This window comes from Paenibacillus mendelii (genome assembly GCF_024498075.1).
GTDB classification, from domain to species: domain Bacteria; phylum Bacillota; class Bacilli; order Paenibacillales; family Paenibacillaceae; genus Paenibacillus_Z; species Paenibacillus_Z mendelii.
In genome coordinates, this window is the sequence record NZ_JANHOF010000012.1 from 115,343 (window position 1) to 173,013 (window position 57,671).

Here is a 57,671-nt window from a genome sequence, read left to right on the forward strand (position 1 = left end):
GAAAGAAGGCATGATGGAAACAATCGAATTCCGCTTCAGACAACGCTAAGGAGGCCGCCGCCATGACAATCCGGCTCATCCAGACGATCCGGTCCCGTCTCTTGTACAAGATGCTGATTATTTACTCGATTCTGACACTCGTGCCGCTTGCCATCGTCAGCACCGCCTACTATGTCCGATCCGACCAGCTGCTGGAAAAGAAGGATACGGAAGCGGTTCAGCAGAACCTGAACGAGACTGCAAGCAGAATCGACACATGGCTCTACGAGGTGCGCAAGCGCTTGTCGGAGCTCGGTCAGCAGGAGTCCATATTGTCGCTGCTCGCGATGGATGCCCGGGAGGGGACCGATGCAGCGGATGGAGATCGCCGCCGACTGGAGGCCGCCGCGTCAGAGCTGATGCAGTCTGAGCTGGAACAGGCACGGAACCAGGTTGGCGATTTCATCGACCATATTTATCTCATTAGCAAAGCCGGGAATATTTATGCTACCGATGAAAGTAAGCGGTTGCAATATGTCGAAGCCTTCCGCCTGCTGCCCTTCGAATTCAAGGGCGTACCGCAGTGGGCGTTCTTCACGGACCATAAACGGATGGCCTGCGATTTGAAGCTGTATGCCGAAGGAGCCAAGATGACGACCGATACGGAGATCGGCATGCTTGTTCTGACCGTTGATCCGGTCAAGGCGTCCCAAATGTACGAGACGTATGAATCGGGAACGTTCTATATCGCCAATTCCGACAACCTCATTCTGTCTTCTGCGAGGCTGCCCGATATCGGAGAGCTGGCGGGTGCCGGTATCGCGGGGGATTCGCTCGTCGTCCGGCAGAAATCCCAGTATGCCGATTTTCAATACATTGGGCTGGCGAAGGTGGGGGCGAGCACGCTGATGAAGCAGCAGACGCTGTTTGCCCTTGCGGTGACGCTGGCGGCCTGGGTAGCCGTTATGGTAGCGACCTATCAAATTCTCAAACGCATCACGAACCCGATCCGGCGGCTCAACCGGCTGATGCGGAAGGCGGAGCTGGAGGAATACCAGGTCTATCAGCAGGTTAAAGGCCGGGACGAGATTGCCATGCTCTGCCGGGGTTATAATCAATTGATTACGCGCACGGAACAGCTCATCGAGACGAATTACAAGAACGAGCTGAAGGTGCGCGAGGCGGAGCTGAAGGCGATCCGCATGTATATCAACCCGCATTTTCTATATAACATTCTGGAATATATCAGCATCATCTCGCAGTCGCCCGAGAAGGCGAAGTACGTTCCCGATGTCGTTCAGAAGCTGTCGGGCATCTTCCGGTTTTCCATTACGCCGGGCAATATTTATGTACCGCTGGAGACGGAATTGATCTTCGTGGAGAAATATTTGCAAATTCACCAATATCGGTTCGGTGAACGGCTGGGCTATTCCATCGATCTCCCGGCGATGTTTCGCAACGTCGCCGTGCCCCGGTTGATTCTGCAGCCGCTCGTGGAGAACAGCATCATTCACGGCATCGACCGGCTGCAGAGTGGAGGGCGGATCGACATCGAGGTCAGAGAGGAAGATTACCATCTTGCTATCGAGATTCGCAACCATGCAACGGAGCCGGAAGAAGACCTGGGGGCAGAGGACGATTCGCCGACGCTTCCGCGTGAAGGGGGTGGGCGGGGTCTCGGATCGGGGATGGACAATGTGAACGATCGAATCCGGCATCACTTCGGGAGCGGTTATGGCGTCGTGTTGACGCGCGATGCCGGCAGCGTCACCGTCAAGGTCACGCTGCCTATACAAATTTGGCAGGGGGATGAGAAATAAATGAGAATACTGGTTGTGGATGATGAACGGGAAATTCGCGATTATATCGCAAGTATGCCGGAATGGGCCGATATCCGCTGCAGCGTGGCGGCCATTGCCGCGAACGGAGCGGAGGCGCTCGATATCGCGCGCCGGGAGCGGCCGGACATTCTGCTGACGGATATCCGCATGCCGATCATGGACGGCATCCTGCTGGCGGAGACGCTGCGTCTGGAGCAGCCGGAGCTGCCGATTATTTTTCTATCCGCCTACCATGAATTCGATTACGCGAAGAAAGCGATCCGCCTGGGCGCCGTGGACTTCATCACGAAGCCCTTCGTCGCGGCGGACTTAGTATGGGCGGTGCAGCAGGTGCAGCAGCAGCAGCTGCTGGATTGGAAACATCAGGAGGCGTTCTTCGCGCTGTTCGCGCAGCCGGAAGAGAGGGACGAGGAGAAGCTTGCTTGGCTGGCGGAGCGACAGTCCGACGAGTCGTTCGTTCTGTTGTATGCAGAGATGGATGCCATGGCGGGGACAAGCGATGAACGAAGCCCGTTCCGGGAACGAAGCCTGGCGGGTACGTTAATGCCGCTGCTCGAGAAATCGATCATTCCTTGCTGGACGGGACCGGCGGACGCGGGGCTGTATGTTCTGCTGCGCGGAGGCTCCGTGGATGCGTCGACGCTGCAGGAGGAATCGATTGAGCTAGCCAAGCGCATGGTGGAGCGGGGGGCGATGTCGCCGGAGCTGCATCTGTCCGTAGGCATCAGCCAGCTGGAGCCGTCGCTGCTGCGCATGCCGGAAGCGATCCGGCAGTTGAAGGCTTGCATGGAGTACCGGATGCTGCTCGGGAAGAAATCGGTCATCGCCTACGAGGCGATCAAGTCGATCCGCAGCGAGAAGGAGCAGCAGGTGACGTTCTCCACGAACCGCCTTGCGGAACTGCTGCGCACAGGTGACCGCACCGGCATCACCGAAGCGCTGCGTGACGTGTACCGGATGATGCTGACCGTCGGCGCCGGCAAGCAGGAAATTCAGCATTTCTGCTTGCGGTTGATCGAGCGGGCAGAGAGCGTCATGGAGGATTTCGGCTTGGAATCCGATTCATGGGCCCGGATGCACATCCGGGAAAAAGTGCTGTCCAGCGTCATTCTGACCGATATGATGCGCGAGGTGGAGCAGGTCATGTTAAGCAGTGCGGGCCGGATCGCCGAGCTGGTCGAGCATGCGCCGAAGCGGCTCGTCGCCGAGACGAAGCAGCTCATCGGGCAAGCTTACGAGGGCGAGCTAACGCTTCAGATGGTGGCCAAGCAATTGAATGTCAACTATTCGTACTTAAGCAGGGTGATCAAGAAGGAGACCGGGCAGAACTTCTCCGACCTGCTGTGGCTGACCCGAATCGAGGCGGCCAAGACCAAGCTGCTGCGCGAGGACATGAAGGCCTACGAGGCGGCTTATGCGGCAGGATTCAAGAATTACGCCCACTTCAGCCTGTTATTCAAAAAAGTCGTCGGCGTTTCGCCGAGTGCATATAAGCTTCAAGCAGCTGCCGGGCAGGACCCCGGTAAAACAGAACGATGATAAAGCCGATTGCAAGCATCCTAACTTTTTACGTAAGCGGTTACAATGACAAGTGTTCTTACACTTCACCCTATGAGAGAGAGGTACGCAGATGAAAAAGCGGGCGATACTGCTGCTTGCGGCGATATTGATCGTCGCAGCGGCGCTGGCAGGATGCAGCGGCAACTCCGGCGGTAATACAGGAGGTAATTCCGGGGGGAACACAGGAGAGACCGGCGGGGCCGCGGGCGGTGATTCTTCCGGAACGAACAATGCCGGTGCGACAAGTGAAGGCGAGGGAGGGGCGAATGACAAGACGTTCACGATTCGCGCCGGCGCCTGGTTTATTGACGAACGGGGACATCAAGTGGCGTTCAAGAAAGCGGTGGAAGACGGGTATAAGAAGCTGTATCCGAACGCAACGATTCAATGGGATATTACACTGGGAGCGACGTACTTCGATAAGCTGAAGGCGCAGTTCGCCTCCGACACGGCTCCGGACGTGACGTTCTACCAGTCGCTTGATTACGCGAAAGCGGGCAATCTGATGGACTTGTCCGGGGAGCCCTGGGTGAGCCGGATGAACGAAGCGGCCAAGAAGGATCCGTCGTTATCCTACGAGGGCAAGCTGTACGGCGCGCCGGGTGCCGGCAACATCGGCGGCGGGATCTGGTACAACAAGGATCTGTTCGACAAGCTGGGCATTCAGCCGCCCAAGACGGTTCAAGAATTCCTCGATGCCTGCGAGAAAATCAAAGCGGACGGCAAGACGCCGATCGCACTCGGATTCAAGGATTTATGGACGGCGAACATGTTTCTGATGAACTGGCTGCAGTCCTACACATTCCCCACCGATGCGGAATACGGCATGAAGCTGTATGACGGTACGGTCTCGTTCGACGATGCCGTCATCCAGAAGGTCTATCAGAATGTAGAGACGATGAAGAGCAAAGGATACTTCAACAAAAACGCGCTCAGTATCGACTGGCCGCAATCGGCGCAGCTGTTCGCTTCCGGCGATGCCGCGATGATCGTGCAGGGTCCGTGGATGCCGTCGGCGAATGCCGAAAATATCGACAAAGGCGGATACGACAAGTTTCAGATCGGCTTCTTCCCGTTCATGGATGAGGGGGGCAAGAGCAGCATGACCTTTGCTTCCGGTACGGGGCTTGGCATCAATGCAAAGACGAAGCTGGTTCAGGAGTCCAAGGATCTAGTCGCGCTTATGCTCAGTCCTGAAGTTATGGCACCATGGCTGGAAGGCGAAGGCGGCCTGCCGATGTTTACCGATGTGAATGTGAAATTCGCCGATCCTGTCATGGATACGGTGAAGCAATACTTGGACGGCGGACTTACGCTTCCATACGGACTCACCGCCTTCATGGCAACCAGCAGCGCCAACGCGATGGTCGATGTGCTCACGAAGGTCGTCTCCGGCGTGAAGTTCAATCCGGCGGACCTGAAGGCCGCGCAGGATGCGATGACCAAAGACAAGGCGACGATCGTGCTGCCGCAAACCTGATTCACGGCGGCCTGCCGCCCATACCCGGGCCTGGCAAGCTGCACCCGCGTCCGGACGCAGTCGCTGCGTCCGGACGCCTTATCACTTCGGAGAGGGAATGCAACTATGAATCTGAATCGCAAGCAATTTATGGTATCGATCCTCTTTTTGATCCCGGCCGCCGCGATCTTTATCCTGTTTTTCTATGTCCCATTTCTTCAGAGCATCTATTATTCATTCACCGACTGGAACGGCGTCGGCAAGCCCAAGTTCATCGGGTGGGCGAATTACGCGCATATTTGGAAAGACCCGCATATGACGGACGGATTGTGGAACTCGCTCAAGATGGCGGCGTTCGGTCTCGTGGTGCAGAATCCGCTGGCGCTGCTTGCGGCGGTGCTCCTTAACCGCCAATTCCGCACACGCTCCTTCATTCGGACGGCGTTCTATTTGCCGGTCATCATCAGTCTGGTCGTCGCATCGGTCGTCTGGGGACAGATGCTGCAATATGACGGATTCATCAATGAGGTGATGATCCGCATCGGGCTTGAATCGATCACCGAGGATTGGCTCGGCAATGTGTGGACATCCTTCCCCGCGATTATTCTGCTGACGCAGTGGCAGGCCATCGGTTACTGCGCCATTATTTATCTGGCCGGCCTGCAGGCGATTCCTCAGGATATGTACGAGGCTGCCGAGATCGAGGGAGCCAGGGGCTGGTCGCTGTTTCGCTTTATTACACTGCCCATGCTCATGCCTGCCGTGACCATTGTGCTCTTCCTGACGGTCGTAGGCTCGCTCAAGCTGTTCGACCTGCCGTACATTCTAACCAACGGCGGTCCCGGCACCTCGTCGTATACATTGTTCTTAGCCGTCTACAATGCGGCTTTCAAGGATAATAACTACGGGTACGCCACTGCAGGGGGCATCGTGCTTGCCATCTTCATCGTAATCGTATCGATTGTGCAGCTTTCCGCTACGAGACGCAAGGAGGTCGAGCTCTAATGAACGGATCCAAACGGGCCTCCTTCGGGACGGAAGTTGCCTTGCTCTTCGTTTCGCTTCTCTTTCTTCTCCCGGTCTTGTACCTGGTGATCATGTCATTCAAGGAACCGAGGATATTCTACAAGCCGCTGCAGCTGCCGGACCGGCTGTATCTGGACTATTACAAACAGGCGCTGGGGGTCGAATTTTTCCGCAGTCTGTTTAATTCGCTGCTTGTTACGGTGGGGGGCTTGGCGCTCACGATATTCGTCGCCTCGATGGCAGGCTACGTGCTGGCCCGCCGTAAGGAGCGGACGTTCCAGTTTTTCTTCTACTTATTCATGTCAGGTATGGTGATTCCGACGGTCGGCTCGCTTATTCCGCTGTTTAAGCTGGCCACCTTCCTGCACCTGATCAATACGCGGACGCTGCTCGTCTTCTTGTATACGGCCGGGTTTATTCCCTTCGCATCCTTCCTCTACTCGGCGTTTACCAAGTCGATTCCCCGGGAGCTGGAGGAGTCGGCGAATATCGATGGCTGCGGGTCGCTGCGGATGTTCTGGGTCATCATTTTCCCTCTGCTGCTGCCGGCGACCGGAACCTTCATTCTGACGAACGTGTACGGAATCTGGAATGATTTTCTGACCCCGCTTATATTCCTTAACTCGCCCGAAAAAATGACGCTGATGCCGACGATCGTCCAGTTTATGTTCAACAAGCAGTCGATTAATTTCGGCCCGGTATTCGCCATCAGCGTTCTCGCCATGCTGCCGCTGCTGCTGCTGTTCGTGCTGACGCAAAAGCATATGCTGCGGGGACTGGTGATGGGATCGGTCAAGGGGTAACCATAGATGGAAAGCGATAAGGAGGACGAAGGCATTGAGCAATAGCTATGAAGTCGCGGTCTATTATTTTCCGCAGTGGCATGCGGATGTGAAGAACGAGGCGAGCAAGGGAAAAGGGTGGACGGAATGGCCTTCGCTGCGCAGCGCGAAACCCCGCTTTCCCGGTCATGAACAGCCGAAGACGCCGCTGTGGGGGGAGATCGACGAAGCGGATCCCCGCGTCTCGGAGATGCAGATCGATGCGGCGGCGGATCATGGCATCACTTCGTTTCTGTACGATTGGTACTGGGATATGGGCGGGGGCGAAGGGCCCTTCCTGCAGCGGGCGCTGGAGGAAGGCTATCTGCAGGCGGGCAACCGCGACCGGCTGAGGTTCGCGCTGATGTGGGCGAATCATAATGAGGTGTCGCGGGAACGGTTCGATGCGATGACCGATTATATCATCCGGAGCTACTTCGGCTGCGAGCAATATTTGACGATCGACGGCAAGCTCTACTTCTCTATCTATGAGTGCATGACGCTCGTGAAAGGGCTGGGCGGCATCGAGGAAACGGCGGCAGCCCTGGCAGATTTCCGCCGTAAGACGGAAGCGGCCGGGTATGCCGGGCTTCACCTCAATCTGGTGGAATGGGGATTGAATCCGCGTCATGCGGACATTATCGGCAGCGACGCGAACGCGTTGATTGCCCGGCTGGGCATCGACAGCGTCACTTCTTATGTCTGGCTGCATCACTTGGAGCCGGAGTCGTTCCCGGATGCCGATTATACCGGGTGGGCCGAGGAGGCGACGGCAATGTGGGACGGTCTGCAGGCGCAGTTTGCTTCGGTTCCTTACTATCCGAATGTAACGATGGGCTGGGATCCCAGTCCGCGCTGCGACCCGGATCAGCCGTACGTCAGAGGGGCGTATCCGTATACGCCCATTGCGGCAGACAATACCCCGGAAGCGTTCGAGGATGCGCTGCGGAAAGCGAAGAGCTACGTGGACCGCACGGGTCTTAAGCCGCCGATGCTGACCATTTACGCTTGGAACGAATGGACGGAAGGAGGATATTTGGAGCCGGACACGACACATGGGATGGCTTATCTGGAAGCGATTCGCAGCGTATTCAAGTCCTAAATACATCCTGCCTTGCTTGTGATCGAACGTTTGCTTTTGAACGACTTCTTATAGGGAGGGAATTCATATGCGAAAAACAAGCTTTATCTACGTCCTGATCACCTGTTTGTTGGGAGTGGGAATGCTCGGGGGATGGCCGGGCATTCGGGTGGCGCATGCCGCCGACTTCACGGCTACGCAGTGGCAGGCGGTGGAGATCTCGCTGACCAGCTCGGCTGGATATGCCGATCCGTTCAATGACGTGGATGTCACGGCAACCTTCACGGGGCCGGGCGGAACCGTCATTACGCGTCCGGCATTCTGGGACGGGGGCAGCGTCTGGAAGATCCGGTTTGCGCCAACGAAGACCGGCAGCTGGACGATGGTAACGACTGCAACGGATACAGCGAACGCGGGGCTGCACAATGTAACGAAGTCCGTTCAATGCGATGTTTATACCGGAACCAAGGATATTTACAAGCATGGCTTTCTGAAGGTCAGCTCGAATGGCCGTTATCTTACCTATGCGGACGGGACGCCTTTCTTCTATCTGGGCGATACCCACTGGATCTTGCCGCATGAGCGGTTCTCGACCTCGAACGCGACAGGCGTCGCTTCCCAGTTCAAGTATACGGTGGACAAAAGGGTGTCCCAAGGCTTCACCGTCTACCAGTCCGAGCCGATCTGGCAGCCGCATGGCGGCGGCACGCACTCAGGTGCAGACGAGGAGGCGGTAGCCAACCTGAGCGACGGCTTCACAAGCGCCGATCTGGCCGGCTTCGCCAATCTCGACCGCAAGTACAAGTATATCGCCGATCAAGGCCTCGTCCACGCGAACGCGCAGGTCAGCTGGGCTAATGATCCTGCAGCCTACAGCGTCTATACCCATGCCTATATGGGCAAAATCGCGCGCTATTGGGTCGCCCGTTACGGCGCTTATCCCGCTATCTGGACCATCGCGCAGGAGATCGATAAGAACATGTATGGCAATTATGACGCAACGACGATTCAGAAATGGTATGCGGTAGGCCAAGGGATCGCCGATAACGATGCCTACAATCAGCCCTTGATGCCGCATATGGAAAATACGAGCTCCACGATCGCCTCCACCTCCTGGTGGTCAAGCAAGGCGTATCATGACGGATGGGCTGTGCAATGGCAGGGTGATATGGTGGGGATGAGCATCGCCAAAGACTTCTGGAACTATCCAACCGCTAAGCCTTCGGTCATGTATGAGAGCGGGTACGACCAGTTCTGGACCGATTCCGACGGTGCGCTTGGCGCGGCATACAAGTCCTTCCAGTATGGCATCTTCGGTTACGGCTACGGGGCCGCCGGCGTATGGAACGACGTCTATTCCAAGCCGGGCGAACCGGATGATTTCGGCACGGCTTATGAGCTGCCCGCCCGCTATTACTGGTGGTACGACGGAGCCAATCTGGCGACCGGCGACAAGCTGACGTATTTCAAGAACTTCTATACCAGTCTGGAGTGGTGGAAGCTGACGCCTCGCTTCGATGACGGTGCGTGGGGCTCGTTCGCCGATGTCTCGCGGTCGCTCCTCTCGTCGGACGGGAACAGCACGTACATCGCGTTCTTCTTCAACAGCGGTACGTCCACGGGGACGTTGAAGCAGATGGACAATAGCTATCTATATACAGCCAAATGGTTCAATCCGCGGACTGGCGCCTATACCATGATCTCCAGCACTGTGCATGCCTCGGGCGGACAATGGGCGATTCCAGCCAAGCCGGATGCATCCAACTGGGTTCTACTCGTGCAAAAGACGGCCTCGGCCTCGCCGGCCAATCTGGCGTTAAATAAAACATACGCCAGTTCATCATCCTGGGATGCCAATCAGATGGCGCCCAAGGCGTTCGACCAGAACTACGTAACCGACTGGCAGGCATGCAACGGCTGCTGGAACGGTCAATGGCTGGAAGTCAATTTTGGCGTGAATACGACGTTCAATGAAGCCGTGCTGACCGAGTACAACAATCGGACGCAAGGGTTCCGCATTGAATATTGGAACGGATCAACATGGCAGACGGCTTACACGGGAACGACGATTGGCGCGACGGGCATTCCGAGATTGCTGACATTCCCGGCGGTAACGGGCAGCAAGGTCCGCATCTATTTCACGGCGGGCAATGAGCATGCGCCGATTATTTATGAATTCGAAATCTACAACCATTAACGGCGGACTCGGAAGGAAGACTTCCGTGTTGAACGCCTAATGAAGGAGTGACAACGAATTGATAGCGAAAAAACGACGGCTGGCAGGCTGGACGGCAATCATGATGGTGTTCAGTCTGCTGCTGCAGCTCATTCCCGCCGGCATCGCCTCGGCGGAGAGCGCCCTAGTGTACAGCGAACCGCCAGAGACCGCTTATCTCATCTCGAAAGGGAGTGAGGTCATCGGGCTCAGCGGAATGGAGTTCAACGACGGTGATCCGGTCAGTCTAACGGATGGCAATCCCGCCACAATGGCGGGAGGTAAAGAAACCGTTGATTTTTACTTGGATCTGGGGAGCAGGCAGCCCCTGAACTACGTGCGGATTCTGTTCAACCGGATGTGGGACGGCATCAATGAGCTCTATGTTTCGGATGACGGGGTGAATTGGGGGGAGCCCATCCTTACCAGTGACGGGGCGGATCATGAATACATGAAAGACACGGCTGCGACAGATGGGGAGAAGCAGCCCAATGAGCTCGGAGCCCTGCTGCCGGCCGGGACTGAAGGGCGGTATGTACGGCTGACGGCCAAGGGCTGGGCGAATATGTACGAGGTTGAGATCTATTCCCCACAGGAGCCACTTGTGGTTGACACGAATTATAGCGAACCGCCAGTGGGTTCGAGGATCGTCTCACAGGGTGCCGCTGTTGCCGGTTATAACGGAATGAAGTTCAACGACGGCGATCCGGTTCATATTACGGACGGCAGCCCTGCAACGATGGCGGGCGGCTACGGCAAGGTCGATTTCTACGTCGACCTCGGACGCGAGCTGGCGCTCGATTACGTTAACGTGCTGTTCAACCGGTTCTGGAACGGCACGAACAAAATCTATGTATCCAGTGATGCCGTGAACTGGACGCGGGTTATAAGCAGTGACGGAAGCGCTCATGAGTATTTGAAGGACCGGGCCGCAACGGACGGGGAGAAACAGCCTAATGAGCTCGGGGCGCTGCTTCCGGCAGGGACGAAGGGCAGGTATGTCCGGTTCACTGCCCGCGATTGGGCGAATCTATATGAATTCCGGGTGTATGCCTCCCAATCGATCTCGGTCGAACATATTGCGGTTCAGGGACCGGCGAAGCTGGAGGTCGTGAACGGCTTGTCGATGAAGCTGACGGCTGCCGTTGGGCCTGCTTCCGCCACCGATCGTTCCGTCACCTGGAGCGCAGCTCCTAAGGATGGCTCGACGGGCGATGCATCCATCGATGCGCAGACCGGCCTGCTGACCGCAAAATCGCCGGGCATTGTGACGGTGACGGCTACGGCGGCGGACGGATCGGGTATCACTGGCTCGGCGGACGTTGTTATTCTGCCCGAAGCGCAGACATGGCGCGAGCTAGAATTGGCGCTGGAGAGCGATGCAGCGTACGATAATCCGTTTCTGGATGTCGATGTGACTGCAGCATTCACGGGGCCAAGCGGTGAGGTATTGACACGGCCGGCCTTCTGGGACGGGGGCGGTACGTGGAAGGTCCGGTTCGCTCCGACAATGGCAGGCGAGTGGACGGTGACGACGGCTTCGAATCAGCCAGGCGATACGGGCTTGAACCTTAGCGAACCGATCGCGTTCACGGCCGTTTCTTACGATGGCCCGCTGGAAATTTACAAGCGCGGCTTCCTGAACGCCGAGGAAGGCAAGCGGTATCTCATGTATGGCGATGGTACACCGTTCTTCTATTTGGGTGACACGCACTGGCTGATGCCGGATGAAGATTTCGAATCCTCGAATGTCGACGGCATCGATTCGCAGTTCCGGTATGCGGTCGACCATCGTGCCAGCCAAGGCTATACCGTCTATCAATCGGAGCCGCTCTATTCGAACGGCATGGGGCTGAATGTATCGAAGGGCATCACGTCGGACAGTTTGGCTAAACTTGCCGATATCGACCGCAAATTCCAATATGTCGCGGATGCCGGACTGGTCCATGCGAACGCTGCCTTGACGTTCACGAGCGTATTGAACGTGACCGATCCCGATCTGCTGCAGCGTCTGGGGCGGTATTGGCAAGCGAGATACGGCGCGTACCCGGTGTTGTGGACGACCGCGCAGGAGATCGACCCTCTGATGGGTGGCGTCGATCCGCAGTATTGGCAGCTCGTTGCCAAGGGCATACATGACAGCGATGCCTACAAGCACCCCCTTACGGCTCATATGGCGGCGGTCGCATCCTTCGAGACGACCTGGGGCGATAAGCCCTATCATTCCTGGTTTGCGGCGCAGGTGCTGACATTGACCAAGGAGTTCTATCAGTCATTCATGGCTTACCCGGCAGTCAAACCGATCGTGACCTATGAAACGGGCTACGAGCATAACAGCACGACCACTGAATACGCGCGCAAGGCGCCGTACATTGCGTTCCAGAACGGATCCTTCGGTTTCGGCTACGGCGCGCAAGGCGTCTGGGCGATCAATCATTCCCCGGATGACTGGTTCCATTACGGTCCGTATTACCGCTGGTTCGATGGACTGAACGCACAAGCGGGAAGCCAAATGACGTACTTCAAACAGTTCTATTCGGATCTGGAATGGTGGAAGCTGACGCCGGTATTCGGCGATACGTCTTATGCGGATTTTGCAGCCCACAGCCAGTCGTTTCTGGCCGTAGACGGCAGCCGGACGTATGCGGCATATTTCGCCGACACGACGAAGAAGCGGACAGGAACGTTGAAACGGATGGCGGATACGACGTACAAGGCACAGTGGTTCAATACAAGAACGGGAGAATATACGCTCATCTCCGATCAAGTGATTCCCGAAGGCGGGCAATGGACGGTGCCCGAGAAGCCGGACGAGGAAGACTGGATGCTGCTCGTCACCTCCGCAGAATCAGCGCTCGCACCCAAGCTGATCGTATCTAGCTCGGACAATGCGACGACGATCTTCACGCAGCACGGCACACTGCAGATGTCGGCGTCTATCGCGGGCGAAGACCGGACCGGTGAAATGGACTGGAGCGTCACGGGATTGGATGGCTCCGGAACGCTGCTGGCTTCCATCGATGCAGGCGGTTTGCTGACCGCGTCGGGGAACGGTATCGTTCGCGTCATCGCTGCGGCGAAGGACGGCAGCGGAATGACATCCTCCAAGACGGTCATCATCACCCGTCAGGATCGGAGCGAGCCCCCGGCCAAGGCAACGAAAATAACGGTTAAGGATGGCGGCAACCGCCAAATGCTGGCCTATTTCGAACCGGCATATTCACTGGATCAGCGGGTGGAGTGGGCCGTCTACGAGGCGGACGGCGTCACGCCTACTGACAAGGCGCAAATCAGCGAAGTCGGCGTCGTCTATCTGCTTGAGGAAGGAACGGTGAAGGTGGTCGCGACGGCGATGGACGGCTCGGGTACGAGCGGTTCGTACGACTATACGATCAAATTCAATGACAAGATCGTCAATCCGTTGTTTGAGGGGGCGACTGTCACGGCTTCGACGACGGACTACCGCAACGATTACCGTCCGATCAAGGCGATTACGAGCAACCACGGAGATTGGGCGGGCTGGACGTCCGGTCTGAACAACGCCACATCCTATGATAACCCGCAGTGGCTTCAGGTGGCGTTCAAGGAGTCGACGACCTTCAATCATGTGGAAGTATATTCGACCAAAGGCTTCCAGATGAAGGACTTCGACGTTCAATATTGGGATGGGACGCAGTGGATCGCGCTCTACTCGGTTACAGGCAATGAATCCGAGGCGGTCAAGGCCCTCATTCCGGATGTGACGACGGAGAAGATCAGAGTTATCAGCTATAAAGGGGATGCGCTTGGGATTTCCCGCGTCAGCGCGATCGAAGTGTATCAGGATGAGCAATCCCATGATGCCAGGTTGAAGGGAATCACCGTGGGCGGCAGTCCGCTACAGGGCTTTGAACCGGGGAAAACCGGCTATGACGTGAAGCTTCCCGCAGGCACGGCAGTCGTGCCGTCCGTAATGGCGACCGCGATGGACACGAAGGCTTCGGTCACGATCGTGCAGTCTGGTTCGACATCAGGCAAGGCGACGATCGAGGTAACGGCCGAGGATGGCGTGACGAAGACTACTTATGAGGTTCGGTTGTCTGTCGAACCGGGAGGCTATTGGCCAGGTACGATAACCGGTCCGGGCTCAAGCACGGAACCGGGGACAAAGCCGGATACGGGGACGGACCCTGTCGAGGAACCTGGAACAGATGAGGAGCCGCAGCCTGGAGGCGCAGGCACTGGAGTGAAGCTGACGGATGTGCCGAGCAGCCATTGGGCGGCGGAGAGCATTCGCCAAGCCGCCCAGCTCGGCATCGTAACCGGTTATGAAGACGGAACGTTCAAGCCGGGCAAGGAGGTCAGCCGGGCGGAATTCGTCGCGATGCTGGCACGGGCATTGAAATGGCCGGCAAGCGATGCGGCCAACCTAACGTCGTTCACGGATGCAGGCAGCATTGCGAAGTGGGCAAGGCTCTACATCGCACAGGCCGTGGAGAAGAATCTCATTACCGGTTACGCCGATAGAACATTCCGGCCGGACTCGACCATGACGAGGACGGAGATGGCGGCGCTTATGGCGCGCGCAGCTGGTTTGCAGGTGACGGCGGCGGGTTCCACGCAGCCAGAGCTGTCGTTCGCGGATGCCGGACGGATTCCGCAATGGGCGATCCCTTACGTAGCGGCGGCTGCGGATGCCGGTCTGATCAAGGGCGTGGGCAATAACCGCTTCGATCCAGACGGCATCGTCACCAGAGCACAAGCGGTCACGATAATCATGGCGATGCTGAATACCGGCAAGGCGAATGGCGGGAAGTAGAAAGCCGCTGCAGGCAGGCTTGCTCGACAAGGAACCCGGACACTTGCCCGGCTTCCTCTGCAAGAAAACCCGGCATAGGCATCATTGCAAGCGCAGGCGAACCTGCCCGTACGATACCTTTGCCACGTGAAGATCCAAGATCCACAACCTCAATGGGCTGTGGATCTTTTTGTGTTGATCAAGCCCATGCTATGAGGCTTTCTTGTTGATATGTCTGTACACAAGGACTGTACTTACTGCCATCTGCCTTAACCTCAGCGCCCAGGCGCTTTCTTGGCCTTGGAGCAGGTTAAACAATAGCTACGTCCATACGCTCTTGCGTATCTTACGATTTTACGGATGCTCGCCGGATTGTCCAGCTTGGTGAACGGGCAGGGATCAGGGCGGGTATTGACCTCCAGAATCCATGGCTTCAGGCTGCGGTCCACGGCGATATCAAGTCCGAGCTCGTTCATGGCGGGGTAGACGCGGCTAAACTGAGCAGCAGTCAGCCTCGCCAATTGATTCATATGCCTCAGGAGACGAGCCGTTTTTTCTTGGCCTACAATCGGATTCATAAGCGTCCGTGCTTGAAAGATGGTGCCTCCCTGGCTCCCGTTCGAAACGATTTTTCGCGGATGGGCAACACGGGCGGCTGTTCCGGTGCATTCCCACTTCCTGGAGGGATTCTTCTGGATCATAATGCGAAAGTCAAACGGCCGACCGCTGTACCGCAGCACATGAATGCCCTTCTGGATCAGGTAGCGTCTGCTACCTATTCTCCGCTGAATGGATGTGAACATCGCTTGGAAGGTCGAAAATTCATGCTTGCGTGATCCGCTCTGATAGCGGAAGCCGCCTTCCTTTTTCTCGACCCGAATGACGCCGATCCCTTGGGAACCCGTATCCGGCTTCACGTAAACCATCCGGCAGCATTCCAGCATGGTAAGCAGCCGGTCTCGACTGAACGGCCGGGTGGACGGAACATGCCTTGCCAATTCCTTGCTGTGCAGCACGACTTTCGTCTTCGTTAGCTTGCTGGATACGGCTTGTTTGCCGCTCTTCTTCTTATTCATGGAGGCATTCCCCTCATTTCCAGAAAAAGATGTTGTTCTACCATCATACGAAGCAAGCCGGGCATTGGCGATCATCATGAAAGACTTATTTGTGGTTCAAACAACAAAGAACGCCATGCGGCAAGCCGACATATCGTATACCATCCGCAATTGTGCCGGATCTAGCTTGTCATGCACGGAGGGGAGTGAGGACCATTGACTTTGGCTTGGAAGGAAATGATCGATCTGATGGGGCAGCGCTTCCCATGGTATATCCAGCAGCTCAATTTGCAGGAGAGCCAGGGCGGGGCGGATGATGCGGCTTTGGAGCAGCTCCCGTTAATGACAGCCTCCGTTCTTGAATCTCATTATTATACGGATCGCAATCCGTTAGCGAAGCTTAACCAACTAAACCAATACCGGACCTCGGGTACGAGCTCCGGACGGCGCAAAACAATCTATTACTCGGAGCAGGATGAGGAGGCTTACCTGCGCATTAAGCTGGACGTATTCCGGGCCATTCTTGAACCCTATAACTATCGGACGGCATTAGCCGATATGGGGACGGGACATGCGGAAGCGACGGCTGTCGAGGTATTCCGCCGATTAGGGATGGAGGTCGGCTCGTTATCGTTTCAGCTGCCAATTGAGCAGCATATCGAACAATTGGAACAGGTCAAGCCGGAGGTGCTGTATACGATGCCCTCGATTATGGATCGCATCTTGCTCGCTGCGGAGGATCCGGCTGCACTGGGCATTCGTCATGTTATTCTGGTCGGCGAAATCGCTTCGCCCGGCTGGATGCGGCGGGTATCGGAACGATTGAACATTGGCGCAGAGCAAATAACGGATACGTATGGCTCTATCGAGATCGGCACAATCGCCTATTTCTCCCACCGCCATGGGCGATATTTGTTTGCGGACGGGATTATCGCCGAAGGTATAAGCGCGGAAGCGCTCGGGGAGGGAGTCGAACCGCTGTCAGCAGAAGAAGAGCAGGTGCTCGTATTGACCTCCACGGTAAGAGACTCGTTTCCCGCCTTGCGTTATGTCACCTACGATGTGGTGCGCGATCTGCGCCCAATTCTGGTGGACGGCACGCTTCGGCAAAGCTTTCAAGGCATTGTGAAACGAATCGGTCCGGACTTGAAGCATGGCGAAAAAATAAGCATCTATGACATCGAAGACGTGGTCTATCGTTATCTAAGCGAAGCCGGGGTCCGCGTGGAGGTGAGCGGGAATACGCTGCGCATCCATGTATACGGCCCGAATGCAGCGGATGAGGTGCTGGGGAGCATTCGCGAGCAAGTGGAGCACCGGATTCCCGAAATTGGCCTGATGATCAAAAACGGCATTCTGGGCAGCATTCAGGTCATCGGACGGAGCTTCGATGATTCACTTAGCCGCAGCTCCGTGAAAAACAAAAAAATATTTTTTACGTAAGGGCGGATAATTGTGAAGCTTGATGGAGGCATAACCGAAGCAATCGGCCGCACGCCGCTAATCCGGCTGCGGCACCTGTTCCGTCATGAGCCGTTCGATGTCTACGGCAAGCTGGAGTGGATGAATCCAGGAGGCAGCGCCAAAGACAGGCCTGCCTTGTATATGCTTCGCGAAGCGATCCGGCGTGGGGAGGTTACGAGCAAGAGCGTCATTGTGGAATCGAGCTCCGGCAATTTAGCCATCAGTCTGGCACAGCTGTGCCGCTACCTGGGCCTCCGATTCATCTGTGTGGTGGATCCGCGGACGACGGAGCAGCACAAGCAAATTATACGCAGCTTCGGCGGAGAGATTGATCTGGTGACGCAGCCGGATGGGCTGACGGGTGAATTTCTGCCCGCACGGATTCGCAGGGTGAAGGAGCTGCTGCAGCAGCTGCCGGGGGCGTATTGGACGAACCAGTACGGAAATCCGGACAATGCGCTGGCCCATAGAGAAACCACGATGAAGGAGATCGGTGATCAGCTTGAGACGGTCGACTATTTGTTCTGCGGGGTCAGCTCATGCGGCACGATACGCGGCTGCATGGAATATATACGAAGCCGCAAGTGGCCGACGAAGATCGTTGCGGTCGATGCGGAAGGCAGCATCCTGTTCGGCGGAGGGAGCGGGAAGAGAAGGTTTCCGGGACTTGGCGCTGCAATGATACCGGATCTATATGCGCATGATATGGCGGATCTCGTTGTAAATATATCGGATGCCGACTGCGTGCGGGGCTGCCGGGAATTAGTCCGGCACGAGGCGATCTTGGCCGGGGCGTCCTCCGGAGGCGTAATCGAGGCGATCCGCCGTCTCAGCGGCGGCATCCCGAACGGGTCTGTATGCGCTGCGATTCTTCCGGATCGCGGCGAGCGGTACTTGAATACGGTATACAATGACGAATGGGTACGACAGGAGCTGGGCTTGGAATCGATATAGTTCCTTCCTTGCATAGGGGGTGACAGGATGATTTATTTGAATGATGGCCATATCCGCGACATCGGGATGAATTGGCGGCATCTCACCGGCATCATCGAAGATGTTGTACGGACAAGTGATAGAGGGGAATGCGTCCATCCGCTGAAAACCTATTTGCGGTTTCATGATCCAGCCAATCGGATCATTGCAATGCCCGCCTTCGTAGGCGGATCTACTGAATTAGCGGGTATCAAGTGGATTGCCGGATTTCCGGGCAACGGCCGTTACGGTCTGCCTCGGGCGCATAATACGATTATTCTTAACGATACTGTGACGGGCAGGCCTGAAGCGTTCATCCATAGCGGTCTGCTGAATGGATTGCGGGCGGCGGCTGTCAGCGGGGTGATGCTGCACGCGTACATGGAAGCGAGAAGATCTGCGGATCTTAGGCTCGGCATTATCGGATGGGGACCGATCGGCCGTCTGCATCTCGATATGTGCGCGGACTTATTCGGAAGCAGGCTGAAGCAGGTCATACTGTATGATTTGAAGGGGATCGAACGAAGCACAGTACCCGAGCATCTGCGGGCAATCACGGCCATTGCGGAGGACTGGAGAGAGCTGTATCGGAATTCAAACGTAACCGCTACATGCACCGTATCGGCGGAGCGTTATATCGATGAGGTGCCGCCGGCGGGGGCACTGCTGCTTAACGTATCGCTGAGGGATTACAAGCCGGAAAGTGTTGCGAGGATAAAGTCGGTGATTGTGGACGACTGGCAGGAGGTATGCCGTGAGAACACCGATATTCAGCAGCTACATCATCAATTCGGTTTGCATGAATCCGATGTTCGCACACTGGCGGATGTCGTGTGCCGGGAGGGGTTGGCGGAGATTGCCGAGGAGGCGCCGGTATTTTTCAACCCGATGGGACTTGGTGTGTTCGATATCGCCATCGCCGGGTATTACCTCCGGCAAGCAGGGCAGCTGGGGCATGGTGTGCTGCTGGAGGACAGCGGCGATTAGCCGGCTGGAGTAGCCTGTTATCCGAAGCTGCTTGAAGGCAATCCCTCAACTGTTAACCCTGAAGTTTCTAAGCCGGATTCAGCTGAAGCTTGTCCGGCCCCTCACCGCAAACATCCACAGCCGCATAAGGTTGTGGATGTTTGTATGTCCAACGAATTCCGTCTTTCGTGAAAAAACTTGACTCTCACGTATACGGAAGACTTTATACTTAGGGTTGAGAGGGGGGAGCTTTGATGTACAGCATTGGGCAGCTGTCCGAGAAGACGAACATATCCATAAGAACGTTGAGATATTATGACGAGATCGGGCTATTAAAGCCTGCAAAGGTGGCCGAATCGGGCTATCGGTACTATTCGAATGAAGAGCTCCGAGTGCTTCAGCATATAACGGCCTTGAAGGAGCTGGGCTTTACGCTGGCCTCCATTAAGGAATTGTTGTCCGCAGGAAAAGAATCGCAGGAGGACCGCTGGAGAACGTATCTGGAATTTGAACTGGCGGCGGTGGCGGAAGAAAAGAAGCGCCTGGATGAGATGGAGAGGCTGCTGCAGACGGCAAGATATGCCTTCGAGATGAAGGGAGAGGTCGAGGCGGAGGATATCTTTCTGTTCATTAAGGCGCTGCGGTCTCCCTCGGAGCCAAGGGAAGCGTTTCTTGCCCAGCACTTCACGGATCATGAAATTAAGATCATTAAAGAACTGCCGGACTTGAGCGCCAATGATCCCCGCAACATGGAGTGGGCCAGGTTAATTCGGAAGGTGAAGGAGCATCTGCATGAGCCTCCGTCCTCTAGCGTTTCTCAGGATCTCGCGGCGCAAATCGTAGAGGTGTCCATGGCGTGGTTTCAGCAGGATGAGCAGCTCATCGACAAGTATTGGTCTTTGATTCGCCCCGAAGAAGGAATGGAAAGCAAAGTATACGGAATGGATGCCGATGTTATGAATTATATCGACTCAATCGTGGATTGGTATTTGCAGAATCCGCAGGAAGGAGACGGCGATGGCAGTCATCATGGACAAGGGGATAAGTGAGGCGCGCGCATGGACGTATGTGATATTGGGAGGCTTATTGGAGATCGTGTGGGCAAGCGGGTTCAAATACGAGTCTATCAATGGTCTTGTCGTTCTCGTTTCCCTGCTGATAAGCTTCGATTTGATTATTAGGGCCGCGAAGGTATTGCCGGTTGGTACGGTATACGCCGTGTTTGCGGGAATGGGGACGCTTGGGACGACGATCGTGGAAATCGTGATGTCTGGCGGTGCCGTAAGCGCGCTGCGAATAATATTCATCCTCCTGTTGTTAGCGTGCATCATTGGCTTGAAATTATCGGCTAAGGGAAGTGAGGCTTGATGAATTGGATGCTGCTCATTGCGGCGGGATTGTTGGAGGTTATTGGGGTAATCGGTATCAAACGTGTAGCCCATAATAACAACTGGACCAATAACATCATCCTGATCGGCGGATTCCTCATTAGCTTCCAGTTGCTCGTTGCGGCAATGGAAACCATACCGCTGGCAACGGCTTATGCGGTGTGGACAGGAATCGGAACGGTCGGAGCCGCCATTGTCGGGATGACCTTCTTCAAGGAGTCGAAGAGCTGGCTGCGCGTCGGCTGCATTATTGGCGTTATTGTCGCAGTCGTGGGCTTGAAGATGGTCAGCTAAGCAAGGATTGTGCCATTTGAATATTTTGCGGTGGCAGTGAATGAATGTGTACAGTCACGGATGCCCGCAACAGGACAACCCAGCCCGAATGAGGCTGGGTTTTTTCCTGCACGATGCGGAGAATGAAGAGTCCAATTATTTTGTTCGTGCAGATTTTAACATTTACCGCTAGAATAATTCGTATTAATGGCGTTCATGGTTTACAGCGTATAGACGAATCCTGCGAGGAGATCGTGACATGGGCAGATCTATTTTTAATAAGCTGTTATCCACCTCTTTAATCATGATTGTAAGCATTTCCATCGTCATCGGCATTATCTCGTATAGTGTTGCTGCGCGAATTCTGATCGACGAAACCGAGAAGTATTTAATTAATGAATTAAAGCAAATCGATCGAAGCTTAATGACCATTGTCGAGGATGTGAATCAATCGGCCGGTATTCTGCAGGACAATAAATCCTTAAGCCATGTCTTCGATGCTTCGGCCAAAACCTCGTTCCAGCGCTACGAGGACGCTTCTGAAGTGGAGAAATGGCTGAAGATCTCCATGTCTAACAATGATGCCATTCAGGGAATCGCCGTGCTGTCTGAGTTTCAGGACTTTTCTTCGGGCTCGAGGTTAGGTCTGCTGTCGTACGGCAAATTTAGGCAGCTCCCCATCTATCAAGAGAAGCTGCACCATTTGCAGGATGATCAATACATGCTGCTGAGGGCAGACGATATACAAGCGGCTCAAGCCCGGAATCCTAAATTAAGCAATATGGTTGAATCGGGGAATCTGATTATACTGGCGAAAAGAATCTCATCTTATCAAGTCAACGATATCATCGTTCTCTGCTACGTATCGACGGCTTCCATCATGACTAGTCCTACGGGCGGGCTCGTCTACGCAGTCGATCCCCTCAATCACGCTGCCTGGAATGCGTCCTCGGAGAAGCTGGATAATCCATACCCGTCGGTTAATTGGAGCGAAGAGAGCAAATCGGAAGGGAGTCTTACCACAGGGGATACCCGCCTGATTTATATGAAATCGAGCTTCTCCGATTGGTATATGATCAATGCCGTCTCCGAGAAGAACATCGTCCAGCCTTTACATAGCATCTTTTGGTTCATCATTCTGTGCGTCAGCATCATGATTGTTATTTGTGCGGCCACGGCTCTGATCGCCTCCCGGGGATTGACGCTGCGCATTCGTTCGATGAAGAATGCCGTTCACTTGAAGGGGATGGATATTCGTTCACCGCTGCCTGGCTTTGATCTGCAGAGCAGGGGCTTCTTGAAATGGATTCATTCCATAAGGTTCGGCAATAAACTATTCGTTTTCTATATAGGTGTCGTCATTCTTCCCATGCTTGTCCTCAGCTTGCTCTTATATCAGAAAACGGTGAACACGGTGGAAAGCCAGCTGGAGCAGTCCTTCCGCCAACCCCTCGTTCAAGCCGCTTCCGGTATCGACATGCTGATGAACCGGCATATTCGCAACGTTAAATATATGATTACGAACGCTAATGTCCAGGAGCTGCTGGTGGCGCCTGTTCCGGGGCAGACGGAAGAGTATCTGAAGAGGATGCAGGCGATTACGGATGAAATTATGAAGAAATCGACCTATCATGCGGGATTAAACAGCATCGAAATCTATAATATCAATTGGAAGCTGCTGTACTCCTCTTCGAATATTAACGAGAGGAATTCATGGGAAGCGCCTTACTTGAAGCAGAATATGACATGGGTCGATACGTATTCCGATGCCTTTCAGAACAAGGTATTCTCCTTGATTCATGAAATTAAGGGGAACATCCTGTTCAAGGAAGGGTTTGCCGTACCAATCGGATACATCAAGCTGAACATCAATGAAACGTTATTAAGCCAAGTCTATAAGGACGTCCGGATAAGCGATAAAGGCATCATCTATATCAAGAACAGGGACGGTCTCATTCTTTCATCGAACGATATGCAATTGATTAACTCACATGAAGATCAAATTCCGCTTCTATCAACCGGAGATAAGGTGCTCATGGCCGATAAGGATCTCACCTTCAGCGAGTGGAGCATTCATGCGATTGTCCCCGAAGGTGAGCTGCTCGGCTCCAAGTACGATCTGATCCTCTATAATCTGATTGTCATCTCGATGATGACACTTGTTCTGGTCATTGTAAGCATGTTAAGCTCCCGTGCATTCGTGAGGCCGGTCCAATCGCTTATGCAGGTCATTCGGGAAGTGAAGGAGGGCAATTTCGGCTCCCGGTTTCGCGAGAAGAGCGGAGATGAGATCGAAATTCTGGGCCATAGCTTCAACGGGATGCTGGACCGGCTGCAGGGTCTCATCGAAGAGATTACCCAATCCAAGAATCGTGAACAGGAGATGGAGACGAAGAAGCGGGAAGCGGAATTAAACGCACTGCAATCGCAAATCAATCCCCATTTTCTGTACAACACCTTCGAATCGATCAACTGGCTCGTTATTCAGAACGAGAACGATAAAGCGGTAACCATGATGACCTCGCTTGCCGATCTGTTCCGGATCGGGATTAACCGGGGGCAGAATATCGTCGGATTGGATGAAGAGCTGCAGCATGCGGAAGCGTACATTACCATTCAGAAAATCCGTTATAACGAGAAGCTTAATGTGCAGTGGAATACTCAAGTCGATCCGAAACGCTATAAAACGATGAAGCTGGTGCTGCAGCCGATTATTGAGAATGCGATCTACCATGGGATCGAGCTGATGGAGGATGCGGGAACCATCGAGATCGGCGGCTATATCGAGGATAACCGGCTATACCTGCAAATTATCGACAATGGTCTGGGCATTCAGACGGAGAGGCTGTCGGAGCTGCGGGAGCGCTTCAGCAACTGGTACTCTGAACCGTCGCGCAGCATCGGATTATTGAATGTAAATGAGCGGATCAAGCTGATGTTCGGCGATGAATACGGTCTGCGAATCACGAGTAAGGTGAATGAAGGGACAATCGTTACCGTCGTACTGCCTGTCGTCCATAGAGATGAAGAATAAGGGGGATATCGGATGAACAAGCTGTTTATTGTTGAGGATGAGGCCATCATACGCAAAGGCCTGGTGAGCAGCATTCAATGGGAGAATTGGGGGTTCGCCGTATGCGGCGAAGCCGTCAATGGGAGAAAGGCATTGGACTACATTATGCAGAACGATGTGGATGTTATTATGACCGATGTACGCATGCCCGTCATGGACGGATTGGAGCTGGCACGGTTGGTCAAAGCCGCGAAGCCGGACGTGAAGATCGTCGTGCTGACGGGCTTCAGCGACTTTGAATACGCCCGGCAATCGCTCGAATACGGGGTATTTCAGTACATTCTCAAGCCTTTAAAGCGGGAGAAGCTGGCAGAGGTCTTTCTCCAATTGAGGGAGTTGCTCGATAAGGAGCAGCGGGAGCGTGAGGAGAAGAATGCCTTGCTCCAGGCAGTGGCGGAAAGCCGGTCCATCCTCCTGCAGAAGCAACTGAGCGATTGGGTGCATGGACGCAGCGTGAACAAGCTGAATATGGAAGCCTTTACCGGAGCGTCGCAAGGGGAGATCAGCTATGTGTGCGCGGTAGTCGATATCGATAACTTGGGAAGCTATGAAAGCAAGCTTGAAAGCGGATTCAACAAAGAGGCATGGCTGCATATGCAGGATGCAATCTCGCAGGCCTCTCATCCACTGGACGGGGATGCGACGTTGAGCGGGGTTGACGATCAAGGACGGCTGGTCTTACTGGTACAAATGGGTGACGGAGAAATGGCGGAAGCGGAAGCATTAGACAGGGTCGCGAAATCGCTAGGCACATTATTGGATTTGCTCCCGGCCGTATGGAACGGAGCTTCATTCTCGGCGGGAATCGGCGGTCTGGTGAAGGAGGCGGAGCGCGTGCCTGTCTCGTATAGACAAGCAAGCGAAGCATTGGATTATCGTTTCTACAGCGGGCCGACTTCCATGAATATGATTCATGATGTGCCCCCGCTGGTTGGGCTGACCCCGCAGCAATTTCAGTTCATCAAGCAGGCCGAGAAAAGACTGATGACGTATATCTCGCTTGGCAGCGGCGACCTGGATCTTATCTTCGAGGACATGTTTGCTGAAATAGCGGAGCAGCGGAACATTCCCTACACCACGGTTAAACATGCAGCAGCTCAAACGCTCTATTCGGTATGCGGCTATGTGTCGGAGCAAGGCAGCGAGTGGGAAATGAATATCATGGACGATATCGCGATGACCGCCCTTACCGATCTGGAGCATATCCTGTCCTTCGCCAAACGGAAAATAAAAGAGATCAAAGACGAGATCGATCGGGCTGACCCGGGCGCAGGCCGCAATCTGGTTCGTCAGGCGAAGGAATATGTGGGCGAGCATTATATGAATGATATTGTCTTGGCAGATATAGCGGCCCGGCTATATGTTAATCCTTCTTACTTTAGCTGGTTGTTCAAGCAGGAGACGGGGCTTACCTTTACGACGTACCTTAGCCAGATCCGCATGGATCAGGCTAAGGTTTTACTCAAGCAAGATAAGCAGAAGGTGTATGAGGTGGGACAATCGGTCGGTTACAACGACTACAGGCATTTCTGTAAAATGTTCAAGAAGATTGAGGGCATCTCTCCCAAGGAGTTCAAGCAAAGAGGAAAGTGAAGGAGCTAAAAATACGACACATAATCTAGAATGAGGTGCATATTTGTTTTCCTCCCATTCCCTTATATTTAGCCAATGGGGTACGTTTGAGCTAGAGAAAGGGGAAGGGTGAGGGTTGATAAGTCATATAAGCAAACAAAAGATGCTGTATCTCATGCTGCTGCCGGGTGTCATCTATCTGATTATATTCAGCTATGCCCCGATGTATGGAATTGTTCTTGCATTCAAGGATTTCAGTATTATTAAAGGGATTATGAACAGTCCCTGGGTGGGAATGAAGCACTTCGAGAAGCTATTCGCAGATTCTTATTTCCAGACCGTCACATGGAATACGTTGAAAATCAGTCTGCTGCGGCTGTTATTCGGATTTCCGGTTCCCATAATATTGGCCCTGATGCTCAATGAAGTTCGAAAGACGGCTTTTAAACGCACGATTCAAACCGTTATTTATCTGCCTCATTTCATCTCTTGGGTCATCATTGCCGGGATATTAAAGGTGTTCCTTACCACGGAGAGCGGAATCGTCAATCAGGTCATTCAGCTATTCGGCTTTGAGCCCATCCCATTCTTGACCAGCAATACCTATTTTGTTCCCATGCTGATTGTCTCGGACATCCTGAAGGAGGCCGGGTGGGGAACGATCATTTATTTGGCAGCGCTTGCAGGCGTCGACCCCGAACAATACGAAGCTGCCATGATCGACGGTGCAAACCGCTGGAAAAGATTGATCTATATTACGCTTCCGGGTATCTCGGTTGCCATCAGCATCATGTTGATCCTGAGTCTGAGCGGCATACTAAACGCGGGCTTCGATCAAATATTCAATCTGTACAGCCCGCTAGTCTATGAATCGGCCGATATCATCGACACGTATGTGTTCCGCATCGGATTGTTATCCGGGAAATACAGCTTGGCGACGGCACTGGGATTGTTCAAATCCTTAATCGCCTTAATCCTGATTCTCATTACAAATAAAATCGCCAAAGCGTTGGGGGGATCGGGCATATGGTAGATCCCAAGCAATCGCCACGACACCTGACGGAGCGCCCCCTCAAACGAAAATCGCGTTCCGGTTCAATGAACATCGGCGAATTCCTATTTAACGTATGCAACTACGGACTGTTGGCCTTCTTCGGATTGGTCACGATCCTTCCCTTCTGGCATGTGTTCGTCGTATCGATTACAAGCTACCAGTCTTATTTGAATAATAAGTTCATCATGTTCCCGGTCGATATCTCGTTCTCTTCCTATGGCGTTCTTCTGAGCGATCCGAAGATTCACCGGAGCTTTCTGATTACGGTGTTTATTGTGATGGCCTCTACATTGCTTCACTTGGCCATTACCGCCATCACCGCCTATCCGCTTTCCCGCTCGTATTTGAAGGGCCGGAACGCCATGATGCTGTTTATCATCATTACGATGCTGTTCAGCGGGGGATTGATTCCACACTATTTGTTAATCAAATATTTGGGTCTCCTTAACAACATACTGGTCTACATTATTCCGGGAGCGTTCTCCGGCTTTAGCGCCATCTTGATGCTGAATTTCTTCAAGCAGATTCCCGACAGCTTGGAGGAAGCGGCGAGAATCGACGGAGCGGGGCATCTGTACATTCTCGTCAACATATTCATCCCGTTATCGATGCCGATTATTTCTACATTGGCCCTATTCTATGGAGTCGGCAAATGGAATGATTGGTTTACGGCGGTTATTTTCGTCGATAAAGCGAGCTTGTATCCGATCCAAAATATACTTCGGGAGTTTCTCATTCTCGGGAATATGGATACGATCGGCAAGGGCATGTTCGAGAGCGATTCATACAAGCTGATTATCAACATTAAGATGGCGATCATTATGGTAGCGACGCTGCCGATCATCCTTGTCTACCCGTTTATGCAGAAGCATTTCGTAAAGGGTGTTTTGTTAGGCTCTATTAAACAATAAGTGAAACAATACGGAGGGGTTCAGATGAAAAGAAAGTGGGTCATGACAGCTTTAATCGCAGTGATGATGACCAGTATGGTGCTTGGCTGCTCGAGCAACGGCGGCAATAAAGTCAATGAAACCACTTCAAATTCGCCGTCCCCGCAATCGAATGAGGAAGGGACTGAGCCGAAGCAAGAGAAGGTTGAATTGTCGATGTATGCGCATGATTTTCAGAAGTGGGACGGCGTTACGAATGACAGCATTCTGAAGGAGCTGGAGAACAGGTTCAATGTCTCGTTAAGCAGGCAGGGGGCGCCATGGGAAGGGTGGATGGAGAAGCTTGCGCTTAAGATCAATACCGGCGAAGCACCGGATCTATTCTTCTATCTCACTACGATGCCCGAATATAAAAGCTGGGTAGACAGCGGCGTTGTTCTGGAGCTCGATAAGTATCTGGACAAGGCGCCGAATCTGAAGAAGCTGCTGGATAACGGGCTATATAAGAATCTGAAAATCAATGGCCATTATTATTTCGTACCGGTCGTTACCGTATCCAACAATCATGCGATTTATTACCGCAAGGATTGGCTCGACAAGCTGCAATTAGAGGAACCGACGAATATCGAGCAATTCACGGCTATGATCAAAGCCTTCACGGAGAATGATCCCGACGGCAACAACAAGAAGGATACGGTCGGCATGACGGCCTCCAAGATTAGAGACTGGTTGAACGTGATCTATACCGGTTTTGGCGTGAAGCCGGAATGGAACCTGAATGAAGCAGGCGAGTACGAACCGGGGTATGCGACCGAATCGTACAAACAGTTCCTGGCTTGGATGCAGGAGCAGTACAAAGCCGGATATATCCAGAAGGAATATTTCCTGAATGATGATGCGCAGAAGGAAGAGGCCTTCTATTCCGGCAAAGCCGGCGTCATGATTACTAACAGCGGCGTGAAGGCCGACGGCGTTATTGAACAAATCGGTCTCGTTAACCGGGATGCGGTCGTCGATGTACTGACACCTCCAGATGGACCGGGCGGACCGGGCGGCGTACATTCCTTCGGCGGCTTCTGGGGAGGATGGAGCATCTCCTCACAGACGAAGGATCCGGAAAGAGTGGTGCAGCTGCTGGATTATATTTATAGTCCCGAAGGAAGGAACCTCACTTATTTCGGTATTGAGGGCGTGCATTATACCAAGGATGGGGAAACCATCGTTCCCAACCTGGAGAACAGAGCGAAGGAGCCGGCAGATACATTTGCGCCGGTCGGCGGAGAATTAAAGGGATTGTACAACGTAGGTCAATACTTCGGGAATCTGTTCCAATTCAACGGGGACAAAATTGAGGTGCTGAGCAACAACGGGTTCAATAAAAATCCAGAGATTGCAGACAAGCAAGACGCCTATATTAACAAAAATCTAGTCATGTCCGACATAGCCAACGTGCTTGACTTCCCGGCGGAATTCTCGGAGATCGGCCAGAAGCTGCTTGATATTGCCGAGCGGTATTCCATTATGATCGTCAGTGGCGAGAAGGAAGTCGATGCAGGCTGGGCGGAAATGATCAAAGAGATGAACGACGCGGGATATGCGAAAACACAGCAGTACGTAAAAGAAACCATGAGCAATCTGAAATAATCGGCGAATGAACCGAGGAAGGAGAGAGCCCTTAGCTCCATCCTTCCTCGGTTGTTTGTCTGATTACAGATCGGAGAATCGAGGGGATCGTTATGAAGTTATCGTTATGGTTCTCCCTGCTGGTCGTTGCTCTGCTCTGCGGGTGTGAAGGGTCGAAGGATGAACCGGTTACGCAGAATACCTACTATATAAGTTCTTCGGATCCTAATGCGGACGACAACGGCCCCGGTACGGTGGAGGAGCCTTGGCGGACATTAAGCAGAGCCTCGTCCCAGACCTTCCTGCCTGGACAATCGGTTATGTTAAAGCGCGGGGATACCTGGGTTGGAGAAACGTTATATTTGCGGGGGAGCGGCACATCCGCCAATTGGATTACGTTATCGGCTTACGGCACGGGAGAACGGCCGGTTATCTCTCCCTATGCTTCACCGGAAGCGATCTCGGCTTCCTATCCGGATGATGCAGCCAAGAACGGCCTATTGTACGCGATCAAGCTGGAAAGTACGGCGGGCTGGAGGATTATAGGGCTTGAGATTGCGAATTCCAAAAGTGGAATCGTCTATGTAAACGGGGATGAAGGCGTGCGTGACGGTCTTTGGGTGGAGGATTGCTATATCCACGATATTACGAACTGGCCGCTTACGCCGTATCCAGCAGCGGAGAATCGGGTGCCTGAGCTCGTGATCATGCCATATTCGGTTGGTATATTTACCTTCCTGAATTCGGGAGAACGGCTTCAGAATGTGACGATCCGAAACTGTACGTTCGAAAGAACGGATGCACCGCTGGAAATCCGACATGCGGACCATGTTGAAGTCGATTCGATCACGGCTACGGACTCTTACCGTGAAGGCGTTATCTTTACCGGGATTAACTATGATCATGCCGGTCAGCCAAAGGGCAGCTTCACGAATAGTCAAATTTTGCGCACTGGCAGTCATGGCATGACTTGGGGGACGGCCGGGCTGGCGCTGAATGCCGTCCATCAATTCACCGTTGATAATGTAGAAATCGCCTATACGGTTTCGCCCGACTCGCCTGACGGCGTAGGCATCGATTACGAAGGGCTGAATAAAGATGTCACGGTGCAGAACAGTTACATTCATGACAATGACGACGAGGCCGTCATGTATTACCGCAACCCGCAATGGTCTAACGGGATCGAGAATGTCAATACCAGCTTGATCAATAACCGCTTCGTGAATAACGGGATCAAGCAGGACGGCAAGCTTCACGCTGCTTTTCTCGTCCATGCCAACAATTTGGACAATGGGGGGACCCTCTCCGGGAATACGATTGTGTTAAAGGATCTCCAGCAGCCATTGAACATGATCGCGGAGATGACGCCGCAATTCAATGAGTACTGGCCGGGCCGCATCAATCAAGAATCCTATCATATCCAAGACAATCGCATTCAACTGAGCGATGGCAGAACCGTAAACGATGCTTCTGCGGGCTACTCCAACATCCAGGGTGGTAACGGGTGGCATTACGAGCAGGTGAAAGAAGGAATACGCTCGGCGATGAGCTGGGATCGCGGCTCGGGACAATGGAAGGGAGCGACGGGTAAGATCGTCATTAGCGATCATGAGATGCAAACGGCTGGGGGAATTGATGCCCTGCGCGAGTGGATCTCTCCGATTGAAGGTGAGATCACCATAACCGGGAAGGTGCAGCTATCCGCCGGTTCAACTGCATCAGCACAAGTAAGCATTCTTAAAAACAACGACATGCTATGGGACGAAGCGGTGAAGGGAAGTAAGAAGGCACAGCATGAACTGAGCCTCTCCGTAAAAGCCGGGGATGTCATTTCCTTCGTCATCCGTGCAGCGGATGAAGCCGCCGTGGATTGGAATCCGCGTCTTGTAACGCCATAAACACGAATGATCAAATCGAGCTGTGCTTGATCGATTAGGGGAGAGTCGGAATGAAAGATGTTGGAATGCCTGTCGCCGCAGGCCTGCTCGAACAGTTTAAACAGCCGTCCACGGCGTACCGCTCACTCCCGTTCTGGTCATGGAATGACCGGATGTCGGCAGATGAGATCAAGGCGCAAATTCAAGAGATGAGTAAGCAGGGGATGGGAGGGTTCTTCATGCACTCCCGTGAAGGACTCGAAACCGAATATATGGGCGAGGAATGGATGGCCTGCATTCAGGCCGCTGTTGCCGAAGCCAAAGCCGCCGGGATGAAGGCGTGGCTGTACGATGAAGACCGCTTCCCATCCGGAGGAGCGGGAGGATCGGTGCCCAGACTTGGAGGTGATGCTTACCGCTCCAAGGCGCTAACGATGGAGGTAACCGCCGGACATAAACAAGAGGTTACTAGCGGTATCATCGCTATATTTGCGGCATCGGTTGAAGGGGATGTTCTTCACCATTGCCGTCAGGTGGAGCAAACCGATCCGGATCTCTTACTGGATGGGGAAGTATGGCTCGTCTTACGGAGGGAAATATCAGGTCCCTGCGAGTGGTTTAATGACGAGTCACCCGTCGATAATCTCAATCCGGATGCGGTGGCGGCTTTTATCGAGGGCACGCATGAGCCTTATAAAGCGGTAATAGGCGATGAATTCGGCAAAACCGTTCCCGGCATTTTCACCGATGAGCCGAGCATCGCGGATTTTCACTCCGTATATACACGGCCTTGGCTCCCATGGACGGATGAATTTGCATCTTATTTCCAGGAAAGAAGAGGGTATGAGCTGGAGCCGTTGCTTCCGTATTTATTCTTCCATGGCGAGCACTCGGCGAAGACGAGGCATGATTACTGGAGAACGATTACGGACCGGTTCTGCGCAGCATACTCGCAGCAGCTCGGCCAGTGGTGCGAGGACAATGAAATTGCTTATACGGGGCATTATTTAATCGAACACAATTTGGGTATCGGGACGAGGGTGAGCGGTGCCATCATGCCTCACTACCGCTACCAGCAAGTTCCGGGGATCGATCTGCTGGGCGAGCAGGCGGATGAGTATATAACCGTAAAGCAGTGTACCAGCGTAGCCAATCAATACCGCCGGCCGGTCGTGCTGTCGGAGATGTACGGCTGCTGCGGGTGGGATTTCACCTTCGAAGGGCAGAAATGGGTGGGCGATTGGCAGTTTGCCTTGGGGGTTAACGTACGCTGCCAGCACTTATCCTTATACAGCCTCAAGGGGTGCCGCAAGCGGGATTTCCCTCCGGTATTTAACTACAATACGAGCTGGTGGAAATACAATCATGTGACGGAGGATTACTTCGCCCGGATCTCCGCCGTGATGACGGAAGGAATAGCGGTCAGGGATGTGCTTGTCATCCACCCGTCCTCTACCCTATGGACGATGATCGGCTGCGATCCTTATGTGTATAAGGGCTGGGAGGATCCCAATCTGCTTCGCGCCAACCGTTATGAAGAAGGGTTCGATAAGTTAATCCGGACGATGCTCGGCTTCCACTATGACTTTGATTTCGGTGATGAAACGATTATTGAAGAGAAGGGTCATGTGACGGACGGTTCATTCTTCGTGAATTATGCCGGCTATCGGGTTGTTGTGCTTCCAAGGCTGCATACTCTGCTGGGGAGTACGATGAAGCTGCTGCTGGCATTCATGGATGCGGGCGGTACGGTGATCTCGGTGGGGCAAGGAATTACCAGAATAGACGGTGAGCTCTCGGATGAGGTTTATACCTTATATTCGCATGAAGGGATGCGAATCGTTGGGAATGAAGCGGAGCTCTGCTCGATGCTGGAGAGTGTATTGCCCCGTCAGGTTAGCATCCGCAGGAGAACGTCGGGCGAAGCGCCCGAGTTTCTGTACTATTTGAAAGAAATGCCGGATTGCTATGCCTTGTTCGTTGTGAATAACGACCGGAATGCGGGGCAAGAGGTGGAGATTGCGCTGGCCCGCGTCGGGCGCCTGGAGCAATGGGATTTATTGACGGGAGAGACGAAGGAAATGGGGGCGGAGATTCGCAAGGATGGGATGAGCTTCATCGCTAATTTCGGTCCGGCAGGCTCCAGGCTGTATGTGATCCATAAGGATTCGCAGCCGAAGGCAGCGTTAAGCACATTTTCTTACGCGCAAACCCATGAATTACGTCTATGCGATGCGATGCTGGGACCGGTCAGCACGTTCAGTCGGACGATGCCTAACGCCCTGCTCTTGGATACATGCTCCTATCGACTGGAAGAAGACGATTGGTCGGAGACAATGTTCGTATGGGAGGCACAGAAGCATGTACGGGATTTGCTTGGCATGCGTCAGGTTCACTACAATGGGCTGCCTCAAAGATACAAGTGGATCGATGAACCCCATCCGGCTAACGAAACGCGGATAGCGCTGCGTTACAGCTTTGAAGTTCAAGCGGTTCCCGAACGCGATGTGTTCCTGGTTCTCGAGCAGGCGGAGCAGTGATTGGGGCTTACAGGGGTATTTTCATTATTGCGGAAGCATGATCTACCACTTCGATTACACGTATGCCTATAAGCCGGGTGATGCAGCTCCGGGTGTTGTGATGGAATTCGGAACCTATGATGCGGTTACGATGGAGGTTCGCGTGAATGGAAGGACTGCGGCGCAGGTCCCTTGGCGGGAAGCCGGCCGGGTAGATCTGACTCCTTGGCTGGTCGAGGGCAGCAACCGAATCGACATTGAAGTGATGGGAAGTCCACGCAATCTGTTCGGACCGTTTCACCAGAAGGGGACTCATAATGTGTGGGTGGATTGGACGTATTTTAACCGCGAAGGTTCCAGGCTGGAGCCGAATTACGTTGTGAAGCCGTATGGACTGACAAGTCCCATCAATTTATTCTTAACCTAACGCTCAGGAGGAATTACCGTGCGCAATTACGCGAGTCAACGCTATAAGAACGAATGGTTCAGACATCCTGTGATCGGCGACCCTTCGTTCGATACGTTTCGAAGGCATACCCACAATCCCATCTATAGAGGGCAATACCCATTCGAATGGCCGGTGAACGGTTCCCTATTCAGAGATCCGGTATCGAATCGGTTATATATGTATATTTCGCTTTATTACAAAGGGTATTGGTCGATTAAGGACCCGGATCAGAGCTTGCACTGCATCGCGTACAGATCAGACGATGAGGGATTAACCTGGCAGGAAGTCGGACTTATGTTAGAGGGGAGCAAGCATTCCTATGACAGTGAGGAGGGCATGCGCGGAGGTGCTGCCGACATGTGCGTGGTCTATGACCAAGGTGTGTACCATGCGCTGTTTGGGTGGGCTACATCTGCCAATACCGATGGCGGAATCGGCTATGCAAGCGCTTCTTCGCCGGAAGGTCCCTTTATTATATCGGATACGCCCATTCATCAAGAGACCCGACAACCATTGCTGGGAGGCAAATATAAACGGGTGTATGCTTCCTCGCTCATTAAGCGGGAGCAGGATTGGCTCATTATCGCGATGATGAGCACACCTAGAAATTGGGGCGGCACATGGGCGCTGGTCAGTATGACAGCTAAGCAGCCGGAAGGGCCTTATTCAGCTCCGGAACTGCTCGTCTATCCGCAAAGCAAGACGTTTCATCCCCCGATCACGGAATTTTTCCCAGCCTTCCAAGATGACCGGTATGTGTATTGCCCGTTTACATCGCTTGCTCTGAACCGCAATTTCCAGGTCATCTACAAAGCAGAGAAGAATCAAGCCCATCTCGCCAGCGCATGGCTTATCGAGAAGTATGGGTCCCTCTGGCATTCGGAAGATCTGGAGCATGAGCAGCAGGGCATATGGGGGCAGACATTAGCAGGCCTGTTGGAGCAAGACGGGCGATTGCGCGTCATGTATCCCGCGAAGTCAGCGCCGGATACCGATCAGGGTACGATTAATTATGCGGAATGCGATTGGAATGAGATTGACGGCAATGACAGCTTCTGGTTGTCTGCACCTAATGGGCCTGCACTTTCCTTCATTCAGCAGGAGTATGAACAATTCGTTCTGGAGGCAAAGCTGCATTCGGGCGGCGAGAAGTCGGTGCTGTGGGCTTATGATAGTCCGATCGGTCCCGACATCACAACAGCTGGCGCTTCGCTGCATCCGCTCATGGCAAGGAATAGGATGGAGTTACGTTGGGCGGACGGGAAGTGGAGCTTGATCGATACGGATGCCGAGGGAAGCAGCATTCTGCTATCGAGCGGAACGTATGCGCCAGCTGTTGAAGTCTCGGATTCGATCTGTATTGGGTACGAGCGATCGGGATCTAGTATTACGATTAATGGAGAAGCCGTGTGGCAGGGAACCCTCGGGATCAGGAGCGGGAAGATCGGGCTGCTCGCCGGCAAAGGGAGTCACATGCATGTGACATGCATGAAGCTGGATCGGACGGGTACATCTGGCAAATTGACCTATTTAAGCTCGGAAGGGTTGATCGGTGCAGGGGAGGCTCCGATGAAGCCTTCCGAATCCATGGAACCGGAGGGCTGGAAGCGCATGGAGAGCGGCCAACTGCGGTTTGGAGCGGGTCATTACACGAATGTTCCAGGCAGCAGGGTCAAGTGGAACTATATCGGCAGCCGGTTTCAGATCTGGAGTCCAAGAGGAAGCGAGCTGGGTCTGGTCAAGCTATATCTGGACGGAGAGCTGACTGCAACGATTGACTTAAGGGATCCATCGGACCAGGAGTCGGCTATCGTGTTTGAAAGCGGCGATGTTCCCTATGGTTACCATGCGGTGACACTTGAGCTTATTGATGGTGCCATGATCTGTGATTCTATGGATTTCTGGACTTAAATCTATTGCGGGTATACGCGATGCAATGGAGATCGGGTACAGTCCGTGACGACAAGTAAATGAGACAATGGGGAGATGCTTAAATGAGAAGAACAGGAATGATGATGCTGCTAGTCATGTCCATCCTATCTATGGTTGCTCTGCCAAGCATGCCGCTACATGCGGAAGAGGAAGAAGAGGACGCGTTTCTTGAGGAAGCGATGTCGCCTTTCTGGTTAGGTACTACGATGTACAATGAATCCCTGCTGATGATTTCATCGGACGGCGAGCTTCCTGAAGCCTCGTTGTTGTTTACACCGGATACGATCCTCTCTGTGAAGAGTGCCCGCCTTGATACCGAGTATGTGGAAGGCGTCGATTGGGAGCTCAGCGGCGGGAAAATAAAACTGCTGGCAGGCTCGAGCATTCCATATTTGACGAGCGAAGAGATGTACCCGGCTTCTCCTCCTCCTAATGAGCAAATACCTAAAGTGGGCGGCGGGTATGTCTTATTCCATGAAGGGACGTACTTCCACGATCGGCAGATTGTCGTCACGTATACACATGCGGCCGATGCCTGGCAAGGTCCTGTACCTGCTTACGCGGGAGAAAGTCTGCCCCATACAACCTCCAAGCTTGCGAACGGACAACCGTTGAAGGTGGTCCTATATGGAGACAGCATATCGGTTGGTTACAATTCCAGCGGATTATATAATGCTCCGCCCTACTTGCCTACCTGGGGTGAGCTGCTGGTCAGGCAGCTGGAACAAACCTATTCCTCTGCGATCACAGCCATAAATCCCTCCGTAGCGGGACAAACCTCGGCATGGGGAGCTGCAGAAGCGCAGACGCGGGTTGCGGCGGAGGAACCCGATCTGGTCATCATCGCCTTCGGGATGAATGACGGTACTGCGGGCGTTACCGCTGCTCAATTCAAGGCAAATGTGAAGAGTATGATCGAGACAATCAGGCAATCCAATCCGAATGCGGAGTTTCTGCTTGTCAGCACCACGCTTGCCAATCCCGAAACGAATTATGCGAATCAGCAAGAGAGCTATCTCGCTGTTCTTGAGCAGCTATCGGGAACGGGCATCGTGGCTGTCGACATGACCGGGGTCCATCAGGAGCTGCTAGCACATAAAAGCTTCGCGGACATGACCGGCAACAATGTTAATCATCCGAATGATTTTCTGGCGCGATGGTATGCGCAGATCGTTTCCGCGACGCTAATCAACTACACACCCAGCACGGGCAGCGGCCAGACGTATTATGTCAGCAGCTCGGCGGGCAGTGATTCCAACAGCGGAACCAGCTCAACGGACGCATGGAAGACGTTAACCAAAGTATCCTCCATGACCTTTCAACCAGGCGACACGATCTTGCTGAAGAAGGGGGACACCTGGACGAATGAGACGTTATATCTCAAGGGCAATGGGTCTATAGCCAATTGGATTACACTGTCTGCCTATGGCACGGGCGACCGGCCGGTTATCTCTCCATACGCATCGCCGGCGTCAATCACGCCGCCAGATCCGGTCAACGTGGCCAACAACGGGCTGCTCTATGCCATTAAGCTGGATAGCAATGCGGGCTGGAAAATCCAAGGGATCGAAATCGCGAATTCCCGAAGCGGCATCGTGTACGTGAATGATGCTTCTGGTGTGCACGACGGGCTGTGGGTGGAGGATTGCTACATCCATGACATTACGAAATGGCCGCTTAATCCATTCCCGGCTGCAGAGAATAGAGCGCCTGAGCTGCAAATCATGCCTTATTCGGTCGGCATCTATACCTTTTATAACTCGGGACAATTTCTGGAGAACGTAACGGTCAAGAACAGCACCTTCGAGAGAACGGATAGCCCGCTGGAAATTAGACATGCCAATCGCGTTGAAGTGGATTCCGTTACATCTACGGAGTCGTACCGGGCGGGAATTATTTTTACCGGCATTAATTATAATTACACCGGGACGCCGATCGGACTGTTAACCAGTAGCGTCGTTCTGCATGCGGGACTTCATGGGATGACATGGGGGACAGCCGGGCTGCAATTCAATGCGGTCCATAATTTCACGGCAGATAACGTAGAGGTCGGATATACCGTATCGCCTAATTCGCCGGATGGAGTCGGCGTTGATTATGAAGGGTTGAACAAGAATGTTACCTTGCAGAACAGCTACATTCACGATAATGAAGACGAAGCCGTCATGGTATACCGGAACCCGCAGTGGTCAGGCGGCATTGAGAATGAGAACACGAGCCTTATTGACAACCTGTTCGAGAATAATGGGATTAAGAATGATGGCGTGCATGCCGCGTTCTTGGTGCAGCAGTACAACTTGAACAATGGCGGCACAATATCGGGAAATACGATTGTTAAGGCCTATCGCCAGCAACCGCTCAATATGATTATAGAGAGAAATCCGCAGCAGAATGAATTCTGGCCTTCTTCTCAATATCAGACATCGAACAATGTGGTGAAGCTGCGCAACGGCAACATCATCCATTACGCCTCGACCGGTTATTCCGCCACGCAGGGGGCGAATGGATGGAGCTATGAGCAGTATGACGGAAGCTCTTACGCGAACATGTCATGGGTTCCTTCGGCGGGCGTATGGCAGGGAGCTTCCAGCAACCTGTATATCGGTGAGGATTGGATGCATCCTGCGATCGGTTCAGATGCTGTGCGCACATGGACGGTTGCAAGTAACGGGAAATTACGGATTACCGGGAAGGTGAATAAGTCCGATTCCGTGCTTGGCGACGGAGTAGAGGCGAGTATTTGGCACAATGGAACGCGGATTTGGGGATCGGCGACGGTTACTGATCTAACAGGAAGCGAGCATGATCTGCAGATCAATGCGGCAGCCGGAGATCAGATCCGGTTCGTCGTGAATGATAAGGGAGACCCTTCCTATGATAAAACGACATGGAATCCGGTCATCGAAGAAATCGTCCAGACGGATTACAGCGCATCGGCGGATTTCAGCCGTACCCAAAACATGTATCAGTGGCGGTATGAGCAGTGGGATGGCTCGGTCTATTCCGCGATCACGTGGGATCCAGCCATTGGCGTCTGGGCCAACAGCCTGATTAATCTGTATATCGGGTCTAATTGGCAGCATCCCGGCAATGGGGTGGAATCCGTGCGCAAGTGGGTTGCCCCTTCAGCTGGAACGGTGCGCGTTACGGGAACGGCCGGCAAATTCGATTCCACGGCGGGTAACGGCGTTATCGTTAGCATCCTCAAGAACAATGCCGTGTTATGGGGCCCGCATACGGTAACGACACTGATGGGAATAGACCATGACATGACGGTAGCCGTGAATGCGGGGGATGAATTATCGTTTATGGTCGGTGCAGGCGGAGACCCGTCTTATGACAAGACGGGTTGGGATCCTATGGTAGACTATCAGTAAGCAGTAAACCGGAGCGGGAGTTGGAGGTAGGCAATTACATCACCACTTGGAGGATCATATGGCGGATATTATAATCAATATGGAGCACACAAGCGCACCGTTGAAACGGCTGCATGGGGTAAATAACGGACCAGTCGCATACGGATCCCTGCTGGATGTAACCAGCTATTATCAGGAAGCGGGAATTCCGCTTGTCCGGCTGCATGATACTAATTACCCGAATCCGGGGGAAGTGGATATTCATACGATTTTTCGCGATTTTGACAAAGACGCGGACGATCCCTCCAGCTATGATTTCTCTCGTACCGATACGTATATCAATTCCGTTCTCGCGACCGGAGCCGAGATTGTCTACCGATTGGGCGAGAGCATTGAGCATACGGCTATTAAATATTACGTTCATCCGCCTCAAGATATGGAAAAATGGGCCCGCGTGTGCGTGAATATCATTCGGCACTATAACCATGGCTGGGCGAGCGGCTATCATCATAACATTCGCTATTGGGAGATCTGGAACGAGCCGGATAACCCGGACCGGCAGTGCATGTGGTCCGGAACCGCGGCGCAATATTATGACATGTACCGCATAACGGTGACCGCGATTAAGCGCTTGGACCCTGACCTGAAGGTGGGCGGGCAAGCGGCGACGATGGTGAACATGCCCTTCACGGAAGGGTTCATCGCGTACTGTCAGGAGCATCGGCTGCCGTTGGATTTCTTCACCTGGCATACGTATGCCAATGATCCCCGTCAAATTACTGCCAATGCGATTCGGGTCAGAGCTCTGCTGGATGAGGCGGGGTTTCAACAGACAGAAAGCCATTTGAACGAATGGAACTATATGCAGGCTGACGAAGGAGCGGATGAAGATACCTGGAAGCTGCTGTGGAAGCCGGGCGGCGAGCTATTCCGCAGGAATCTGTTCGAAAGACAGAAGAACGAAGAGGGAGCCTCCTTCGTTGCGGCTGTTCTGGCTCTTCTCCAGGATTATGCGGTGGATGAGGCGAATTACTATGATGGACAGCCGCATGAGCTGTACAGCGGTCTGTTCGACGGCTACGGAATCCCGCAGAAAACGTATCGCGTGTTCGAGAGATTCAACGAAATGTGCTCGTATTCGAATCGCGTGCAGGTGACGATTGATTCCAAGGCTCCAGGCATATACGGTTTCGGTGTGACGAAGCCAAGCGGAGAGACGGTCTTGTGGATCAGCAATTTCAGCGGCGAAAGCCGCAGCTACACATTCGCCTTCGAAGGCTGCGCCGATCGAAGCCTCTCAGGATGCCAATTCAGCATGCTGGATAAAACGCGGGAATTTCATGAGGTCGAGACGTTAAGCGTCGACCCCGATTGCAGGCATGTGAATGTTCATCTTCCCAGGCACTCTGTCTTCTTGCTTCGAATGACTTGGCTACCCGTACCCGAGGAGACCAATCTGAGGAAGACGGAGAGCTAGATGCAAGAAGCGGCAAATACAGAGATGAATAGTAAAAAGGCAGCCTGGAAGGCTGATCTTGCTCATCAAAGGGAGGTTATTGTATGAAATTGAAGGGAAGAACGGCCATCATTACGGGCTCAGCCCGTTCCATTGGGGCCACGATTGCCAAGCGGTATGCAGCCGAGGGAGCAAATGTCGTGATTAACGATAGATCTTATCCGGAGCTGGCGGATCAGGTTGTCGACGATATCAAGAGCCGGGGCGGGGAAGCCTTCTTCTATCAGGCGGATGTGTCCAAGGAAGCAGAAGTGAATGCGATGGTTGCCGAAACGATACATCGCTATGGCAAGGTAGATATTCTGGTCAATAATGCGGCGATCGACCCCCGTAAGGTCTGGTATGAAATTACGGAAGAGGAATGGGATCATCTCATGGCGGTCAACGTCAAATCGCAGTTCCTGTGTGCAAAGGCCGTCTTCCCTTCCATGAGGGCTCAGAATTACGGGAAGATCATCAATGTATCCTCGGTTACCTTCTTAACCGGGCAAGCCAAGTTCCTGCATTACGTAACGTCCAAAGGGGCTGTTGTCGGCTTTACCCGTGCGCTGGCCCGAGAGGTGGGCGAGTACTCTATTAACGTGAACTGCATTACACCCGGCGCGGTGTACACGGAGACCGAGCTGGAGAAGGTTGGTGCGGAAGGGCTTGTCGGCGTTGATGAATTCTTGGCGGAGAGGCAGTCGTTCTCCCGCCGCATGAACAGTTCCGATCTGGAGGGCGCTTTCGTATTCCTGGCCTCCTCGGACAGTGATTTTATAACGGGGCAACTGCTAAATGCCGATGGCGGCTGGGTCATGCATTAAGAAGAAGCCTGCTGCTTGAATGTAGATCCTCGATTCGCGGAGCTACTACCGGGTGAAGGCGTATTCGTTCGTCCCACTAGCCAGAGGTAACCGGGAGGGAACTATCATGACATTCTCAACAAAGCGCGAATACGCGATATTGCTGTGCTGACGACCTTGTTCCTGCCGCTATCATGGCTGCCGTCTTCGGCCGCGCGGGCTCATGCTGTCACCGGCCAGCACGCTGGAGATCTTTTGTGTAAAAAGCTTAATTCATAATAGCAGGGAAAGGAGCGGGGGGTTATGTACCCCGCTCCTTATTTCTGTTCGGTTTCTATAATAAGTTGAACGAAGAAAGATGAGTGATTAGATCACTTATAGAGAGATCATTTTATTAGTCGGATAGTCCCTTTTTCGGATACATTTGGTACCGTGTCCGCTTGTAAGGGTATGTTAGTTCTGAAACACTTCCGACAAAACAGCTTGCGTTCTTACAATTTATAGGAGGTATTGATGATTGTGTTACGAAAAATTTGTTCCATTACCGTAATTGCCGCCGTCGTCGCGGCCGCCGCTCCAACCGGCGCCGTCCGCGCTGCGGACTTGAAGACACCGTATAACGATCAGTTTGGCCATTATCATACCGTCTTCAAGAAAGGACCTTCCATCCCGAATCTGGACACCTTTTACGTTCCGCAGGGAATGGCCTACTGGCCGGACAAGCAATGGATTCTGATCGCCTATTACTATTACGACCCGGACTTTGCTTCCTTGAAGAAGAACAGCTTGGTCGCCGTCGTTGACCAGCGGACAGGCAAGCATATCAAGAATCTATATCTCGCTGACGAGATGAAGGAAGGCGATATCTACCATGCCGGGCATGTCGGCGGGCTCGCGGTCAGCAAGAGCTATCTCTGGATCGCATCCTCCGCGGAGAGCTCGGACAGCAAATACAACATGCTGCGGTACAAGCTGACCGACATTGAGAAAACAAGCGCGAACGGCCGCCTGTCTCTGGACGAAGGCTTCAAGCTCAAAGCATCGTCTTATGCCACTTATGCGGACGGCGATCTCTGGGTCGGCAAGTTCGATGCGAAGAACACGGCCGCCATGCACCGCTACAATCTGAACAGTTCTGAAACCCCGAGAGCGAATCCCCTCAAGACGTATAAGACGCCCAAACAGATTCAAGGCGTTGCCATTACCGGCAAGCATATTATATACAGCCAGTCCTCCGGCCGAAAAAATCCGAGCAACCTGCGTATGTACAACAAGTCGGAGCCGAGCAAGCTGCAGGATTCGATGACGCTTCCCAATATGTCGCAAGGTTTGGCTATCGCTGGCAGTAACCTGTATATCAATTTTGAATCGGGTGCCAAAGCCTACTTATTCGGAGGGACGTATGTGAAGAAGACGCTCTCCTACGGCAAGCTTGGCTTCATCATTCCAGACTACTGGAAGAAAATCTACGGCCAGGAAACGAACTACGCCCCCTACCAGGGCTATATGAGGTCGTGGACGGAATCGGATGCTTCCGACGATCTGCGCGTGGAGCTCGAGGGTATTCAATATTCCGCCGCAGCTGCGCGCGCCATCAACTCGTCCAAGCTGCATCCGTCGATTTCCTTCAATGGAAATGATTATTTGGACAACGACTCATGGGATTACACTTATACGAACTTCCCTAATCCCGAATTCGACAATTTCGATAAGGATCCGGGCGGCAAAGGAGATGGGGTCGACAATGACGATATCGTTCAGGTAACGGCGAAAGGCACGATCAAGGCGAAGAAGAGCTACCGTTTCGGCTCCTCCTCCGAGCCGCAGAACACGAAGCAGTCGGGCCACATCCGCTTCTATGCTTCGATGTCGTCCTGGAATGACAAGAACATGATTCCGAAGAAAACCGATTATCTCGGTCAGGTGCCGTGGAAATACGATATGAAGAAATAACAGTATCCGGCAGCCCCTTTGCAAGAAAAGGGGCTTTGCCGTGACAGTAAGGAGGCGATGACGATCCGCTTAATCACGAAGGGATGCGGTCTAGCGTTTGCCTGTCTGCTCCTGCTCCTTCTATCCAGCTGTGAAGGAGAAGCGGGTACCGGTCCGGGTCCAGCTGCGAACGAATCGGCTAGCGGCGACGGGGCATCCGCGGATCACGTAGATGCTATCGGCAGGCCGTCAAACGGCGGGCAGGGCAGCAGCAGCGGAGATATACCGGATACGATAGAGATGCTCGGTCTCGAATACAGTGTCAACCGGCCGGAGGATGACCCGAAGGCCATACTCGTCAGCCCGCTGCTCCAGAACTTGCAGTGGAGTGCCGACCGGTTGAAGGACTACGCCGCGCAGATGGACGATCTGCATCGCCGGGGTGATGCCGGTGATGGACGCCTGCCGGTTACGGTCACACTCGGGCGTCCGCTTGGTCTGGAAGCATTCGAGGAATTCGCCGGCCGGTACGGCCTTGAGGTCGACGGCTATCAACTGAGAGGGCTGGAAGCCCAGACCGGCGAGACCTACGACCGGATCACCTACATGGCCGTGCCGCGCAGTGGTGTTCTGATCTCCGAGCAGCTCCGGCTGCTCGCGGAATCACCCGGCTTCGTCGGCGTTATCGCCGTATACGGCTCGATGAAGGCAGAAGACTACGCGCAGCTATCCGAAGACCCGGACATCTTCGTCGCCGATATCTCCTCCCGGTACCTGCAGGACGAGCTGATGAAGCACGAACAAGTACGCGACATGGTGCGTGACGAGGTCTTCCGGATCGAGGTGAAGGTGCCTAATCTGTACTGGGAGCTGGAGGATGCCGGAATCGTAACTTATGACGTTCCGATTGCCAAGTGAAATGCCTCTACCTGAACCCCGGCAGCACTTCTGGCTGCTGGGGTTCCCTTGTTATTTGTCCGTATTTCATGTTACTTTGTTGCTAAGTCATAGAATAGAACTCCCTGCGGTGCAGAAGACGCATAAGGGCGTAATGTGGAGCCGCTCAATAACTGTCGAGGAGAACATAGTGATGCTGGAGAAGTTCTTGCTTTCGATTGACCAAGGAACAACAGGCACGAAGGTCGTTCTATTCGATCAACAGGGTGAAGTTCGCGCATCCAGCTACAAGAAACATACGCAGTATTATACCAAGCCGGGATGGACCGAGCATGATCCCGAAGAGATATGGGCCTGTATTGGGCAGGGTATTCAAGAAGCGCTGGCAGAAGGAAAGATCGAGCCATCCCAGATAGAGGCGATCGGGCTGGCCAACCAGGGCGAGACCGTGCTGTTCTGGGATGATCAAGGACGCCCCTTGTATCCGGCTATCGTGTGGTCGTGCAGAAGATCGCAAGCGATCGCCAGGGAATGGGAGGCGCAGGAGGGCTGGAGCGCGAAAGTGTTCCATAAGACCGGGCTGCGGATCGATCCTTACTTTTCGGCAACGAAAATTCGCTGGATGATGGAAGAGGTTGAGCAGGTTCAGGGCCATATTCGCGATGGAAGTGCAAGATGCAGCACGCTGGATTCATGGCTCATATGGAAGATGACAGGCGGCCGTTCCTTTGTTACGGATCCATCCACCGCCGCAAGAACAATGCTGTATAATACCCGCTTAGGAGAATGGGATCAGGAGATTCTCGAATACCTGGAGATCGATGCAGCGTGGCTTCCCTCAATCCTGCCTACAGCTGGCCACTTTGGTATCACCTCGAAAGATGCATTATGCGGAATCGAGGCACCCATTCGGGTCAGTATCGTAGATCAACCGGCCGCATTATACGGTCATCTGTGCACAGAACCGGGTACGTCGAAGTGCACATACGGCACCGGCTGCTTTGTCTACATGAATATCGGGTCGGAACTGCCCGACCAGCCCACAGCGTCTTTGCTGTCTACCATTGTATGGTCCAAAGACGATAACGTGACGTATGCGCTGGATGGCGCAATTTATTCTGCGGGCTCCACGGTGGATTGGGCGATGAACGAGCTGGCGCTGTTCAGTTCCATAGATGAGCTGCAAGCATGGTCGACAGAGTGGTATCATCGTTTATTAAATGCCGGCGGCGAATACGATCGGGATGCCAATCTATGGTTCGCACCCTGTCTAAGCGGAGCGGGAGCGCCCTATTGGAATTCCGATTTTCGCGGACTTTTTCTAGGTCTATCCCATGGCACGTCCAAGAAGGAGATGGCTAAAGCCGTTCTGGAGGGGATTGCTCACCGGGTAGCCGATGTCATAGATGAGATGCAGCAGGTATCGATGCATCCTGTGACCGTACTGCGGGTGGATGGAGGGCTCACCGCGAATGCCTACTTAATGCAATATCAAGCGGACCTCCTGGGAATCCCGGTGGAAGTGCCGGGTTCGGCAGAAACAACGGCGCTGGGCACAGCCTATTTGACCGGCGAAGCATGCGGGTGGTGGACAACAAAGCAGCTGCGACGCAAGGTTCCGATCACGCACACCTTCCATCCCCGCCTAGATGCTGCTGACAGGGAGGCATTGCGCGGAGAATGGGCAAGGATCATGCAACTAATGACCCGGTTTTATTCGAAGGGGTAGTCAGCAGCTCGCAGACGCTCCGATGAAGGGCGGCTTGCTGCACCGCTGTGCTTCGCTCCACCAAGCAAGCCCCGGCCAATAAGGCCGGGGCTCTTTAGATTTCCTCAGCCGCAGCGGTTCGGATTACGGCTAGTCATGAATAATATTATAATTTATCATGTTGTTAGAACGAGTGAGTAGAACTGCGGCACGAATGCCAGCTTGCCGGGGAAATGAGGAGAAGCACCGGGTGAAGACATTAGCAAGCTATTATTTCTTATGGTATCTGACTATATCGGTATTTATGCCTTATACGAGTCTGTATTTTAGCGAGAGAGGCTTCAGCCCCACCACGGTCGGCCTCATTTTGTCTTTGTGGGCGTTGGTTAGTATCGTTGCCCAGCCCCTTATGGGCATGATCAATGACCGGGTCCACAATCCGCGGACAATATTGATGATTTGCACGGCTGCAGCTCCCCTGCTTGGCCTTGGATTTTATGTTGTAGAAGGACTTGCCGGGATCCTCGCATTATCCCTGTTCTTCGCCTGGTTCCAATCCTCTGCCGGACCGATTGGCGATGCAATCGCGGTGGAGATCACGAGCAGAGAGGGCTATTCATTCGGAAGTGTAAGACTGTGGGGAGCTTTAAGCTATGCACTGGGGGCATTCGTTACAGGCATGCTATACGGTAAATTCGGCTATAACGATATCTTTTTTTATTATCTAGCCGCCAGTACTGCCGTCTGCTTAGTGCTGATGTTTCTGCCCGCAGCCCGGGTCACCCGCCGAAGAATAACGTTATTCGGCCAAATGGGCGAGGTTGTGCGCAATAAGCCCTTTATGATTTTTGTTCTCTCCAGCATGCTGATGATGATGTCCGCCAACATCAACATGAACTTCCTGCCGCTGTATTTTAAAGAAATGGGCTTCGATAAGAGCTGGATCGGCAGCGCGTTTGCGATTGCCGCCATTATTGAGGTTCCGATGTTCTGGGTAGCGGCCAGGCTCAGCAGAAGGATCGGCCGGTACCGATTAATGAGCCTGGCTTCTGTGATCTATGCCATTCAATATTTAACCCTGTTTACGTTCTCCGACATCACTCTGACGCTTGCTGTTCAACTGCTGAACGGGATCGCGTTTGCATTCGTCGCAGGTACGGCCGTAGAAGTCGTGCAAGGCTTCGCGGCAGAGGGAGCCAAAGCAACGCTGCAAACCGTCTATGCAGCCGTAACATGGGGAGTTGGAGGGATTGCCGGTAATGCGATGGGCGGTATGATCATCGACCATTGGGGGGCGCCGGTTCTATATTTGATCCTATTCGGCCTCTGTATGACGGCATCCGTGCTGTTTATCGTAAATAAGTATCACCAGCAGCCCGTCAGCCCAAGTTACATGGGCTAATACACGTAATGGGCAACGGTCATTAGAGGCAGGGGGCCTCTGCCGAATTGATCCGCGCAACCCGCAACCCGCAACCCGCAACCCGCAACCCGCAACCCGCAACCCGCAACCCGCAACCCGCAACCCGCAACCCGCAACCCGCAACCCGCAAGATGGACACTTTGACAAGTGCCTCTCTTGCGGTTTTTTTGTGGCAGCGTCCTTGTCTCACGAACGCCCGAACAGCTCGCAGGCGTACCGGTGTTACGGATGTTTCCCCATTGGAAAGACCATGGAATATTCCCCGAAATCGTGATTTTGTCTTATACCATTGTTGAAATTCGGATTATATAATGGGATACATCGGGCGAATGAAAGGGTTTACATTTGACATTACTGGAGGGAGGCACCGGTCTGATGAAAGCAGAACCATCCATAACAGAACCAGCGGAGCCTAGAAAAACCGGCAAGGCATGGAAGGAAATCCGGCTGGATTACCAGCTGTACCTGATGCTTCTGCCCGCTTTGGCGGTATTGATTGTATTCAAGTATTTTCCGATTTATGGCGCGCTCATCGCATTCAAGGACTACAACCTGGTAGAAGGGATCTTTGGGAGTAAGTGGGCAGGCTTGAAGCACTTCCAGGATCTATTCCAATCCGAGAAGTTCTACAGTGTATTTATCAACACGCTGCTTATCAACTTATATAAGCTGGTGTTCCAATTCCCCATTCCAATCTTATTGGCATTAATGATTAATGAAATTAGACATACCGTGTTCAAGCGTTTCAGTCAAAGCGTGACGTATTTGCCCCATTTTCTCTCTTGGGTTGTCGTCAGCGCAATCTTTGCCAACTTGCTGTCGCCCACGAACGGAATCGTAAACGCTGTTATCGGGTATTTCGGAATCGACCCTATTCTGTTTATGACGGATGAACGGTTTTTCCGGGCTGTATTGGTCACCTCTTCCGCCTTTAGAGAGAGCGGATGGAGCTCCATTATTTATTTGGCCGCGATTATGGCGGTTGATTCGCAGCTGTATGAAGCAGCACGGATGGATGGTGCGAGCAAGCTCAGGCAGATCTGGCATATAACCTTGCCGGGCATACGAAGCGTGATCGTCTTCATCATTATGCTGCGTCTAGGTGCCGCATTAGCGAATGACTTGGAGCAGGTCTTGATGTTCTACAGTCCGATGGTATACAGCGTGGGTGATGTTCTTGGCACGTATGTGTATCGGATCGGCCTGGGACAGATGAAATACAGCTTCAGTACGGCGGTCAACTTATTCCAGTCGGTCATCGGATTGACGCTGGTCATCACGGCTAATGCGATCAGCAAGAAATTCGGAGAACGCGGGCTATGGTGATGCAGGTTGAGGCAAGCAGACATGCGGGGAGGGAGCAGGGCGCATCATGGCGTTAAAAACGAGAGGTGAAGCGATATTCGAAATCGTGAATTATATCCTGCTGAGCATCGTTATCGTAGCGTGCTTATTGCCGCTGCTTAATATTGCGGCAAAGTCTTTCAGCAGCGAAGCCTATGTCTTGGCGGGCGAAATCTTTATCTGGCCAAAAGGCTTCAGCGTCCAGGCTTATGAGATTGTTCTCGGCAGCCGTCGGTTCTGGACTTCCTTCGGCAATACGGTGTTCATTACGGTCGTGGGTACAGCGCTGAATACCATGCTCACGATCTTCGCGGGGTATGCGCTGTCCCGTAAGCGTCTTCGAGGACAGAGTGTGATTATGTTTCTGTTTATCTTCTCGATGCTGTTCAGCGGGGGGATCATACCGACCTATCTGATCGTGAAGGAAATCGGGCTTCTCAACTCCTTGTGGGCACTCATCATCCCAGGACTGGTAGCGCCTTTCAATATGATCATCATGCGGCTGTACTTCTACAATATCCCGGACAGTATGGAAGAGTCGGCGAAGATCGATGGAGCATCCCATTTCAGAATCCTATTCTCGATTATGATTCCGCTCGCTATGCCTTCGATTGCGACGATCTCCTTATTCTACGCCGTGGAGTACTGGAACAATTATTTCGATGCGTTAATCTATCTGAACAAGCATAGTCTGTTTCCGCTGCAGGTCTATCTGCGGGAAATCATTCTCAACGCGTCGAGCGCGGATGTGAATAACATCGATTTGATGATGAATACCGCGCAGGAATCGGTGCGGGGGGCTACGGTTGTGGCGGCTACGCTGCCGATCCTGGTCGTGTATCCGTTTCTCCAGAAGCACTTTGTCAAGGGTGCAATGCTTGGGGCGGTGAAGCAGTAATCGTATTCACATGTTTCTTCGGGAAGGAATTCAGAGCGGTCAGGCGAAGGTCTGAACCATTCTTTATTCATAAATGAGCAAGGACAAATTGAAGGCGGACTATGGGAGGGAATGCTTGTGAAACGTTTGTGGGGAAATAGGCTTCAACCCGTCATGATCGCGATGCTGGCTACGATCATGATCGCGGGATGTGGAGGCGGGAATAACGATTCACCGAAGGGTGATGATGCCGCTGCAAAGGGGAATAATCAGGGCTCGACCGCGAAGGGGAGCGAACAAACGAAGCTAAAGGTGTACGTTCCATCGAACGTCGAGGAGTTTCCTTCGGGAACGAACCTCAATAAGAACGAGATTGTGGATTATATTAAAGAGAAAACGGGTTTCGACATCGAATGGGAGATGCAGCCGAAGGAAAGCGTGGATCAGAAGATTAATATTATGATGGCTTCCGGGGACACGCCGGACTTGATCATTACAGGCAGCAAATCCATCTATGCCAACCTGGCACAGCAAGGGCTGCTCGCTCCTCTTGATGAGGCGCTGAACGAGAACGGGCCAAGAATCATGGAGACCGTCCCTGCGGATACCTGGAAAGCGGTTACGTATAATGACAGCATCTATGCAATCGCGGTTCCCCAGAATCAGTCTTCGACGATGGGGATGCTGGTAAGAACGGATATTCTGGAAGAATTAGGCATTCCGATTCCGAAGACATTGGATGAATACTCGGCTGCGCTGAAGACGATTCATGAGAAGAAGTCTGCCGGCGGACTTATTCCATTATTGGGCGGGGCTGCTGACGGCAATGGCGATGCATTCGGATATATTCAGAGCTTCTCCGGCGCATTCGGGCTTGGCGCACAGTATGTGGTCGAGGGCGACAAGGTCGTACACACCACTACGCAGCCGGCTGCCAAGGAATACCTGTCGTATATGAGCAAGCTGTATGCGGATGGCATTCTGGACCGTGAGTTTCCAGTCAATAAGAATCCGAACATCCAGGAGAAATTGGTTAGCGGGCAGGCGGCAATGGCTACCGTCGGCTGGGCGGATGCGAAAGGGATTATTGAAGCCTTCAAGGAGAAGAATCCCAATGGAAAGCTGGAGCTGATCCACCCGCCGGTTGGTGCTGACGGCCAATACGGCTACCAGAAAAATACGCCTGTACGCGTCTATATGCTCATTCCCAAAGCAAGCACCAAGGTGAAGGAAGTCGTCCAGTTCATCAACAATTATATGGCTGAAGATATCCTGAATGTGGTCTCCTACGGATGGGAAGGGAAGCATTACAATATGAAGGATGGCATGGTCGTCGCTACGGAAGAAGCGGAGAATATCCGTTACCGGATCTACTACCAGCTGTGGGATACGGAGAAGAATTTCTTGAATCGCGTTGCACTGAAGGGCTTCTCTCCTTATTACGATCCGCTTAAAGAATATCCGACCTATACGGAAATTACCAACTATGCGCCGCCGATTCCGGAGGTGGAGGAGAATTCGCAAGCGCTGCTTGATCTGACGAACGAGTATTTCATCAAAATTATTACAGGCGCACTGCCGCTTGATGCCTTCGATGAGTACGTAAGTAAATGGAACAGTCTCGGTGGAGAGGCCTCCCTGAAAGCTATTAATGAGTGGTACCAGACGTTTAAGTAATGTTCTCCGAAGGACGGGAGGGGGACGTCCTCTCCTCCCTAGTCCCGTCTTATAGCCGCCATTGATGATGGTATACTAAGGACACGAGAGTTGGTTTATCATACGTTCTCTTCAAAGGGGTTAGGAGGAACGAATCGTGTTATCGATGGTTATTGTAGACGATGAGGATATTATTCGCGAGGGACTGAGGGACTTCGTCGATTGGTCGGTAATGGGCATCCGGATTACCGGCGAAGCGGGGAATGGAAGGGAAGCGCTGCAGAAGGTCAGGGAGCTGAAGCCGGACATTCTGCTTACGGATGTGGTGATGCCGGGTATGAACGGTCTGGAGTTAATTCAGGCGATCCGGGAAGAAGCCCACCCAGTGGAGATTGTTGTTCTTAGCGCATTCGAGAATTTTCAATACATTAAATCTGCGCTTAAGTATGATGCGGTCGATTATCTGGTGAAACCGTTCAACCAGGTCGAGCTTGAACAGGTGATGGATAAGGTTGTCCTGCAGGTGAAGCGTGATAAGCTGATTGCGGAATTTATTCCGGAGCAGACACTTGCCGCCGGAGGCGGCACCCGGGAGGGGCGAATCTCGCAAGAGATCGTAAAGCTGATTGAACGGCGCTATATGGAGAAGCTGTCCATTCAAGATATTGCCAGTGAAATTTGCCTATCGATCAATCATATGGCGAGCGTATTCAAGAAAGAGACAGGCGATACCGTAGTCGATTATTTGACTAAAGTGCGCATGATGCATGCGAAGCGGATGCTGCGCGATCCATCCTATAAGATTTATGAGATTGCAGACGGTACAGGGTATGCGGACGCGAATTATTTTGCCAAGGTGTTCAAGAAATATGCGGGTCTGAGTCCGAAGGAGTATAGGGACCAGTGGTCATGAAGAGACGGGGATTAACTGCGGGAACGAGGTCTTGGCTGGGGCGAATCGTCCGAAGGCTCCTGCCGAGACGCTCGACTCTACGCGGGAAGCTCTTGCTTTCATACTTAACGCTCATTATTCTGGCAACGGCACTCATTGGATATTTTTCATACTTGAAAGCCACGCAGATCGTGGAAGAACAAGTCAGTGTGACCTTCAAGCAGGCCCTGCAGCAGGCGGCCATCAACATTACGTATCGGCTGGAAGAAGTGGAGAACGTATCGGAGCTCATTCTGATGCACCCGCAATTGCAGCTTATTCTGAAGAGGGAACGGTCAGGGTATGGCGATACGACGACGGTGCAGCTGCTGAACGACTTTCAGGATTTGATCAGTATTGTGACCAATCTGGAGAACAACCGGAATATCTATCGGATTCGAATCTTCGTCTCTGGCGATTCCCTGTACTCCCGCGAGAGCAATAATATTTTTAGAATGCAGGATTTGGACGGCGCGTTGATTAAGCAGCTGATGGATTCGGATGGTCATATCTTGTGGAAGAGCACATACGAGCAGGAATACCTGCCCCGTAATCGGCTGGAGGTCATCTCCATGTTCCGCACGATGAACGATCTGCACAACCTTCGATCCGTAATTGCGGTCGTTGCGATCGATATTCAGGAGAATGTGCTGAACAGCGTGTTCAAGGAGGTCAATTTCTCCGAGAATGGCGCCATCTTCGTCTATAACAACGGAGAACGGATAACGTCCTTCGCTTCTGAGGCGATATCCGAATTCGATGAACGCGATGTGATGGAGAAGATCTCGCAGGCCGATCATACCGAGGATATGCCGATCATTCGATTGGGTGAAACGGATTTCTTCACAATCCTCCAGAAAGTGGAGTACAACGGCTGGGAGATTGCCGCCTTGGTCCCTGTCCGCGAAATCAGGGCTAAGAGTCGAATTATCGGTGAATATACGGGCTATATCGGTCTGCTTGTGATCGGTCTCGCCACATTGTCGGCTATTCTGCTCGCGAATCGGCTGACTCGCGGCCTGCGTACGCTGGTTCTGCATATGCAGGATGTGAAGCAGGGGAACTATGGAGAAGCGATCCAAGTAACCGGCAACGATGAAATATCCGGCTTGCAATCCCAATATAACAGCATGGTCCTGCGGATCAAGGAATTAGTCGATACGGTCTACCTGATGGGCGTACGTAAACAGGCGGCGGAGCTTACGGCATTAGAATCGCAGATTAAGCCGCATTTCTTATACAATACGCTGGATACGCTGAAGTGGATGGGGATCAAGATCAAGGCCGATCATATCGTGTCGCTGGTAGACTCATTGTCGAGGTTTTTCCGGATCGGCTTGAATCGGGGGCAGGAGCTGACAACGGTGGTGAGCGAGCTCAATCATGTCCAAGCCTTCATGAATATCCAGGAGATTCGCTATGCGGGGAAGCTGCATTACTGCTGCGAGGTCGACAGTGAGCTGCTCAGCCGCCGGATAACGAAGCTGATACTGCAGCCGATTGTGGAGAATGCGGTGCTGCACGGGATTCAACAGAAGGAAGACCATTCCGGAACAGTTATCGTACGTGTACACACGGATGATGATCACCTGGTGTTCACTGTAATCGATGACGGGGTAGGCATGACGCGCAGGCAGCAGGAGGTGCTGCTGCGTGAGGATCGAGGAGGCGGATATGGCGTGAAGAACGTCCATCAGCGGATACGTCTGTATTACGGTGAGAAGTACGGCATCGAATGCTATAGCCGCCCGGGGATCGGAACATGCATCCGCATCCGCTTGCCGCTCGCCGTGAATAAGCTTCATGGAAGCGGAAGGCTGCACGTATAGCGTGGGACCGGCGACGGCTCCGGGATAATCAGGGTTTTAGAAATTATCTTAATATACATGTTGGAGGGAATAGGCAGATGAATGTAAATCTTACGTTTGAGCAGCTGGCAAGCTACGAGGAAACGGGATATTTGGTTCTGCGCAATGTGTTCAGCGAGCAGGAGGTTCGATTGTGGCAAGCGGAATGCGAACGTCTGCAAAGCTTGGAGGAGTACGTCAATCCGCGGAATCTTCGGGTAGCCTTTCGTAAAGTCGCGAGCGGTGAGCAGATGATCGAGAAGTTCGATCCGCTGCTCGATGTCTCCCCGGTATTCGCCAATCTGTTTCAGGATGAGCGGATCCTGGCGCCGCTTCGGGATATTTACTTGGATGAGCCGCTTCTCTTCAAGGATAAGCTGATCTTCAAGCTGCCAGGCAATGCCGGCTATACGATGCATCAGGATGCCGCCTTCTGGCACGGATTTCCGTACGAAGGACTCATCTCCGTCATGGTGGCGATTGATGGCGCAACGAAGGAGAATGGCGGACTGGAATTATTCCCCGGCTACCACGACAAGTTCCGCCAGAAGGAAGCACTGCGAAACTTCGACGCGGAAGAGGTGGCGGCGATTGACGCCTCCAAGGGGGTCATCTACGAGACGAATCCCGGCGATATGATTCTATTCTCATCCTTGACGCCGCATCAGAGCGGCACGAATACGTCCAATTCTAGCCGCAGGCAGCTATTCCTGACGTATTCCCCATCGAAGAACGGGCAGTTATATAAGGCGCATTATCAGCATTACCGGCGCTACGTCACTCGCGGAGCCGACGCGAATGCATTGAACGAGAAGTACTTTAAATAAGCCGATTGTGGAAGGGGGCTGTGGGCGTTAGACCACCCGCCTCCATTCGCGCATTTATACTGGAGAGGAGGATCAGCACATGTCGGGTGGTAGACAGGCTGATGCCGCGGCGATTACAGGAATTCCAGGGCTGATTAGCTTCTGGGATTTTCAAGAAAGGGACGGGAATGAATACGTGGCGAAGGGGCTGCATCCGTACCGGCTCAAGGAAATGAACGGAGCTGCGGAGCGGGTGCAGGACGGTGTATTTGGTGCATACTCGGTCAATGTGACCCATGGCAAGTGGCTAAGCATTCCCCGCAGCGATTGCCCTGAACTGAATATTCATGGACCGCAGGCCAAGCTGACGGTGGCCGCATGGGTAAACCGGGCTGTGATCGCAAGCAGGGGCTGCGAGTTTATCGCAGGTATTTGGAATGAAACGGCTAGAAAGCGTCAGTACGGGATGTTCTTGAATTTGGAAATATGGGATAGTGCGGAGCAGGTGTGCGGACATGTGTCGGCTGTAGGAGGCCCGACTCCTGGCTACAAATACTGCATGACCAGCTCAATCGGAGCTACTCCCGTATCCAAAGGAGAATGGCATTTCATAGCGTTCACCTATGATAGTGCGGAGTCGCGGGCCTATCTGGATGGACGGCTTGACCAGAGGGAAGCATTCAATCCGTATTCCTACCCGGATGGACTGTTCGACGGAGGAGAGGAGGGCGCCGACTTCACGGTAGGGGCGGTTAACCGCTCCGGTGAAATCGGCAACTTCTACAATGGCCTGCTGGGCGGACTCGCGGTCTTCAACCGTGCCTTGTCGGAGGAAGAGATTCACTCTCTCCATCAGCAGTGGACGGGAAAGTCATAACGGCACGGTTATGCATAAGCCGGTTTCTCACCGCCCGTTGGTTTCGGGCTGAAGAAACCGGCTTTTTCTATGTTACAACGGCCAAGCTTTATGAACGGGAGCCGCATTGCACCACACCATGGAGTCTGTGCAATCGATGGCATGTTGGACTACTGCTGCTGACCTATGATTTGATCATATAGATCCTCCCCATAGCTGGTAGGCGAGGGCTCCTGACTAGACAGCTTATATGAAGATGACCCCATAGGTGTCCGCTCGGGCGACAGGAATACGGCGTCTTCCAGCTGCCCGGACGCCCAGCTGGCCAGTTCGTAGAAATGTGTCACGATATAGACCCGCAGCCGCAATTCATAGCAGACGGAGACGAGGTCCTTCGCGATAGAGGAGCCTTCCCGCTCTGTCGTGGAAGCGAAGGGCTCATGCGATGTACTCCTTCCGTCCGTATTGGGCGGCCGAGATGGAGTCAGCCGCAGCCTTCATGCTCAGTAAGCATTATAAGTGGTCCACATCCCGGAGATAGTCCTCCATGATCGAACGGATAATCTCGGATACGGAATAGTCTCCTTTGTTGCAGCGCCGGTCGATTTCCTCCCAGTGCTCCTGCGACAAAGTGAGCGATATCTTCCGGGTCGTGCCGATCGCTTTACGGCCTGCCCCCGATTGATTGCCCCCTCTGGAGGCTTTGGATCCTGATGCAGTATTCGAGCTGTTCCTGGGAAGTCCGATTTCTTCATTCTCACTCATGTCATCACCTGTAACTATTTTTACATGATCTGGATGTCAAATCAATTTATGCTACCTTAATCAAACAAGTCCACAGCCATAGGGAGGCGGTGGACTTGTTTTACTGATTCACGATCCTCATAGCCCATAATATGCTAGACTACTTATATATTACTTTACAGGGGTCTAATTCGATGAGAACATATACCATCTTGTACATTGAAGACGATCAGGAGATCGGTTCCTGGTCCAGGGACTTTTTAATCGGGCAAGGCTATGAGGTGATCTGGAAGACTTCGGGCCATAATGCGGAGGAAGCAATTGAGCGCTGCGATTTGGTCCTTTTGGACATTATGCTTCCGGGGCTGGACGGATTCACGATTGGTCAGCGGCTAAAACGGATCAATCCCGCTATGCCCATCCTGATGCTTACGGCCAGAACCGCAATCGAGGATAAGCTTACAGGCTTGTCTTTTGCCGATGATTACATTACGAAGCCGTTTCATCCGGATGAGCTGGCTGCCCGCATCCAAGTCCTCCTCAGGCGTATCGGCGCTACGGAAACGGAACAGCTTCAGATCCGACATTTAATGATCGACCGGAAAGAAAACCGTTTATGGAATTCCGAAACCAGGGAAGAGATTATACTTACAGGTAAGCAGTTCCATATATTCATGTATTTCCTGGATCATCTGAATCACATATTGACCCAGAAACAGATTTATGAAGCTGTTTGGGGCGAGCCGCATTTGGATGGAGATAAGACGCTGACGGTGCATATCCGGCATCTGCGAGAGAAGATCGAGTTGGATTCCGGTTCCCCCCAAATTATCGAGACCATCCGTGGCGTCGGATATCGGGTGCGATCATGAGAATCCGAGGCTCTTTAATGAGGAAATACCTGATCCTTATTTTGACCGCCTTGCTTCTATGGCCGGTCATTCCGGCGATGTTTTATATGCCGGTCTATTTATTCAGGGAGCATTCGCTGTATGTTCCGGAGGAGATCAGCCGCATGTGGCGGCAAGAAGCAGTCAAGCTGGACGGTGCTAGTAGGGATAAGATACAGGAAAGGCTAGACAAGTTGAACGAAGACTATCCGGATGCTGAGATGTTCTGGGTGGACCC

The 57,671-nt window shown here is 53.1% G+C and carries 42 protein-coding genes (1 of these 42 cut by a window edge); 39 read left to right on the forward strand and 3 right to left on the reverse strand.

Going from position 1 to position 57,671, the window contains the following annotated elements:
* Window positions 1–62 precede the first annotated feature (62 nt).
* The 8 genes from NNL21_RS26625 (at window position 63) to NNL21_RS26660 (ending at window position 14,780) form a co-directional block, all read left to right on the forward strand.
* Entirely contained in the window at window positions 63–1,799 is a 1,737-nt protein-coding gene (locus NNL21_RS26625) for a sensor histidine kinase (RefSeq protein ID WP_204821362.1), read from the forward strand.
* Window positions 1,800–3,359, forward strand: a complete 1,560-nt coding sequence (locus tag NNL21_RS26630; protein WP_204821361.1) for a response regulator transcription factor — start codon at window positions 1,800–1,802, stop codon at window positions 3,357–3,359.
* 91 nt (window positions 3,360–3,450) lie between these two features.
* Entirely contained in the window at window positions 3,451–4,860 is a 1,410-nt protein-coding gene (locus NNL21_RS26635; RefSeq protein ID WP_204821360.1) for an ABC transporter substrate-binding protein, read from the forward strand.
* A gap of 105 nt (window positions 4,861–4,965) precedes the next feature.
* Complete coding sequence (locus NNL21_RS26640) at window positions 4,966–5,844, forward strand: carbohydrate ABC transporter permease (RefSeq protein ID WP_204821359.1); 879 nt, start codon at window positions 4,966–4,968, stop codon at window positions 5,842–5,844.
* Window positions 5,844–6,668: a carbohydrate ABC transporter permease gene (locus tag NNL21_RS26645; RefSeq protein WP_204821358.1), complete on the forward strand. Its 825-nt coding sequence runs from the start codon at window positions 5,844–5,846 to the stop codon at window positions 6,666–6,668. Before NNL21_RS26640 ends, NNL21_RS26645 begins: the two co-directional genes overlap by 1 nt.
* A 34-nt stretch (window positions 6,669–6,702) precedes the next feature.
* A complete protein-coding gene (locus tag NNL21_RS26650) occupies window positions 6,703–7,788 on the forward strand; it encodes a glycoside hydrolase family 99-like domain-containing protein (RefSeq protein WP_204821357.1) in 1,086 nt (361 codons plus the stop codon).
* 67 nt (window positions 7,789–7,855) lie between these two features.
* Entirely contained in the window at window positions 7,856–9,964 is a 2,109-nt protein-coding gene (locus tag NNL21_RS26655) for an apiosidase-like domain-containing protein (RefSeq protein WP_204821356.1), read from the forward strand.
* Window positions 9,965–10,022: 58 nt separating this feature from the next.
* The gene (locus tag NNL21_RS26660; RefSeq protein WP_204821355.1) at window positions 10,023–14,780 is read left to right on the forward strand and encodes an S-layer homology domain-containing protein; all 4,758 of its coding nucleotides are present in this window, start codon (window positions 10,023–10,025) and stop codon (window positions 14,778–14,780) included.
* A 254-nt stretch (window positions 14,781–15,034) separates the two neighbouring features.
* Here the strand turns inward: NNL21_RS26660 and NNL21_RS26665 are convergent, their stop codons facing one another.
* Window positions 15,035–15,835, reverse strand: a complete 801-nt coding sequence (locus NNL21_RS26665) for a YheC/YheD family protein (protein WP_204821354.1) — start codon at window positions 15,833–15,835, stop codon at window positions 15,035–15,037.
* 195 nt (window positions 15,836–16,030) lie between these two features.
* On the opposite strand from NNL21_RS26665, the gene NNL21_RS26670 reads away from it, so the two are divergent.
* The 29 genes from NNL21_RS26670 (at window position 16,031) to NNL21_RS26810 (ending at window position 55,820) form a co-directional block, all read left to right on the forward strand.
* The gene (locus NNL21_RS26670) at window positions 16,031–17,257 is read left to right on the forward strand and encodes a phenylacetate--CoA ligase family protein (RefSeq protein ID WP_256555492.1); all 1,227 of its coding nucleotides are present in this window, start codon (window positions 16,031–16,033) and stop codon (window positions 17,255–17,257) included.
* A gap of 12 nt (window positions 17,258–17,269) precedes the next feature.
* Window positions 17,270–18,232 carry a 2,3-diaminopropionate biosynthesis protein SbnA gene (sbnA, locus tag NNL21_RS26675; RefSeq protein ID WP_309145357.1) on the forward strand — a complete coding sequence of 321 codons (963 nt, stop codon included), beginning with the start codon at window positions 17,270–17,272 and terminating at the stop codon, window positions 18,230–18,232.
* Between the two features lie 27 nt (window positions 18,233–18,259).
* Window positions 18,260–19,237 carry a 2,3-diaminopropionate biosynthesis protein SbnB gene (locus NNL21_RS26680; RefSeq protein ID WP_204821353.1) on the forward strand — a complete coding sequence of 326 codons (978 nt, stop codon included), beginning with the start codon at window positions 18,260–18,262 and terminating at the stop codon, window positions 19,235–19,237.
* Window positions 19,238–19,470: 233 nt separating this feature from the next.
* On the forward strand, window positions 19,471–20,265 hold the full coding sequence (locus tag NNL21_RS26685; protein ID WP_204821352.1) for a MerR family transcriptional regulator: 795 nt from the start codon (window positions 19,471–19,473) through the stop codon (window positions 20,263–20,265).
* The gene (locus tag NNL21_RS26690) at window positions 20,234–20,584 is read left to right on the forward strand and encodes a DMT family transporter (protein WP_256555493.1); all 351 of its coding nucleotides are present in this window, start codon (window positions 20,234–20,236) and stop codon (window positions 20,582–20,584) included. Before NNL21_RS26685 ends, NNL21_RS26690 begins: the two co-directional genes overlap by 32 nt.
* The gene (locus tag NNL21_RS26695) at window positions 20,584–20,898 is read left to right on the forward strand and encodes a DMT family transporter (RefSeq protein ID WP_204821351.1); all 315 of its coding nucleotides are present in this window, start codon (window positions 20,584–20,586) and stop codon (window positions 20,896–20,898) included. Before NNL21_RS26690 ends, NNL21_RS26695 begins: the two co-directional genes overlap by 1 nt.
* Window positions 20,899–21,136: 238 nt before the next feature.
* The gene (locus NNL21_RS26700; RefSeq protein ID WP_204821350.1) at window positions 21,137–23,911 is read left to right on the forward strand and encodes a sensor histidine kinase; all 2,775 of its coding nucleotides are present in this window, start codon (window positions 21,137–21,139) and stop codon (window positions 23,909–23,911) included.
* Window positions 23,912–23,923: 12 nt separating this feature from the next.
* Window positions 23,924–25,543: a response regulator gene (locus NNL21_RS26705; protein ID WP_204821349.1), complete on the forward strand. Its 1,620-nt coding sequence runs from the start codon at window positions 23,924–23,926 to the stop codon at window positions 25,541–25,543.
* Between the two features lie 115 nt (window positions 25,544–25,658).
* The gene (locus NNL21_RS26710) at window positions 25,659–26,555 is read left to right on the forward strand and encodes an ABC transporter permease (protein ID WP_256555495.1); all 897 of its coding nucleotides are present in this window, start codon (window positions 25,659–25,661) and stop codon (window positions 26,553–26,555) included.
* Window positions 26,549–27,487 carry a carbohydrate ABC transporter permease gene (locus NNL21_RS26715; protein ID WP_204821348.1) on the forward strand — a complete coding sequence of 313 codons (939 nt, stop codon included), beginning with the start codon at window positions 26,549–26,551 and terminating at the stop codon, window positions 27,485–27,487. The genes NNL21_RS26710 and NNL21_RS26715 overlap by 7 nt, the downstream gene beginning before the upstream one ends.
* 24 nt (window positions 27,488–27,511) lie before the next feature.
* Window positions 27,512–29,110, forward strand: coding sequence for an extracellular solute-binding protein (locus NNL21_RS26720; RefSeq protein ID WP_204821347.1), 1,599 nt, complete (start codon window positions 27,512–27,514; stop codon window positions 29,108–29,110).
* 92 nt (window positions 29,111–29,202) lie between these two features.
* Complete coding sequence (locus tag NNL21_RS26725) at window positions 29,203–30,987, forward strand: right-handed parallel beta-helix repeat-containing protein (protein WP_204821346.1); 1,785 nt, start codon at window positions 29,203–29,205, stop codon at window positions 30,985–30,987.
* A gap of 50 nt (window positions 30,988–31,037) precedes the next feature.
* Window positions 31,038–33,506, forward strand: coding sequence for a glycosyl hydrolase (locus tag NNL21_RS26730; RefSeq protein WP_256555496.1), 2,469 nt, complete (start codon window positions 31,038–31,040; stop codon window positions 33,504–33,506).
* 37 nt (window positions 33,507–33,543) lie between these two features.
* Window positions 33,544–33,912, forward strand: a complete 369-nt coding sequence (locus NNL21_RS26735; protein ID WP_256555497.1) for a hypothetical protein — start codon at window positions 33,544–33,546, stop codon at window positions 33,910–33,912.
* A gap of 18 nt (window positions 33,913–33,930) precedes the next feature.
* The gene (locus tag NNL21_RS26740; protein ID WP_204821345.1) at window positions 33,931–35,844 is read left to right on the forward strand and encodes an exo-alpha-sialidase; all 1,914 of its coding nucleotides are present in this window, start codon (window positions 33,931–33,933) and stop codon (window positions 35,842–35,844) included.
* An 83-nt stretch (window positions 35,845–35,927) separates the two neighbouring features.
* Window positions 35,928–39,242, forward strand: coding sequence for an SGNH/GDSL hydrolase family protein (locus tag NNL21_RS26745; RefSeq protein WP_204821344.1), 3,315 nt, complete (start codon window positions 35,928–35,930; stop codon window positions 39,240–39,242).
* A 58-nt stretch (window positions 39,243–39,300) separates the two neighbouring features.
* Window positions 39,301–40,698, forward strand: a complete 1,398-nt coding sequence (locus NNL21_RS26750; RefSeq protein WP_204821343.1) for a GH39 family glycosyl hydrolase — start codon at window positions 39,301–39,303, stop codon at window positions 40,696–40,698.
* A gap of 83 nt (window positions 40,699–40,781) precedes the next feature.
* Window positions 40,782–41,543, forward strand: coding sequence for an SDR family NAD(P)-dependent oxidoreductase (locus tag NNL21_RS26755; RefSeq protein ID WP_204821342.1), 762 nt, complete (start codon window positions 40,782–40,784; stop codon window positions 41,541–41,543).
* 492 nt (window positions 41,544–42,035) lie between these two features.
* Window positions 42,036–43,475 (forward strand): hypothetical protein, encoded by a 1,440-nt coding sequence (locus NNL21_RS26760; protein ID WP_204821341.1) that lies wholly within the window; start codon window positions 42,036–42,038, stop codon window positions 43,473–43,475.
* 57 nt (window positions 43,476–43,532) lie between these two features.
* Window positions 43,533–44,372 carry a hypothetical protein gene (locus tag NNL21_RS26765; RefSeq protein WP_204821340.1) on the forward strand — a complete coding sequence of 280 codons (840 nt, stop codon included), beginning with the start codon at window positions 43,533–43,535 and terminating at the stop codon, window positions 44,370–44,372.
* 172 nt (window positions 44,373–44,544) lie between these two features.
* Entirely contained in the window at window positions 44,545–46,080 is a 1,536-nt protein-coding gene (locus NNL21_RS26770; protein ID WP_256555498.1) for an FGGY family carbohydrate kinase, read from the forward strand.
* Window positions 46,081–46,309: 229 nt separating this feature from the next.
* Window positions 46,310–47,461 (forward strand): MFS transporter, encoded by a 1,152-nt coding sequence (locus NNL21_RS26775; RefSeq protein ID WP_204821339.1) that lies wholly within the window; start codon window positions 46,310–46,312, stop codon window positions 47,459–47,461.
* A 396-nt stretch (window positions 47,462–47,857) separates the two neighbouring features.
* Complete coding sequence (locus tag NNL21_RS26780) at window positions 47,858–48,808, forward strand: ABC transporter permease (protein WP_204821338.1); 951 nt, start codon at window positions 47,858–47,860, stop codon at window positions 48,806–48,808.
* 46 nt (window positions 48,809–48,854) lie between these two features.
* Window positions 48,855–49,724, forward strand: a complete 870-nt coding sequence (locus NNL21_RS26785) for a carbohydrate ABC transporter permease (protein ID WP_204821337.1) — start codon at window positions 48,855–48,857, stop codon at window positions 49,722–49,724.
* Window positions 49,725–49,841: 117 nt separating this feature from the next.
* Complete coding sequence (locus tag NNL21_RS26790) at window positions 49,842–51,380, forward strand: extracellular solute-binding protein (protein ID WP_204821336.1); 1,539 nt, start codon at window positions 49,842–49,844, stop codon at window positions 51,378–51,380.
* A 145-nt stretch (window positions 51,381–51,525) separates the two neighbouring features.
* Window positions 51,526–52,272: a response regulator transcription factor gene (locus tag NNL21_RS26795; protein ID WP_256555505.1), complete on the forward strand. Its 747-nt coding sequence runs from the start codon at window positions 51,526–51,528 to the stop codon at window positions 52,270–52,272.
* Complete coding sequence (locus tag NNL21_RS26800; RefSeq protein WP_256555506.1) at window positions 52,269–54,119, forward strand: cache domain-containing sensor histidine kinase; 1,851 nt, start codon at window positions 52,269–52,271, stop codon at window positions 54,117–54,119. Before NNL21_RS26795 ends, NNL21_RS26800 begins: the two co-directional genes overlap by 4 nt.
* Before the next feature lie 77 nt (window positions 54,120–54,196).
* Complete coding sequence (locus NNL21_RS26805) at window positions 54,197–54,964, forward strand: phytanoyl-CoA dioxygenase family protein (RefSeq protein ID WP_204821333.1); 768 nt, start codon at window positions 54,197–54,199, stop codon at window positions 54,962–54,964.
* A 79-nt stretch (window positions 54,965–55,043) separates the two neighbouring features.
* A complete protein-coding gene (locus NNL21_RS26810; protein ID WP_204821332.1) occupies window positions 55,044–55,820 on the forward strand; it encodes a LamG domain-containing protein in 777 nt (258 codons plus the stop codon).
* 149 nt (window positions 55,821–55,969) lie between these two features.
* Here NNL21_RS26810 and NNL21_RS26815 read toward each other — a convergent pair whose 3' ends face one another.
* Window positions 55,970–56,146, reverse strand: a complete 177-nt coding sequence (locus tag NNL21_RS26815; protein WP_204821331.1) for a hypothetical protein — start codon at window positions 56,144–56,146, stop codon at window positions 55,970–55,972.
* Between the two features lie 166 nt (window positions 56,147–56,312).
* On the reverse strand, window positions 56,313–56,564 hold the full coding sequence (locus NNL21_RS26820; RefSeq protein ID WP_204821330.1) for a ribbon-helix-helix domain-containing protein: 252 nt from the start codon (window positions 56,562–56,564) through the stop codon (window positions 56,313–56,315).
* Window positions 56,565–56,737: 173 nt separating this feature from the next.
* On the opposite strand from NNL21_RS26820, the gene NNL21_RS26825 reads away from it, so the two are divergent.
* Window positions 56,738–57,415 carry a response regulator transcription factor gene (locus NNL21_RS26825; RefSeq protein WP_204821329.1) on the forward strand — a complete coding sequence of 226 codons (678 nt, stop codon included), beginning with the start codon at window positions 56,738–56,740 and terminating at the stop codon, window positions 57,413–57,415.
* 17 nt (window positions 57,416–57,432) lie between these two features.
* Window positions 57,433–57,671, forward strand: the 5' end (the start) of a protein-coding gene (locus NNL21_RS26830) for a HAMP domain-containing sensor histidine kinase (protein ID WP_204821328.1). 1,096 nt of this gene lie beyond the right edge of the window; the window shows 239 of its 1,335 coding nt (coding positions 1–239); its start codon is at window positions 57,433–57,435; its stop codon lies off the right edge, out of view.

Excerpts from the sequence above, each read along its gene's own strand:
- NNL21_RS26625 (WP_204821362.1), top strand. The coding sequence starts at position 63 with ATGACAATCCGGCTCATCCAGACGATCCGGTCCCGTCTCTTGTACAAG.
- NNL21_RS26630 (WP_204821361.1), top strand. The coding sequence starts at position 1,800 with ATGAGAATACTGGTTGTGGATGATGAACGGGAAATTCGCGATTATATC.
- NNL21_RS26635 (WP_204821360.1), top strand. The coding sequence starts at position 3,451 with ATGAAAAAGCGGGCGATACTGCTGCTTGCGGCGATATTGATCGTCGCA.
- NNL21_RS26640 (WP_204821359.1), top strand. The coding sequence starts at position 4,966 with ATGAATCTGAATCGCAAGCAATTTATGGTATCGATCCTCTTTTTGATC.
- NNL21_RS26645 (WP_204821358.1), top strand. The coding sequence starts at position 5,844 with ATGAACGGATCCAAACGGGCCTCCTTCGGGACGGAAGTTGCCTTGCTC.
- NNL21_RS26655 (WP_204821356.1), top strand. The coding sequence starts at position 7,856 with ATGCGAAAAACAAGCTTTATCTACGTCCTGATCACCTGTTTGTTGGGA.
- NNL21_RS26665 (WP_204821354.1), bottom strand. The coding sequence starts at position 15,835 with ATGAATAAGAAGAAGAGCGGCAAACAAGCCGTATCCAGCAAGCTAACG.
- NNL21_RS26680 (WP_204821353.1), top strand. The coding sequence starts at position 18,260 with ATGATTTATTTGAATGATGGCCATATCCGCGACATCGGGATGAATTGG.
- NNL21_RS26685 (WP_204821352.1), top strand. The coding sequence starts at position 19,471 with ATGTACAGCATTGGGCAGCTGTCCGAGAAGACGAACATATCCATAAGA.
- NNL21_RS26690 (WP_256555493.1), top strand. The coding sequence starts at position 20,234 with ATGGCAGTCATCATGGACAAGGGGATAAGTGAGGCGCGCGCATGGACG.
- NNL21_RS26695 (WP_204821351.1), top strand. The coding sequence starts at position 20,584 with ATGAATTGGATGCTGCTCATTGCGGCGGGATTGTTGGAGGTTATTGGG.
- NNL21_RS26700 (WP_204821350.1), top strand. The coding sequence starts at position 21,137 with ATGGGCAGATCTATTTTTAATAAGCTGTTATCCACCTCTTTAATCATG.
- NNL21_RS26705 (WP_204821349.1), top strand. The coding sequence starts at position 23,924 with ATGAACAAGCTGTTTATTGTTGAGGATGAGGCCATCATACGCAAAGGC.
- NNL21_RS26715 (WP_204821348.1), top strand. The coding sequence starts at position 26,549 with ATGGTAGATCCCAAGCAATCGCCACGACACCTGACGGAGCGCCCCCTC.
- NNL21_RS26720 (WP_204821347.1), top strand. The coding sequence starts at position 27,512 with ATGAAAAGAAAGTGGGTCATGACAGCTTTAATCGCAGTGATGATGACC.
- NNL21_RS26725 (WP_204821346.1), top strand. The coding sequence starts at position 29,203 with ATGAAGTTATCGTTATGGTTCTCCCTGCTGGTCGTTGCTCTGCTCTGC.
- NNL21_RS26730 (WP_256555496.1), top strand. The coding sequence starts at position 31,038 with ATGAAAGATGTTGGAATGCCTGTCGCCGCAGGCCTGCTCGAACAGTTT.
- NNL21_RS26735 (WP_256555497.1), top strand. The coding sequence starts at position 33,544 with ATGATCTACCACTTCGATTACACGTATGCCTATAAGCCGGGTGATGCA.
- NNL21_RS26745 (WP_204821344.1), top strand. The coding sequence starts at position 35,928 with ATGAGAAGAACAGGAATGATGATGCTGCTAGTCATGTCCATCCTATCT.
- NNL21_RS26750 (WP_204821343.1), top strand. The coding sequence starts at position 39,301 with ATGGCGGATATTATAATCAATATGGAGCACACAAGCGCACCGTTGAAA.
- NNL21_RS26755 (WP_204821342.1), top strand. The coding sequence starts at position 40,782 with ATGAAATTGAAGGGAAGAACGGCCATCATTACGGGCTCAGCCCGTTCC.
- NNL21_RS26760 (WP_204821341.1), top strand. The coding sequence starts at position 42,036 with ATGATTGTGTTACGAAAAATTTGTTCCATTACCGTAATTGCCGCCGTC.
- NNL21_RS26765 (WP_204821340.1), top strand. The coding sequence starts at position 43,533 with ATGACGATCCGCTTAATCACGAAGGGATGCGGTCTAGCGTTTGCCTGT.
- NNL21_RS26770 (WP_256555498.1), top strand. The coding sequence starts at position 44,545 with ATGCTGGAGAAGTTCTTGCTTTCGATTGACCAAGGAACAACAGGCACG.
- NNL21_RS26780 (WP_204821338.1), top strand. The coding sequence starts at position 47,858 with ATGAAAGCAGAACCATCCATAACAGAACCAGCGGAGCCTAGAAAAACC.
- NNL21_RS26785 (WP_204821337.1), top strand. The coding sequence starts at position 48,855 with ATGGCGTTAAAAACGAGAGGTGAAGCGATATTCGAAATCGTGAATTAT.
- NNL21_RS26795 (WP_256555505.1), top strand. The coding sequence starts at position 51,526 with ATGGTTATTGTAGACGATGAGGATATTATTCGCGAGGGACTGAGGGAC.
- NNL21_RS26800 (WP_256555506.1), top strand. The coding sequence starts at position 52,269 with ATGAAGAGACGGGGATTAACTGCGGGAACGAGGTCTTGGCTGGGGCGA.
- NNL21_RS26805 (WP_204821333.1), top strand. The coding sequence starts at position 54,197 with ATGAATGTAAATCTTACGTTTGAGCAGCTGGCAAGCTACGAGGAAACG.
- NNL21_RS26810 (WP_204821332.1), top strand. The coding sequence starts at position 55,044 with ATGTCGGGTGGTAGACAGGCTGATGCCGCGGCGATTACAGGAATTCCA.
- NNL21_RS26820 (WP_204821330.1), bottom strand. The coding sequence starts at position 56,564 with ATGAGTGAGAATGAAGAAATCGGACTTCCCAGGAACAGCTCGAATACT.
- NNL21_RS26825 (WP_204821329.1), top strand. The coding sequence starts at position 56,738 with ATGAGAACATATACCATCTTGTACATTGAAGACGATCAGGAGATCGGT.